52 protein-coding genes, 2 tRNA genes and 1 pseudogene (2 of these 55 only partly in view) are annotated in these 57,103 nt (G+C 54.1%); 29 read left to right on the forward strand and 26 right to left on the reverse strand.

Annotation, left to right across the window (positions count from 1 at the left end):
* The 11 genes from AC1MDE_RS16560 to AC1MDE_RS16610 all read left to right on the forward strand — a co-directional run.
* A tRNA-Met gene (locus AC1MDE_RS16560) sits at window positions 1-31 on the forward strand; it begins 46 nt to the left of the window's first position.
* A gap of 212 nt (window positions 32-243) precedes the next feature.
* The gene (gene rimP / locus AC1MDE_RS16565; protein ID WP_034826528.1) at window positions 244-696 is read left to right on the forward strand and encodes a ribosome maturation factor RimP; all 453 of its coding nucleotides are present in this window, start codon (window positions 244-246) and stop codon (window positions 694-696) included.
* Between the two features lie 24 nt (window positions 697-720).
* Window positions 721-2,208 (forward strand): transcription termination factor NusA, encoded by a 1,488-nt coding sequence (gene nusA / locus AC1MDE_RS16570; protein WP_034826526.1) that lies wholly within the window; start codon window positions 721-723, stop codon window positions 2,206-2,208.
* A 17-nt stretch (window positions 2,209-2,225) separates the two neighbouring features.
* Window positions 2,226-4,916 (forward strand): translation initiation factor IF-2, encoded by a 2,691-nt coding sequence (gene infB / locus AC1MDE_RS16575; RefSeq protein WP_034826524.1) that lies wholly within the window; start codon window positions 2,226-2,228, stop codon window positions 4,914-4,916.
* Window positions 4,917-4,982: 66 nt separating this feature from the next.
* On the forward strand, window positions 4,983-5,390 hold the full coding sequence (gene rbfA, locus AC1MDE_RS16580) for a 30S ribosome-binding factor RbfA (protein WP_034826517.1): 408 nt from the start codon (window positions 4,983-4,985) through the stop codon (window positions 5,388-5,390).
* Complete coding sequence (truB, locus tag AC1MDE_RS16585; RefSeq protein ID WP_058959446.1) at window positions 5,390-6,334, forward strand: tRNA pseudouridine(55) synthase TruB; 945 nt, start codon at window positions 5,390-5,392, stop codon at window positions 6,332-6,334. Before rbfA ends, truB begins: the two co-directional genes overlap by 1 nt.
* Window positions 6,335-6,469: 135 nt before the next feature.
* On the forward strand, window positions 6,470-6,739 hold the full coding sequence (gene rpsO / locus AC1MDE_RS16590; protein WP_034826514.1) for a 30S ribosomal protein S15: 270 nt from the start codon (window positions 6,470-6,472) through the stop codon (window positions 6,737-6,739).
* Window positions 6,740-7,050: 311 nt separating this feature from the next.
* The gene (gene pnp, locus AC1MDE_RS16595; RefSeq protein ID WP_097118208.1) at window positions 7,051-9,186 is read left to right on the forward strand and encodes a polyribonucleotide nucleotidyltransferase; all 2,136 of its coding nucleotides are present in this window, start codon (window positions 7,051-7,053) and stop codon (window positions 9,184-9,186) included.
* 129 nt (window positions 9,187-9,315) lie between these two features.
* A complete protein-coding gene (gene nlpI, locus AC1MDE_RS16600) occupies window positions 9,316-10,200 on the forward strand; it encodes a lipoprotein NlpI (protein ID WP_479401205.1) in 885 nt (294 codons plus the stop codon).
* A gap of 109 nt (window positions 10,201-10,309) precedes the next feature.
* Window positions 10,310-10,384: a protein YrbN gene (gene yrbN / locus AC1MDE_RS16605; protein ID WP_480344885.1), complete on the forward strand. Its 75-nt coding sequence runs from the start codon at window positions 10,310-10,312 to the stop codon at window positions 10,382-10,384.
* Complete coding sequence (locus tag AC1MDE_RS16610; protein ID WP_058959445.1) at window positions 10,377-12,260, forward strand: DEAD/DEAH family ATP-dependent RNA helicase; 1,884 nt, start codon at window positions 10,377-10,379, stop codon at window positions 12,258-12,260. Before yrbN ends, AC1MDE_RS16610 begins: the two co-directional genes overlap by 8 nt.
* A 65-nt stretch (window positions 12,261-12,325) precedes the next feature.
* Here the strand turns inward: AC1MDE_RS16610 and AC1MDE_RS16615 are convergent, their stop codons facing one another.
* Window positions 12,326-13,072: an SDR family NAD(P)-dependent oxidoreductase gene (locus tag AC1MDE_RS16615; RefSeq protein ID WP_479402873.1), complete on the reverse strand. Its 747-nt coding sequence runs from the start codon at window positions 13,070-13,072 to the stop codon at window positions 12,326-12,328.
* Window positions 13,073-13,255: 183 nt separating this feature from the next.
* Here AC1MDE_RS16615 and AC1MDE_RS16620 point away from each other — a divergent pair, with 183 nt between their 5' ends.
* Complete coding sequence (locus AC1MDE_RS16620) at window positions 13,256-14,173, forward strand: AraC family transcriptional regulator (RefSeq protein ID WP_058959443.1); 918 nt, start codon at window positions 13,256-13,258, stop codon at window positions 14,171-14,173.
* Window positions 14,174-14,176: 3 nt separating this feature from the next.
* On the opposite strand, the gene AC1MDE_RS16625 is transcribed toward AC1MDE_RS16620, so the two are convergent.
* From AC1MDE_RS16625 to ubiU, 3 genes are all read right to left on the reverse strand, one after another.
* On the reverse strand, window positions 14,177-15,187 hold the full coding sequence (locus AC1MDE_RS16625; protein ID WP_034826498.1) for a luciferase-like monooxygenase: 1,011 nt from the start codon (window positions 15,185-15,187) through the stop codon (window positions 14,177-14,179).
* 115 nt (window positions 15,188-15,302) lie between these two features.
* Window positions 15,303-16,187 (reverse strand): U32 family peptidase, encoded by an 885-nt coding sequence (locus AC1MDE_RS16630; protein WP_479402872.1) that lies wholly within the window; start codon window positions 16,185-16,187, stop codon window positions 15,303-15,305.
* A 9-nt stretch (window positions 16,188-16,196) separates the two neighbouring features.
* On the reverse strand, window positions 16,197-17,192 hold the full coding sequence (gene ubiU / locus AC1MDE_RS16635; RefSeq protein WP_097118213.1) for a ubiquinone anaerobic biosynthesis protein UbiU: 996 nt from the start codon (window positions 17,190-17,192) through the stop codon (window positions 16,197-16,199).
* A gap of 203 nt (window positions 17,193-17,395) precedes the next feature.
* Between ubiU and ubiT the strand changes: the two genes are divergently transcribed.
* Entirely contained in the window at window positions 17,396-17,920 is a 525-nt protein-coding gene (gene ubiT / locus AC1MDE_RS16640; RefSeq protein WP_058959461.1) for a ubiquinone anaerobic biosynthesis accessory factor UbiT, read from the forward strand.
* Window positions 17,914-18,420, forward strand: a complete 507-nt coding sequence (locus AC1MDE_RS16645) for a GNAT family N-acetyltransferase (RefSeq protein WP_034826492.1) — start codon at window positions 17,914-17,916, stop codon at window positions 18,418-18,420. Before ubiT ends, AC1MDE_RS16645 begins: the two co-directional genes overlap by 7 nt.
* On the opposite strand, the gene AC1MDE_RS16650 is transcribed toward AC1MDE_RS16645, so the two are convergent.
* Entirely contained in the window at window positions 18,404-18,691 is a 288-nt protein-coding gene (locus AC1MDE_RS16650) for a GIY-YIG nuclease family protein (RefSeq protein ID WP_058959440.1), read from the reverse strand. The two genes, AC1MDE_RS16645 and AC1MDE_RS16650, sit on opposite strands and share 17 nt — an antisense overlap.
* Before the next feature lie 80 nt (window positions 18,692-18,771).
* Between AC1MDE_RS16650 and AC1MDE_RS16655 the strand changes: the two genes are divergently transcribed.
* Window positions 18,772-19,212: a YhbP family protein gene (locus AC1MDE_RS16655; protein WP_058959439.1), complete on the forward strand. Its 441-nt coding sequence runs from the start codon at window positions 18,772-18,774 to the stop codon at window positions 19,210-19,212.
* A 127-nt stretch (window positions 19,213-19,339) separates the two neighbouring features.
* Window positions 19,340-20,377: a permease gene (locus AC1MDE_RS16660; RefSeq protein WP_058959438.1), complete on the forward strand. Its 1,038-nt coding sequence runs from the start codon at window positions 19,340-19,342 to the stop codon at window positions 20,375-20,377.
* On the opposite strand, the pseudogene nrdG reads toward AC1MDE_RS16660, so the two are convergent.
* Window positions 20,372-20,836 (reverse strand): annotated as a pseudogene (gene nrdG, locus AC1MDE_RS16665) (anaerobic ribonucleoside-triphosphate reductase-activating protein); the annotation flags it as partial. The gene AC1MDE_RS16660 and the pseudogene nrdG overlap by 6 nt on opposite strands.
* Window positions 20,833-22,971 carry an anaerobic ribonucleoside-triphosphate reductase gene (nrdD, locus tag AC1MDE_RS16670; RefSeq protein ID WP_479401203.1) on the reverse strand — a complete coding sequence of 713 codons (2,139 nt, stop codon included), beginning with the start codon at window positions 22,969-22,971 and terminating at the stop codon, window positions 20,833-20,835. The pseudogene nrdG and the gene nrdD, both read right to left, overlap by 4 nt.
* Before the next feature lie 271 nt (window positions 22,972-23,242).
* Between nrdD and AC1MDE_RS16675 the strand changes: the two genes are divergently transcribed.
* Window positions 23,243-25,627 carry a beta-N-acetylhexosaminidase gene (locus AC1MDE_RS16675; RefSeq protein ID WP_058959435.1) on the forward strand — a complete coding sequence of 795 codons (2,385 nt, stop codon included), beginning with the start codon at window positions 23,243-23,245 and terminating at the stop codon, window positions 25,625-25,627.
* A gap of 179 nt (window positions 25,628-25,806) precedes the next feature.
* Here AC1MDE_RS16675 and ridA read toward each other — a convergent pair whose 3' ends face one another.
* From ridA to argF, 4 genes are all read right to left on the reverse strand, one after another.
* Entirely contained in the window at window positions 25,807-26,193 is a 387-nt protein-coding gene (gene ridA, locus AC1MDE_RS16680) for a 2-iminobutanoate/2-iminopropanoate deaminase (protein WP_034826478.1), read from the reverse strand.
* A gap of 78 nt (window positions 26,194-26,271) precedes the next feature.
* Window positions 26,272-26,736, reverse strand: coding sequence for an aspartate carbamoyltransferase regulatory subunit (gene pyrI / locus AC1MDE_RS16685; RefSeq protein WP_034826475.1), 465 nt, complete (start codon window positions 26,734-26,736; stop codon window positions 26,272-26,274).
* Between the two features lie 10 nt (window positions 26,737-26,746).
* Entirely contained in the window at window positions 26,747-27,682 is a 936-nt protein-coding gene (gene pyrB / locus AC1MDE_RS16690) for an aspartate carbamoyltransferase (protein ID WP_034826472.1), read from the reverse strand.
* A gap of 232 nt (window positions 27,683-27,914) precedes the next feature.
* Entirely contained in the window at window positions 27,915-28,922 is a 1,008-nt protein-coding gene (argF, locus tag AC1MDE_RS16695) for an ornithine carbamoyltransferase (RefSeq protein WP_480344853.1), read from the reverse strand.
* A 163-nt stretch (window positions 28,923-29,085) separates the two neighbouring features.
* On the opposite strand from argF, the gene rraB reads away from it, so the two are divergent.
* On the forward strand, window positions 29,086-29,508 hold the full coding sequence (gene rraB / locus AC1MDE_RS16700) for a ribonuclease E inhibitor RraB (protein ID WP_034826466.1): 423 nt from the start codon (window positions 29,086-29,088) through the stop codon (window positions 29,506-29,508).
* Window positions 29,509-29,567: 59 nt separating this feature from the next.
* Complete coding sequence (miaE, locus tag AC1MDE_RS16705) at window positions 29,568-30,329, forward strand: tRNA isopentenyl-2-thiomethyl-A-37 hydroxylase MiaE (protein ID WP_479401199.1); 762 nt, start codon at window positions 29,568-29,570, stop codon at window positions 30,327-30,329.
* A 33-nt stretch (window positions 30,330-30,362) separates the two neighbouring features.
* On the opposite strand, the gene AC1MDE_RS16710 is transcribed toward miaE, so the two are convergent.
* The 4 genes from AC1MDE_RS16710 to pepA form a co-directional block, all read right to left on the reverse strand.
* Window positions 30,363-30,869 carry a GNAT family N-acetyltransferase gene (locus AC1MDE_RS16710; RefSeq protein WP_370529933.1) on the reverse strand — a complete coding sequence of 169 codons (507 nt, stop codon included), beginning with the start codon at window positions 30,867-30,869 and terminating at the stop codon, window positions 30,363-30,365.
* Window positions 30,870-30,932: 63 nt separating this feature from the next.
* Window positions 30,933-33,788: a valine--tRNA ligase gene (locus AC1MDE_RS16715; protein WP_160868501.1), complete on the reverse strand. Its 2,856-nt coding sequence runs from the start codon at window positions 33,786-33,788 to the stop codon at window positions 30,933-30,935.
* A 2-nt stretch (window positions 33,789-33,790) separates the two neighbouring features.
* On the reverse strand, window positions 33,791-34,252 hold the full coding sequence (locus AC1MDE_RS16720) for a DNA polymerase III subunit chi (protein ID WP_058959430.1): 462 nt from the start codon (window positions 34,250-34,252) through the stop codon (window positions 33,791-33,793).
* A gap of 77 nt (window positions 34,253-34,329) precedes the next feature.
* Window positions 34,330-35,841 (reverse strand): leucyl aminopeptidase, encoded by a 1,512-nt coding sequence (pepA, locus tag AC1MDE_RS16725; protein ID WP_034826455.1) that lies wholly within the window; start codon window positions 35,839-35,841, stop codon window positions 34,330-34,332.
* A gap of 267 nt (window positions 35,842-36,108) precedes the next feature.
* On the opposite strand from pepA, the gene lptF reads away from it, so the two are divergent.
* Window positions 36,109-37,209, forward strand: a complete 1,101-nt coding sequence (gene lptF / locus AC1MDE_RS16730) for an LPS export ABC transporter permease LptF (RefSeq protein WP_058959428.1) — start codon at window positions 36,109-36,111, stop codon at window positions 37,207-37,209.
* Entirely contained in the window at window positions 37,209-38,285 is a 1,077-nt protein-coding gene (gene lptG / locus AC1MDE_RS16735) for an LPS export ABC transporter permease LptG (RefSeq protein ID WP_034826451.1), read from the forward strand. Before lptF ends, lptG begins: the two co-directional genes overlap by 1 nt.
* A 69-nt stretch (window positions 38,286-38,354) precedes the next feature.
* Here the strand turns inward: lptG and AC1MDE_RS16740 are convergent, their stop codons facing one another.
* The 3 genes from AC1MDE_RS16740 to AC1MDE_RS16750 form a co-directional block, all read right to left on the reverse strand.
* Entirely contained in the window at window positions 38,355-39,632 is a 1,278-nt protein-coding gene (locus tag AC1MDE_RS16740; RefSeq protein ID WP_058959426.1) for a DUF445 domain-containing protein, read from the reverse strand.
* A 158-nt stretch (window positions 39,633-39,790) separates the two neighbouring features.
* On the reverse strand, window positions 39,791-41,293 hold the full coding sequence (locus AC1MDE_RS16745) for a helicase HerA-like C-terminal domain-containing protein (protein WP_479414766.1): 1,503 nt from the start codon (window positions 41,291-41,293) through the stop codon (window positions 39,791-39,793).
* A gap of 116 nt (window positions 41,294-41,409) precedes the next feature.
* On the reverse strand, window positions 41,410-42,981 hold the full coding sequence (locus AC1MDE_RS16750) for an ABC transporter substrate-binding protein (RefSeq protein ID WP_479401194.1): 1,572 nt from the start codon (window positions 42,979-42,981) through the stop codon (window positions 41,410-41,412).
* A 533-nt stretch (window positions 42,982-43,514) separates the two neighbouring features.
* Between AC1MDE_RS16750 and AC1MDE_RS16755 the strand changes: the two genes are divergently transcribed.
* Genes AC1MDE_RS16755 through AC1MDE_RS16765 form a run of 3 tightly spaced genes read left to right on the forward strand, consistent with a single transcriptional unit; the run spans window position 43,515 to window position 47,314 of the window.
* Window positions 43,515-44,246, forward strand: a complete 732-nt coding sequence (locus AC1MDE_RS16755) for a gluconate 2-dehydrogenase subunit 3 family protein (protein WP_058959423.1) — start codon at window positions 43,515-43,517, stop codon at window positions 44,244-44,246.
* A 37-nt stretch (window positions 44,247-44,283) separates the two neighbouring features.
* On the forward strand, window positions 44,284-46,053 hold the full coding sequence (locus AC1MDE_RS16760; RefSeq protein ID WP_034826431.1) for a GMC family oxidoreductase: 1,770 nt from the start codon (window positions 44,284-44,286) through the stop codon (window positions 46,051-46,053).
* Window positions 46,054-46,057: 4 nt separating this feature from the next.
* Window positions 46,058-47,314 carry a c-type cytochrome gene (locus tag AC1MDE_RS16765; RefSeq protein WP_058959422.1) on the forward strand — a complete coding sequence of 419 codons (1,257 nt, stop codon included), beginning with the start codon at window positions 46,058-46,060 and terminating at the stop codon, window positions 47,312-47,314.
* 30 nt (window positions 47,315-47,344) lie between these two features.
* Here AC1MDE_RS16765 and AC1MDE_RS16770 read toward each other — a convergent pair whose 3' ends face one another.
* The 5 genes from AC1MDE_RS16770 to AC1MDE_RS16790 all read right to left on the reverse strand — a co-directional run bounded on the left by AC1MDE_RS16770 (window position 47,345) and on the right by AC1MDE_RS16790 (window position 50,372).
* Entirely contained in the window at window positions 47,345-48,022 is a 678-nt protein-coding gene (locus AC1MDE_RS16770) for a MarC family NAAT transporter (protein WP_034826427.1), read from the reverse strand.
* 82 nt (window positions 48,023-48,104) lie between these two features.
* Window positions 48,105-48,740: a Mic1 family protein gene (locus AC1MDE_RS16775; protein ID WP_034826425.1), complete on the reverse strand. Its 636-nt coding sequence runs from the start codon at window positions 48,738-48,740 to the stop codon at window positions 48,105-48,107.
* A gap of 95 nt (window positions 48,741-48,835) precedes the next feature.
* Window positions 48,836-49,315 carry a carboxymuconolactone decarboxylase family protein gene (locus AC1MDE_RS16780; RefSeq protein ID WP_058959421.1) on the reverse strand — a complete coding sequence of 160 codons (480 nt, stop codon included), beginning with the start codon at window positions 49,313-49,315 and terminating at the stop codon, window positions 48,836-48,838.
* 14 nt (window positions 49,316-49,329) lie between these two features.
* Window positions 49,330-49,935 carry an FMN-dependent NADH-azoreductase gene (locus AC1MDE_RS16785; protein ID WP_058959420.1) on the reverse strand — a complete coding sequence of 202 codons (606 nt, stop codon included), beginning with the start codon at window positions 49,933-49,935 and terminating at the stop codon, window positions 49,330-49,332.
* Window positions 49,932-50,372 (reverse strand): GNAT family N-acetyltransferase, encoded by a 441-nt coding sequence (locus AC1MDE_RS16790; protein ID WP_058959419.1) that lies wholly within the window; start codon window positions 50,370-50,372, stop codon window positions 49,932-49,934. The genes AC1MDE_RS16785 and AC1MDE_RS16790 overlap by 4 nt, the downstream gene beginning before the upstream one ends.
* Before the next feature lie 169 nt (window positions 50,373-50,541).
* On the opposite strand from AC1MDE_RS16790, the gene pdxR reads away from it, so the two are divergent.
* Entirely contained in the window at window positions 50,542-51,918 is a 1,377-nt protein-coding gene (pdxR, locus tag AC1MDE_RS16795) for a MocR-like pyridoxine biosynthesis transcription factor PdxR (RefSeq protein ID WP_480344857.1), read from the forward strand.
* 196 nt (window positions 51,919-52,114) lie between these two features.
* Here pdxR and AC1MDE_RS16800 read toward each other — a convergent pair whose 3' ends face one another.
* A complete protein-coding gene (locus AC1MDE_RS16800; RefSeq protein WP_058959417.1) occupies window positions 52,115-52,633 on the reverse strand; it encodes a YjjA family protein in 519 nt (172 codons plus the stop codon).
* Window positions 52,634-52,899: 266 nt separating this feature from the next.
* Here AC1MDE_RS16800 and AC1MDE_RS16805 point away from each other — a divergent pair.
* A tRNA-Leu gene (locus tag AC1MDE_RS16805) sits at window positions 52,900-52,984 on the forward strand.
* 102 nt (window positions 52,985-53,086) lie between these two features.
* On the opposite strand, the gene AC1MDE_RS16810 is transcribed toward AC1MDE_RS16805, so the two are convergent.
* Complete coding sequence (locus AC1MDE_RS16810) at window positions 53,087-53,611, reverse strand: hypothetical protein (RefSeq protein WP_058959416.1); 525 nt, start codon at window positions 53,609-53,611, stop codon at window positions 53,087-53,089.
* On the reverse strand, window positions 53,577-54,263 hold the full coding sequence (locus tag AC1MDE_RS16815; RefSeq protein WP_058959415.1) for a winged helix-turn-helix domain-containing protein: 687 nt from the start codon (window positions 54,261-54,263) through the stop codon (window positions 53,577-53,579). Before AC1MDE_RS16815 ends, AC1MDE_RS16810 begins: the two co-directional genes overlap by 35 nt.
* Window positions 54,264-55,222: 959 nt before the next feature.
* On the opposite strand from AC1MDE_RS16815, the gene fliA reads away from it, so the two are divergent.
* The 3 genes from fliA to flhC form a co-directional block, all read left to right on the forward strand.
* Window positions 55,223-55,951 carry an RNA polymerase sigma factor FliA gene (gene fliA, locus AC1MDE_RS16820; RefSeq protein WP_480344860.1) on the forward strand — a complete coding sequence of 243 codons (729 nt, stop codon included), beginning with the start codon at window positions 55,223-55,225 and terminating at the stop codon, window positions 55,949-55,951.
* Between the two features lie 311 nt (window positions 55,952-56,262).
* Window positions 56,263-56,604, forward strand: a complete 342-nt coding sequence (gene flhD / locus AC1MDE_RS16825) for a flagellar transcriptional regulator FlhD (protein ID WP_058959413.1) — start codon at window positions 56,263-56,265, stop codon at window positions 56,602-56,604.
* A 10-nt stretch (window positions 56,605-56,614) separates the two neighbouring features.
* Window positions 56,615-57,103 carry the 5' portion of a flagellar transcriptional regulator FlhC gene (flhC, locus tag AC1MDE_RS16830; RefSeq protein WP_058959412.1) on the forward strand. 90 nt of this gene lie beyond the right edge of the window, so the window shows 489 of its 579 coding nt (coding positions 1-489); its start codon is at window positions 56,615-56,617; its stop codon lies beyond the right edge, outside the window.

Raw genomic sequence — 57,103 nt, forward strand, 5'->3', positions numbered from 1 at the left:
GTCGTCGGTTCAAATCCGGCCCCCGCAACCACTTTCCCTTAGAGTTCTTTTTCAAATATACTGTATGCATCGACGGACGCATCCTCAGTGTTTTTTTGAAAAAAATTCTTTTGGATTGTGTGCCGATGCCGCTCTGCGGCGTACAGGGTCCAGTGATAAAAAGCCCCGAATTTTCGGGGTTTTTTATTATCAGGAATCGCAATACTGGGCTATAGGCCCTTTTTTTATGTCTTGGGGGTGGGCTTGTCCACATTAGAGCAAAAATTGACTGATTTGATCACCGCTCCAGTAGAAGCGCTTGGCTACGAATTGGTCGGTATCGAATTCGTTCGCGGTCGCACATCGACTTTGCGCATCTATATTGATAGTGAGAATGGTATCAATGTTGATGATTGTGCCGATGTTAGCCACCAGGTCAGCGCGGTAATGGATGTGGAAGATCCCATTACGGTGGCTTACAACCTTGAAGTCTCCTCGCCAGGTCTCGAGCGTCCTCTTTTCACTGCTGAACACTATGCACGTTTCGCCGGTGATGAGGTGAGCCTGACACTGCGTATGGCCGTACAGAACCGCCGTAAATGGCAGGGGATCATCAAATCCGTGGAAGGTGAGATGATCACGGTAACCGTTGAGGGTAACGATGAGGTGTTCGCGCTGAGTAATATTCAGAAAGCGAACCTGGTCCCCCACTTTTAAAAGTCCGGATTGAGGCTAACCAGGATGAACAAAGAGATCTTAGCTGTAGTAGAAGCCGTTTCTAACGAAAAAGCCCTGCCACGTGAGAAAATCTTCGAGGCGCTTGAGAGCGCTTTGGCCACTGCGACTAAAAAGAAGTATGAGCAAGAGATCGAAGTGCGCGTCAGCATTGACCGTCGCAGCGGTGATTTCGATACTTTCCGTCGCTGGCAGATTGTGGAAGAAGTAACACAGCCGACTCGTGAAATTACGCTGGATGCGGCCCGCTTTGAAGACGAAGCGTTCAATCTGGGCGAATACGTTGAAGACCAGATCGAATCTGTCACCTTCGACCGTATCACCACCCAAACCGCTAAACAGGTTATCGTGCAGAAAGTCCGTGAAGCTGAGCGCGCGATGGTGGTTGATCAGTTCCGTCAACACGAAGGTGAAATCATCACCGGCGTGGTGAAGAAAGTAAACCGCGACAGCATCTCACTCGATCTGGGCAGCAATGCTGAAGCCGTGATCGGACGCGAAGATATGCTGCCACGTGAAAACTTCCGCCCAGGCGACCGAATTCGCGGCGTGTTGTACGCTGTTCGTCCGGAAGCGCGTGGTGCACAGCTGTTTGTCACCCGTTCTAAGCCAGAAATGCTGATCGAACTGTTCCGCATTGAGGTGCCAGAAATCGGTGAAGAAGTTATCGAGATCAAAGCGGCAGCGCGCGATCCAGGTTCACGCGCTAAAATCGCGGTGAAAACCAACGATAAACGCATTGATCCGGTCGGTGCTTGTGTGGGTATGCGCGGTGCGCGTGTCCAGGCTGTATCAAGCGAGCTGGGTGGCGAGCGTATTGATATCGTGCTGTGGGACGATAACCCGGCACAATTCGTCATTAACGCCATGGCGCCAGCCGATGTGGCGTCAATTGTGGTGGATGAAGACAATCACACCATGGATATCGCTGTTGAAGCCGGCAATCTGGCTCAGGCGATCGGCCGTAACGGCCAAAACGTGCGTCTGGCTTCCCAACTGAGTGGTTGGGAACTGAACGTGATGACCGTCGATGATCTGCAGGCTAAGCATCAGGCTGAAGCCCACGCAGCGATCGATATGTTCACCAAACATCTCGACATCGACGAAGAGTTCGCCACCGTACTGGTGGAAGAGGGCTTCTCTTCGCTGGAAGAATTGGCTTATGTGCCAATCAACGAGTTGCTGGAAATCGACGGCCTCGACGAAGAGACCATTGAAGCCCTGCGTGAACGAGCAAAAAATGCGTTGACCACCCTGGCATTAGCGAAAGAAGAGAGCCTTGGTAATCAGGAGCCCGCTGAGGATCTTCTGAATCTTGAGGGCCTGGATCGTGCGCTGGCGTATCGCCTGGCGTCCAAAGGCGTTTGCACGCTGGAAGATCTCGCTGAGCAAGGTGTTGACGATCTGACAGATATTGAAGGGCTGGATGATGAGAAGGCCGGTGCGCTGATTATGGCTGCACGTAATATCTGCTGGTTCGGCGATGACGCGTAATAACAGGAAGGAACAGCATGACAGATGTAACCGTAAAATCGCTGGCCGCCGAAATTCAGACTCCGGTCGATCGCCTGGTACAGCAATTTGCTGACGCAGGGATCCGCAAGTCTGAAAACGATGCGGTGTCCCAGCAAGAGAAAGAAACCTTACTGTCCCATTTGAATCGTGAGCACGGTCAGACCGGTTCAAGTAAACTGACATTACAGCGCAAAACGCGCAGCACCTTGAATATTCCCGTCACCGGGGGTAAAAGTAAGTCGGTGCAAATCGAAGTCCGCAAAAAACGCACATACGTGAAAGGTGATGCTGAGTCTGAGCAAGCTCAGGCAGAAGCTGAAGCCGAGGCGCAGCGTGAAGCGGAAGAGCAGGCGCGTCGCGAGGCGGAAGAACAAGCCCGTCGCGAAGCTGAACAAAAAGCGCAACGTGAAGCCGAAGATAAAGCCAAGCGCGAAGCCGCTGAAAAGGCCAAGCGTGAAGCAGCGGAAAATGAGAAAGTGACTAATCAACCTACCGATGAAGTAACCAAGGCTGCGCAGTCTGATAAGGCGCGTCGTGAAGCCGAAGCGGCTGATCTGAAACGCAAAGCGGAAGAAGAAGCACGCCGTAAGCTGGAAGAAGACGCTCGCCGTGTGGCAGAAGAAGCCCGCCGCCTGGCTGAAGAGAAATCAGCTGAATGGGAAAAACCAGAGGAAGAAGACAAAGGCGACTACCATGTCACCACTTCCACTCATGCCCGTCAGGCTGAAGACGAAAACGACCGTGAAGTTGAAGGCGGACGTGGACGTGCGCGTACCACCAAAGCAGCGCGCCCAGCCAAAAAAGGCAACAAGCATTCTGAAGCGAAAACTGATCGCGAAGAAGCGCGTGCGCAGTTCCGTGGTGGTAAAGGTGGTAAAAACCGTAAGCCAAGCGCACTGCAGCAGGGCTTCAACAAACCCGTTCAGGCTGTTAACCGTGATGTGATCATCGGCGAAACCATTACTGTTGCCGAGCTGGCAAACAAAATGGCGGTGAAAGGCTCACTGGTTATCAAAGCGATGATGAAAATGGGCGCAATGGCGACCATTAACCAAGTCATCGATCAGGAAACAGCCCAGTTGGTTGCGGAAGAAATGGGGCACAAAGTGATCCTGCGCCGCGAGAACGAACTGGAAGAAGCGGTGATGGACGATCGTGATACCGATGCAGCGCAGGAGTCACGCGCTCCGGTGGTCACTATCATGGGTCACGTTGACCATGGTAAAACCTCGCTGCTGGACTATATCCGCTCAACCAAAGTCGCTTCAGGCGAGGCTGGCGGTATTACACAGCATATCGGTGCTTACCACGTTGAAACTGACAACGGTATGGTAACCTTCCTGGATACCCCGGGCCACGCCGCGTTTACCGCGATGCGTGCACGTGGTGCGCAGGCAACGGATATCGTAATTCTGGTGGTTGCTGCCGATGACGGCGTGATGCCACAGACTATCGAAGCCATCCAGCACGCCAAAGCGGCCAAAGTGCCGGTTGTGGTTGCGGTGAACAAGATTGATAAGCCAGAAGCAGACCCGGATCGCGTGAAGAATGAACTGACCCAGTACGGAATCATTCCGGAAGAGTGGGGCGGTGAAAACATGTTCGTTAACGTCTCTGCGAAAGCGGGTACCGGTATTGATGACCTGCTGAATGCGATTCTGCTGCAGGCTGAAGTGCTGGAACTGACCGCCATTCGTGAAGGTATGGCGAGCGGCGTGGTTATCGAATCCTTCCTCGACAAAGGTCGTGGCCCGGTTGCGACCGTGCTGGTGCGTGAAGGTACGCTGAACAAAGGCGATATCGTACTGTGCGGCTTCGAATACGGCCGTGTCCGTGCGATGCGTGACGAACTGGGTCGTGAAGTGCTGGAAGCGGGTCCATCCATTCCAGTGGAAATCCTCGGTCTGTCTGGTGTGCCAGCTGCGGGCGATGAAGCGACGGTTGTGCGTGATGAGAAGAAAGCACGTGAAGTTGCACTGTATCGTCAGGGCAAATTCCGCGAAGTGAAACTGGCGCGTCAGCAGAAGTCGAAGTTGGAGAACATGTTCGCCAACATGACCGAAGGCGAAGTGTCCGAGCTGAACATCGTGCTGAAGTCCGACGTACAGGGTTCGGTGGAAGCGATCTCCGACTCGCTGCTGAAACTCTCCACCGACGAAGTGAAGGTGAAGATTATCGGTTCGGGCGTGGGTGGTATCACCGAAACCGACGCGACCCTGGCAGCGGCTTCCAACGCCATCATCCTCGGCTTTAACGTCCGTGCTGACGCTTCTGCGCGTCGCGTGATTGACGCTGAAAACGTGGACCTGCGCTACTACTCCGTTATCTATAATCTGATTGACGAAGTAAAAGCAGCCATGAGCGGCATGCTGGCACCGGAATTCAAACAGCAGATCATTGGTCTGGCCGAAGTGCGTGACGTGTTCAAGTCACCGAAATTTGGCGCCATTGCTGGCTGTATGGTCACCGAAGGCAACATCAAACGTCACAACCCGATTCGCGTACTGCGCGACAACGTGGTGATTTACGAAGGCGAGCTGGAATCTCTGCGTCGCTTTAAAGACGATGTCAACGAAGTGCGTAACGGCATGGAGTGTGGTATCGGCGTGAAGAACTACAACGACGTTCGCGTTGGTGACATGATCGAAGTCTTTGAAGTGATTGAAATTAAACGCACCATCGATTGATCATCACTTGATGTGTTGCAATTTGGGAGGCCTCTGGCCTCCCGAATTATTTGGGAGAAAGAAAAAATGGCAAAAGAATTTGGCCGCCCACAGCGCGTATCTCAGGAACTGCAGAAAGAAATCGCAATTATCCTGCAACGTGAAATTAAAGACCCGCGCCTCGGCATGATGGTAACGGTATCCGGCGTAGAAGTGTCGCGCGACCTGGCGTATGCCAAAGTCTTCGTGACCTTTTTGAATGATCAGGATGAAGATGCGGTAAAAAATGGCCTGAAAGCGCTGAAAGAAGCCTCAGGTTATATCCGTATTCTGGTAGGGAAAGCGATGCGTCTGCGTATCGTGCCTGAACTGACCTTCTTCTATGACAATTCGCTGATCGAAGGGATGCGCATGTCTAACCTGGTCAGCAACGTGATCAAAAGTGACGTTGAGCGTCGTGGCGAAAGCCCGGCGGAAGATGACAAGGAGGACTAATGAGTCGTCCTCGTCGTCGCGGTCGCGACGTCCACGGTGTGTTTTTGCTGGATAAGCATCAGGGCGCATCCTCGAACGATGTGCTGCAGAAAGTGAAGCGTCTGTTCCATGCTAACAAAGCGGGTCACACGGGTGCGCTTGATCCCCTGGCAACAGGCATGCTGCCGATCTGCCTCGGTGAAGCGACGAAGTTCTCGCAGTTCCTGCTCGATTCCGATAAACGCTATCGCGTTATTGCCCGCCTCGGCGAGCGTACGGATACCTCAGACGCTGATGGCAATATCGTCGAAACGCGCCCGGTGACCTTCAATCAAGCCCAGCTTGATGCGGCGCTGGAGAGCTTCCGTGGTGACACCTTACAAGTACCCACCATGTTCTCTGCGTTGAAGTACCAGGGCCGCAAGCTGTATGAATACGCGCGTGAAGGCATTACCGTACCGCGTGAAGCACGACCGATCACCGTGTTTGAACTGCAGTTTATTCGCTGGGAAGGGGATGAGCTGGAGCTGGAAATTCACGTTTCCAAGGGCACTTATATTCGCACCATCATCGATGACCTCGGCGAGAAGCTCGGCTGCGGCGCACATGTGATTATGTTGCGTCGTTTGCAGGTGGCGAAGTATCCGATTGATCGCATGATCACCTTTGAGCAGTTGCAGGCGATGGCGGCTGAAGCGAACGCAGCAGAAACGCCAGACTACCGTGCACTGGATGCACTGCTGCTGCCAATGGATAGCCCTGCGGAGGAGTTCCCCATCGTCAATTTGCTGCCCTCTGTCGCCGCTTATTTCAAGCAGGGGATGCCGGTGCAGGTGGCGAATGCGCCTGAACAGGGATTGGTGCGTGTTACCGAAGGTGAAGAACATAAATTTATCGGCATGGCAGAAATCGCTGAGGATGGGCGCGTGGCGCCGCGTCGTCTGGTGGTAGAGTTCCCCGCCTAATCAATACGCTCACGTTTGACCTTACGGCGCATTTGCGTTGCTATCAGGCGAAGAGTAGAATAGCGCGGCTTTTAAAGCGGGCTGCTGAATTAGAGATCGGCACCCAACCATTCATTTATTATTTCGGAGTTTATTATGTCTCTAAGCGTAGAAGCTAAAGCAGAGATCGTTGCTAAATTCGGTCGTGGTGCTAACGACAGCGGTTCAACTGAAGTTCAGGTTGCTCTGCTGACTGCTCAGATTAACCACCTGCAGGGTCACTTCTCTGAGCACAAAAAAGACCACCACAGCCGTCGCGGTCTGCTGCGCATGGTATCTCAGCGTCGTAAGCTGCTGGACTACCTGAAGCGTAAAGACGTTGCACGTTACACCAGCCTGATCGAAACCCTGGGTCTGCGTCGCTAAGTCTGAAGAATCTGATCAACGATGTAGCACATGCACTATGCAGAAAAGCGCATCTGACGATCAGATTTGTGCGAGTTTCGCGAAAAGGGGGCCTTTATGGCCCCTTTTTTCGAGCAATCCGCAGCATTCCGTACCAAACTCATGTATTGTTGCTGAGAGTGATCTTTGCTTGCAGCGTTTCGCGCGGCTAATGAGAGGCTTTACCGCATGAGCGGTTGAAGATTGTCATTAGTCGCGAGGATGCAACTAAAGATCGGTAAACCCCGGCGAGCCAAAGAGCGCTCTGCCCCTCGAATTTAAGGACTTAAATTTTGCTGAACCCGATCGTACGCAAATTCCAATATGGTCAGCATACCGTCACGCTGGAAACCGGCATGATGGCGCGCCAGGCCACTGCAGCAGTTATGGCGAGCATGGACGACACCGCGGTATTCGTGACTGTTGTTGGCCAGAAAAAAACCAAACCAGGTCAGGATTTCTTCCCGCTGACGGTTAACTATCAGGAGCGTACTTACGCTGCTGGTCGTATCCCGGGTAGCTTCTTCCGTCGTGAAGGCCGTCCAAGCGAAGGCGAAACCCTGATTTCTCGTCTGATTGACCGTCCAGTGCGTCCACTGTTCCCGGAAGGTTTCATCAACGAAGTGCAGGTGATTGCGACCGTTGTGTCTGTTAACCCACAGGTTAACCCGGACATTGTTGCGATGATCGGTGCTTCTGCTGCATTAGCGCTGTCTGGTCTGCCATTCAATGGCCCAATCGGTGCTGCACGTGTGGGTTATATCAATGACCAATACGTTCTGAACCCAACCGCTGATGAAATTAAAACTTCACGTCTGGACCTGGTGGTTGCAGGTACTCAGAACGCGGTTCTGATGGTTGAATCTGAAGCAGAAGTACTGACAGAAGACCAGATGCTGGGCGCGGTGGTGTTCGGCCACGATCAGCAGCAGGTTGTTATCGAAAACATCAACGCACTGGTTGCTGAAGCAGGCAAACCACGTTGGGACTGGCAGCCAGAGCCAGCGAACGATGCACTGATTGCACGTGTTGCTGCACTGGCAGAAGCCGGTATCGCTGATGCTTACCGCATCACGGATAAACAAGAGCGTTACACTCAGGTTGGCGCAGTTAAAGACGCGACTATTGCTGCCCTTCAGGCTGAAGACGAAACGCTGGATGCTGGCGAAATCGCTGACATCGTTCACGATCTCGAGAAGAGCGTCGTGCGTAGCCGTATCATCCGTGGTGAGCCACGTATCGATGGCCGCGAAAAAGATATGATCCGTGGTCTGGATGTACGTACTGGCGTGCTGCCACGTACTCACGGTTCTTCTCTGTTCACCCGTGGTGAAACGCAGGCACTGGTTACCGCAACACTGGGTACCGCCCGTGATGCGCAGAACCTGGATGAGCTGATGGGCGAGCGTACTGATAGCTTCCTGTTCCACTATAACTTCCCTCCATACTCAGTGGGCGAAACCGGCATGGTTGGTTCACCGAAGCGTCGTGAAATTGGTCACGGTCGTCTGGCGAAGCGTGGCGTGCTGGCAGTCATGCCGAAGCAGGAAGAGTTCCCGTACACCGTCCGTGTAGTGTCAGAAATCACCGAATCTAACGGTTCTTCTTCAATGGCTTCTGTGTGTGGTGCTTCTCTGGCACTGATGGACGCAGGCGTACCGATCAAAGCAGCCGTAGCCGGTATTGCGATGGGTCTGGTTAAAGAAGACGAAAACTTCGTGGTTCTGTCTGACATCCTGGGCGATGAAGATCACCTCGGCGATATGGACTTCAAAGTAGCGGGTAGCCGCGACGGTATCACTGCACTGCAGATGGATATCAAAATTGAAGGTATCACCCGTGAGATCATGCAGGTTGCACTGAATCAGGCTAAGGGCGCGCGTCTGCACATCCTGAGCGTGATGGAGCAGGCCATCAGCACCCCACGTCAGGAAATCTCTGAGTTCGCACCACGTATCTATACCATCAAGATCAGCTCAGACAAGATCAAAGATGTTATTGGTAAAGGCGGTTCTGTTATTCGTGCGCTGACCGAAGAAACCGGCACCACCATCGAAATCGAAGATGATGGCACCGTGAAAATCGCAGCAACCGACGGCAACAAAGCGAAGGAAGCGATTCGTCGTATCGAAGAGATCACCGCTGAAATCGAAGTGGGTCGTATCTACTCTGGTAAAGTGACGCGTATCGTTGATTTCGGTGCCTTCGTGGCCATCGGCGGCGGTAAAGAAGGTCTGGTCCATATCTCTCAGATCGCTGATAAGCGTGTTGAGAAAGTGACCGACTATCTGCAGATGGGTCAGGAAGTTCCAGTGAAAGTGATGGAAGTGGACCGTCAGGGCCGCGTACGCCTGAGCATCAAAGAAGCGACAGAGCAGAAACCAGCGGAAGAAACCCCTGCTGCAACGAATGCATCTGACGCCGAGTAAGCGTTTACTGATTGGCCTCTCCCTGCAATTTGGGGAGAGGTATTTGGATCATCGCGAGGGCGGGAATCCTTGTGCACAGCAGGCGGATGACAGGATGGTTATCCCAATGTTTGTATTCGGGAGTGGGAAATGAAGCCTTTTTTGCGCTGGTGTTTTGTTGCGACAGCTATCACGCTGGCAGGATGCAGCAACTCCAATTGGCGTAAGAACGAAGTTCTGGCAGTACCTTTGCAGCCCACACTGCAGCAAGAGGTGATCCTGGCGCGAATGGAACAAATTCTTGCCAGTCGTGCCCTGACCGATGATGAACGCGCACAGCTATTATATGAGCGCGGAGTGTTGTATGATAGTTTGGGTCTGAGGGCATTAGCGCGGAACGATTTCTCGCAAGCGCTGTCTATAAGACCGGATATGCCTGAGGTGTTTAACTACCTCGGTATATATTTAACGCAGGCAGGCAACTTTGATGCTGCCTATGAAGCGTTTGATTCTGTACTTGAGCTTGATCCAACTTACAACTATGCGCATTTAAACCGTGGTATCGCCCTCTATTACGGCGGTCGATACAAGTTAGCGCAAGATGATCTGCTGGCGTTTTATCAAGACGATCCTAACGATCCTTTCCGCAGCCTTTGGCTCTATCTCGTTGAAAGCGATATGGATGCCGACAAGGCCAAAGTCACGCTGAGAGAGCGACATGACAAAGCGGTCCGGGACCAATGGGGATGGAATATTGTCGAGTTCTACCTTGGCGACATCAGTGAAAAAACGCTGATGGAACGTCTCAAGGCGGACGCAACGGATAACACCTCGCTCGCTGAACATCTCAGTGAAACCAACTTCTATTTAGGTAAGTACTACCTAAGTCTGGGGGAGAAGGACGACGCGAAAGCGTTGTTCAAACTGGCGGTCGCTAACAATGTTAACAACTTTGTTGAGCACCGATACGCATTGTTGGAACTGGCGCAACTCGGCCAGACACAAGACGATTTATCAGAATCTGACCAGCAATAGCTGACGAACTTTTATTGCCTGAATACTTGTAAAGTCATCATCTTCGAGGTGAGGGCTTTTCTGTTCGTCAAAACTTCTAATTTGAGCCGGTTCACACTTTTTGATGAAAATGACTGAAAATTTTCACGACGAGTTATGTAGACTGGCCGCCGCAATCCAAGAGGCACGTGTACTACATGACTGATATTCAAACCACTTTTTCTGACCTTGGCCTGAACGCTGACATCCTCGAATCACTGACCGGTATGGGCTACGAAAAGCCATCCCCAATCCAGGCTGAGTGTATTCCTCACCTGCTGGCGGGCCGTGATGTGCTGGGTATGGCGCAGACCGGGAGTGGTAAAACAGCGGCATTCTCCCTGCCGTTACTGAACAACATTGATCCATCTGTCCGCGCACCACAGATCCTGGTGCTGGCTCCAACCCGTGAACTGGCTGTTCAGGTTGCTGAAGCCATGACGGAATTCTCTAAACACATGCGTGGCGTGAACGTGGTTGCCCTGTACGGCGGCCAGCGCTATGACGTTCAGCTGCGCGCACTGCGCCAGGGACCACAGGTTGTCGTAGGTACGCCTGGTCGTCTGCTGGATCACCTGAAACGCGGCACGTTAGATCTGTCTAACCTGCGCGGCCTGGTGCTGGACGAAGCTGATGAAATGCTGCGTATGGGCTTCATCGAAGACGTTGAAACCATCATGGCGCAGATCCCAGACGGTCATCAGACCGCGCTGTTCTCAGCGACCATGCCAGAAGCGATTCGTCGTATCACCAAACGCTTCATGAAAGATCCACAGGAAGTGCGCATTCAGTCAAGCCTGACCACGCGTCCTGACATTTCTCAGTCTTACTGGACCGCTTATGGCCGTAAAACTGACGCGCTGGTGCGTTTCCTGGAAGCGGAAGACTTTGATGCTGCCATCATCTTCGTGCGTACCAAAAACGCTACGCTGGAAGTGGCTGAAGCGCTGGAGCGCAGCGGCTATAACAGCGCAGCACTGAACGGTGACATGAACCAGGCTCTGCGTGAGCAGACACTGGAGCGCCTGAAAGATGGTCGTCTGGATATCCTGATCGCGACCGACGTTGCAGCACGTGGTCTGGACGTTGAGCGTATCAGCCTGGTTGTTAACTATGACATCCCAATGGATGCTGAGTCTTACGTTCACCGTATCGGTCGTACCGGTCGTGCGGGTCGTGCTGGCCGTGCGCTGCTGTTCGTTGAGAACCGCGAGCGTCGTCTGCTGCGTAACATCGAACGCACCATGAAGTTGACTATTCCAGAAGTTGAACTGCCAAATGCAGAACTGCTGAGCGAGCGCCGTCTGGCTAAATTCGCCGCCAAAGTACAGCTGCAGCTGGAAAGCAGCGATCTGGATATGTACCGTGCACTGCTGAGCAAAATGCAGCCGGGCGAAGATCTGGATCTCGAAACACTGGCCGCAGCACTGCTGAAAATGGCACAGGGCGAACGTCCACTGATTCTGCCACCAGAAGCACCACGCCCACCACGTCGTGAGTTCCGCGACCGCGATGATCGTCGCGATTCACGTGACTCACGTGGTCCACGCGAAAGCCGCGGTGACCGTGATGGCGCTCCACGTCGCGAACGTCGTGACGTTGGCGAAATGCAGCTGTACCGCATTGAAGTGGGCCGTGATGATGGTGTTGAAGTTCGTCATATCGTGGGCGCGATTGCTAACGAAGGCGACATCAGCAGCCGTTACATCGGTAACATCAAGCTGTTTGGTACGCACTCAACCATCGAGCTGCCTAAAGGTATGCCGGGCGAAGTTCTGCAGCACTTCACTCGCACGCGCATCCTGAACAAGCCGATGAACATGCAGTTGATGGGGGATGCTCCTGCGTTCGAGCGTAGTGAACGTCGTCCAGGCGGTCGTGATGGCGAGCGTCGTGGTAATGGCGCACCGCGTGGCGAAGGCGCACCGCGTCGTTTCTCTGAGCGTCGTGAAGGTGGCCGTGAAGGCGGACGCTTCAGCCGTGAAGGCGGTCGTGGCCCACGTCCAGAAGGTGCTTCTGCACCACGTCGTCGTGACGCGTAAGCACTAAACGCAAACAGTAAAAAGGGACGCCACGGCGTCCCTTTTTTATATTCGTAAAATAATGTTTACACGCCGCCGGCAATCAATACGCGCTCTCCACTCACGTAGGCTGACTCTTCTGATGCCAGAAACAGGGCAACCTGCGCCACATCTTCCGGCAGACCAAACCGTCCCAACGGCGTAGCAGCGATCAGCTTCGCTTTGACATCCGGATTCATCTTCTTCGCTGCCAGTAAACCTTCGGTCAGGATGATTCCTGGTGCCAGCGCATTGACGCGAATATTACGTGGCCCCAATTCACGAGCCAGGCCCTGCGTTAAGGCATTAATTGCCCCTTTGGTCGCTGCCCATAACACCGAGCCCGGTGTGCTGCGTTGGCTGTTAAGGGCGCTCAAGTTAATGATGGTGCCCCCGCGAGCCGGGAAATGTTTCGCCGCCTGCTGGCAGACCAGTAACGTGCCCAATACATTTACATTGAGCTGCTGCTGCATTTCACTGAGGCTGAGTTCGGCGAAATCGCCATGATGGAAAATACCGGCATTGTTGACCACGATATCCGGCGCGCCAAACTGCTCGATGCTGCGCGCGAATAAACGCTGCACATCGGCCTCGCGAGAGATATCTGCTTGTACCGCAATGGCATCGCTGCCCAGCTCGCAGATATCCGCAACCACATCTGCCGCACCCGCTTCATCCTGGCGGTAATTAACAATGACGCGAGCGCCGGCCGCCGCGAAAGTCATAGCAATGGCGGCGCCAATGCCTTTCGAGGCGCCCGTCACCAGCGCGATTTTGCCTTCAAGTGCTTTCATTGTGTCTCTCCACCTGAGAATTCGGGGAAGGGTAAGCATGCGCTGTCCATACAATTTTGCGGTAGCGCAATCCTGCAAGCTTTTTGCACAATCCTGCAAATGTGTTGTGCAGGGACTAGGCGTAACGCGAGCGAAAGGCGAGAATGCGGAGACAGTGATCACTCATCACGGAGTGCGCAACGCATGATTCATCAGGAACAGTGGCAGCAGTTGGTGGCGATGATCGCTCGCCATACCCCGGAAGATGGCCGCCACTTCAGCCCCATCGATTTTCTCTCTTTTGGCCGAAGCTCCAAACCCACGAGCCTGTCGCACATTGCCACCTGGGCCAGTTTTGCACTGGTGGCGCAAGGGCAAAAAGCATTGCGCATGGGTGAAGACGTGATGCATTACGGACCGGGCGATCTGCTGCTAGTGACGCTGGATATGCCGGTGCAATCCTGCGTGGTGCAGGCCACGCAGGAGAAACCGAATCTGGGCGTCGGGATCACCATCAATGAAACGCGCCTGATGCACTACCTCGAACATTTCCCGCTGCAGCAGATTGGCGCAACGGTAACCAATGAACGTGGGATTACGGTACACAAAGTGGCGCCGCCCCTGGTCGATGCCGTGATCCGCCTGATTGAGCTGTTGGATCAGCCCCAGGATATTCCGGCGCTGGCACCGTTAATTGAGCAAGAGATTTTCTATCGACTCCTTACCGGGCCGGAAGGACCCCGCATCCTCAACATGGCGTTGACGGAGCGGCCGGGCAACAAAGTGGCGCGCGCGGCACGCTGGCTACGTGAAAACTTTCATCAGCCGCTCAAGATGGATCAACTGGCCAGTAGCGTGGGCATGAGCATTTCGTCGCTGCACCATCACTTCAAATCGGTCACGGCCATGACACCAATGCAGTATCAAAAGCAGTTACGTCTTAACGAAGCGCGGCGTTTGATGTTGATTGATAAGTTAGATGCGGGAACCGCAGGGTATCGCGTGGGGTATCAGAGCGCTTCGCAGTTTAGCCGTGAATACAGCCGTTTTTACGGGCAATCGCCGGCTCGTGATGTGCGTATGGTGGCTGTGGGGCCAGAAGGATTGACCCCACAGCAGTAAACGTTACAGCGAGCGTGCCGCTTCCATCGCCAGTGCGAAGGAACGCAGACGGGCTTGCGGGTCGAAAATCTGGCCATTAACCATGATTTCATCGGCCTGCGTTTCGCGCATCAGCGCGGCTAATCCCTGACGCACTTTGTCGCTATCGCCGACAATCGACATGCTCAACGCCTGCTGGACACCGTACTGCTCCGATGGCGACCAGAGGTTATCCATGTTTTCGACAGGTGCAGGCAGCGGGCCCGGTTTGCCCCGGCGCAGATTAATAAATTGCTGCTGCATCGAGGTAAACAGGAAGCGCGCATCGCGTTCGCTATCCGCCGCGACCACGTTGACGCACACCATGGCATAAGGTTTCGCCAGACGCGCAGAAGGCTTGAATTTCTCACGATAGAGATGCAAAGCCTGGAACAACAGGTCCGGTGCAAAGTGGGAAGCAAAGGCGAACGGCAAGCCGAGCTGTGCAGCCAGTTGTGCGCTGTAGAGGCTGGAACCCAATAACCAGACTGGAATTTTTAAGCCTAAACCCGGTACCGGTTGTACCGGAGGATGTTCACCCTCTTCGGCATCAAACCAACGAATCAGTTCTGCTACATCTTCCGGGAAGCTATCCGCCTGGGCGCTGGAGAGATGGCGGCGCAGCGCGAGCATGGTGCGCTGGTCAGAACCTGGCGCACGGCCCAGCCCTAAATCAATACGGCCAGGGTATAAGGATTCGAGCGTGCCAAACTGTTCAGCGATCACCAGCGGTGCGTGGTTGGGCAGCATAATACCGCCAGAGCCGAGGCGCAGAGTTTCGGTATTCGCGGCCAGATAGCCAATCAACACGGAGGTTGCCGCACTGGCGATACCGGTCATGTTGTGGTGCTCAGCGAGCCAGTAACGATGGAAACCAAGGGCTTCAGATTGACGCGCCAGCGCCAGCGAATTGTGGAAAGCTTCGCGCGCAGCAGAACCTTGCGGGATAGGTGCAAGATCCAGCACGGACAGGCGAACGTTTTTTTTCTCAGACATGGGCACTCCAGATAATGATGGCGCAGGTGTTATCAGACCTGCGCCAGTCAGTATTACGCATCATTACCCATATTAAAACTGCTATTAACAGCAGGAATATAGCCGGAATGTGCCTTTACCGTCCGCCTTCAAGCACCATACCCGCCAAACGACGCCAGTAACCGTTGCATTCACTGCCGCGCGCCATCATCAGCGGCGCTTCACCGGCTTCGTTCGCACGGAAGCGAGCAACCTCTGTTAGCGTGGTTTCATCCTGCGGCGAGAGGCGTACGATGTCGATCCAGTTATGCATGCCGGCCAAATCGTTACCAAGGTTATAACAATAGCCGCTCATGGTCTGGATGCCATTCAACACAAACACCTGTTGGCCCTCCTGTGACAGCACGCGGCGACCAGTGGGATAGTGAATACAGCAAGTTTGACAGTCATCTTTGGCGCGATTTTCGGAACGGGCGGTAAAGCAGCGTGCCGACAGCGCCAGCGGCAGATGGCCATAGCCCAATACCTCCACTTCGAACTTGTCGCGCAGGCCTGCGGCATCGCACTGCTGCAACAGTTGAATCAGCCAGTCGCGCGACATCTCGACCGGTAAACACCAGCGCGTCATACCCTCTTTGAGCAGCAACTGTAGCGTTTGCGCGTTGTAGACGTTAAGCGTCGGCCCGGCGACAAACGGCAGCTTACGTTCGGCTGCCATGTTAACGGTGCCGATGTCGTTGGCTTCCAGCAAAAACTCACCGTTCTCCACATAGCGCCGCAGCTCTTTGACTTCCGAAGGCGACTGCAACAGCGCCAGCGTGCTGAGCACGACCTGTTTACCGTGTTGTGCCAGGTGGCGTGCTAATTCCATCCATTGCTGGAATGAGGTTGCACGACGTTTACTGCATACCGCTTCGCCGAGGTAGATGATGTCAGCAGAGCTGACGGCAGCCTGCTGATAAAAGCGTTCCAGCGTTTCCGTTGGCCAGTACCACAGCACCGGCCCGATGGCATATTTCATAGCATCTCCTCACTGCCAGCTGCGGTGATAGGCACCGAGCGTGGTCTGGCTACCTTCAGAAAGTTCGCCCAACGCGCGCATCCAGGGTTCCTGCACCGCGAATTGCTCGGGCGAGGCCATACAGCGATCAATCGCCTGGCGCCACACTTTTGCTACTTGCGCCACATAAGCCGGACTGCGCTGGCGGCCTTCAATTTTTACCGAAGCAATATTGGCGCGAAGCAACTCCGGCAACAGCGATAAGGTGTTCAGGCTGGTGGGTTCTTCCAGCACGTGATAGCGCTGGTCATCCACTTCATAGCGCCCTTTACACAGCGTGGGATAACCGGCGCTCTCATCGGCGCTGTAACGATCAATCAGCACTTCATTCAGGCGTGATTCCATCCCCAGCGGCGTTTGCTGCCAGCGCACGAATTTTGCCGGCGAGCAGGCACCCGCACTGTTGGGTGATTCCCCCGTCAGCCAGGAGGAGAGATAGCAACGGCCTTCCGCCATAATGCACAGGCTGCCAAAGGCAAAGACTTCCAGCGGCACCGGTGTTTCACGCGCCAGCTGTTTAACCTGATGCATCGACAGTACGCGCGGCAACACCACGCGGCTGAGATCAAAATGGCGATGGTAAAAGTGGATGGCCTGCAAATTTGTCGCCGAAGCTTGCACGGAAAGATGGCGTTCCACCTGCGGATAACGCTGCGCGGCATACTCCAGTGTAGCGATATCGGCGAGAATCAAGGCATCTGCGCCGTTCTGCGCCGCCACATCAATGGCCGTTTGCCAGCGATTCATCCCATCAGGATGGGCAAAGGTATTGATGGCCACGTGCAGCTTGCGGCGATGCTGGTGCAGGAAGCGCGCCGCTTCTGCCAGCTTCTTGTCAGTAAAATTAAGGCCAGCAAAGTGGCGGGCATTGGTGTCATCTTTCAAACCGACATACACCGCATCCGCGCCATGCTCCACCGCCGATTTCAGCGCAGGTAAATTCCCCGCTGGACACAGCAGTTCCATACATTTCCTCCCCCGAATTCCGAAGCGTTAAAGTGTAGGGAAGGCGACAGGCGTGAATGTTGATTTGAGGCAGTGAAAGCGTCAGTCAGCATGCAGAGTGAAGATTATTTAATCAATTGTTCCGCAATTTCCTTGATCTCAGTGGAGGCGAGGGCGCCTGGATGTGGCAATATAGGTAAAATTTTCTGAAGGGATTGTTGATGATGTTTTCGCGCTTACGCGGCCTGATGGTGAAAAAAGGCCCAGAATTCCTTGCCTTACCTATTTCATTCACCCCATTCCCTGTAAAAAAAGTGGTTTTGCAACAACTCTTAAACTGGCAATTTCGTCATGCTTTGTCTGAAGGTGAGTTAGACTTTCTGGAAGGGCGCTTTCTTGGGATTGAGATTGCAGATGTGAATCTGCGCTGGATCACCACCTTGCAGAATGGACGCCTGACCGTTTCACGCGACGCCGAGGCAGATGTCTGGTTCCGCGGTGAAGCCAACGACTTGTTGCTGGTGGCAGCACGCAAAGCAGACCCCGATATGTTGTTCTTCCAACGCCGTCTGGTGATTGAGGGCGACACGGAGCTGGGTTTGGAGGTGAAGAATTTGATGGATGCCATTGAACTGGAGGCCATGCCCACGTCTTTGCGCACGGGGTTGCAGCAGCTGGCTGCCTTTGTTGAGGCAGGAATGAAACAGGACGCGGAGGCCGCTGAGGCGCGCGCGGGGATCTCATGTTGATTCGTACTGAAATTGGTGTGGATGCGGCGGGCATCGACAGCTTATTGAAGCGTAGTTTTGCGACCTCCGCCGAGGCTGAACTGGTGCAGCAGCTGCGTGAAGATGGTTTATTAACGCTAGGTGTAGTGGCCACGGATGATGAAGGGCAGGTATTAGGTTATGCCGCCTTTAGCCCGGTGACCTTACAAGGTGAAGACCGCAATTGGGTGGCGCTGGCGCCTCTGGCGGTGGATGAATCCGTGCGCAAGCAGGGCATTGCCAAACAGCTGGTGTATGAAGGGCTCGATTCCCTGAACGAGTTCAGCTACAGCGCGGTGGTGGTCTTGGGCGATCCCGAATTCTACAACCCGTTGGGCTTCGAACCGGCGGCACGTCACGGCTTACACTGTCGCTGGCTGGGCAGTGAAGCGGCATTTCAGGTGTATAAATTAGCGGATGATGCATTTACGGGCGCAGAAGGATTAATCGCTTTCTCCGAACCTTTTAATCGTTTCGATTAAACCACGCATTCAGGCATGAAGGCTGCTGCGATACCAGCAGCAGCTTTTGCGTGCGGCTGAGTTGCTTCACCTGATACTCCAGACGAGAAGCGGCTGATCGGTCGCCTGCATCGCAATTAAACACCAGCGTCAGCGGACCTTTGCCACGCAATGCGCGCGCACCTTTCCCGGATTGATGCTGCTGCAGGCGGCGATGAACATCTGTGGTAATGCCTGTATAAAGCATCCCGGCGGCGGTTTGCAGCATATAGAGCTGCCAGCCCTGTTGCATATGACTTTTCCTGTTCAATGGCTGTTGGGCAGTGTAGCGCGCTTAGGCTAGCCTCGCTATCTGCCACATGGAGTTGCATTGTGTCTGACCATTCTCATCTTATTCGTTTTCTTAAAAAACAGCGTGCCCTGTCATTGTGCGCCAGTCATGGCGACGATCTGTGGTGTGCCAACTGCTTTTACGTGCTGGATGAAACACGAATGGCGTTTTGGTTGATGACCGAACCCGATACGCGACACGGCACCCTTATGCAAGCTAATCCGCGCGTGGCGGGGACGGTTAACGGCCAGCCGAAAACCGTGTTGCTAATCAAAGGCGTGCAGTACAGTGGCCGTATTCAGCAGCTTACTGGTGAGCGTGAAGCGCAGGCGCGGCATGCCTACCAGAAACGTTATCCGATTGCCCGCAAGGTTCAGGCACCCTTGTGGGAGATTATGTTGGATGAGCTGAAGATGACTGACAACGCGCTGGGCTTCGGCAAAAAAATCCTTTGGCAGCGCGATAAAACCGGCGAAAGTTAATTTTCCGCGCCCGATCAAACTTACGCTAACTTTGAGTAGCAGATTCCAATAACCTGAATAACACTATGGATTAACCGCCTCACTTCCCGGTGCGGCATTCGTTATTCTGTAGAATACGGAATCTGCTATGACCCAACTTGCATCTTCTGCACCAGCGGCGCGCTTCGCATGGTGGAAACCCTTGCTGTTCCTCGCCGTCGTCGTCATTGGCCTGTGGTACGTCAAATGGCAGCCCTATTACGGCAAAGCCTTCACAGCGGCTGAAACCCATTCAATCGGCAAATCCATTTTGGCGAATGCCGCGGATTCACCGTGGCGCGCGGCGCTGGATTACGCGATGGTTTACTTCCTCGCCGTCTGGAAAGCCGCAGTGCTGGGTGTGATTTTGGGATCGCTGGTACAGGTGCTTATTCCGCGCAACTGGTTGCTTCGCTTAATGGGCAACTCGCGGTTTGGATCGACGCTGATCGGCACCGGTTTAGGCTTGCCGGGCATGATGTGCACCTGTTGTGCCGCGCCAGTGGCGGCGGGGTTGCGTCAGTCGCAGGTGTCGAGCGGGGCGGCGATGGCCTTTTGGCTGGCCAATCCGCTATTAAATCCCGCCACGTTAATCTTTATGGGATTTGTGCTGGGTTGGCACTTCGCGGCGATTCGGCTTGTGGCGGGCGTGATCATGGTGCCAGGCATTGCATCGCTGGTGCAGCGTAGCGTGCCAGAACAAACCATTGCCGCGCCCATGGTGATGGCTGCCGACAGCGAGCAGCCGTTTCTGACTCGCTGGCTGCGCGTGATGTGGCGGCTGTTCTGGAACACCATCCCGCTGTATATCGTTGCCGTGCTGTTATTGGGTGCTGCGCGAGTCTGGCTGTTCCCGCATGCCGATGGCGCAGTGGGCAACACGCTGTTTTGGGTGATGCTGATGGCGATAGCGGGCTGTTTGTTTGTCATTCCCACCGCTGCAGAAATCCCGATTGTGCAGACCATGATGCTGGCGGGCATGGGTATCGCGCCTGCGCTGGCGCTGCTGGTAACCTTACCCGCCGTGAGTGTGCCATCGCTACTGATGCTGCACCGTGCCTTCCCGGCGCGCGCCCTTTGGATCGCGCTGATTGGCGTGGCGCTCAGCGGTATGATCCTCGGTACGATCGCCCTGTGGCTGTCGTAAATACCAGATCTTCTGATTGCGGCTGCCGCGCCATAGCAGCCGCGCATCTTTCTCCGCTTCCACAAACCGGCCATCGATCAGCACATCAATTTCAGCCACCACTTCACGCTGCGCTGCGCTCAGTTCCGCCATTTCATAGCCGGTCCACAGCCAGATATCTTTGTCCGGGCATTCACGCCGCACGCGTTTCACCAGACGACGGATGTGCGGCACATTGTGCGGATGCAGGGGATCGCCGCCGCTGAGCGACAACCCCTGGCGCGGAATGCGCTGATCCTTGAGATCGGCAATCAGCTGCTCCTCCATCTCCAACGTGAACGGTACGCCGGAATCGAGCCGCCAGGTACTTTGGTTATAGCAGCCACGGCACTGATGTTCACAACCCGAGACAAACAACGTGCAGCGGGTGCCCGGCCCGTTGACGATATCGACGGCGTAATAGCGATGAAAACGCATCATCCCAGCTGTCCGGTATCCAGATGTTTGACGCGGCGCTGTACCTCTTCCTGCTTACCGGCATTGAACGGCCGCGCATCAGGGCTGCCCAGATAGCCACAAACACGGCGCGTGACGGAAACCCGTGCCGGATCGTGGTTACCACAGCACGGACAGGTAAAGCCTTTGCTGGTGCAACTGAATTCACCCGTAAAGCCGCATTCGTAGCACTCATCGATGGGCGTATTGGTGCCGTAATAGGGCACGCGGTGATAGCTGTAATCCCACACATCCTCCAGCGCCTTGAGGTTGTGTTGAATATTGGGGTATTCGCCGTAACAGATGAAGCCGCCATTGGCGATGGCGGGATAGGGCGCTTCAAAATCGATCTTGTCGTAGGGATTTACTTTCTTTTCGACGTCGAGGTGGAAGCTGTTGGTGTAATAACCTTTGTCGGTGACGCCCGGCACCACACCAAATTCGGCGGCATCGAGCCGGCAGAAGCGATCACACAGGTTTTCGCTCGGCGTGCTGTACAGGCTAAAACCGTAGCCGGTCTCGTCTTTCCACGCATCCACAGCAGCACGCAGTCGCTGCACAATCGCCACACCTTTTTCCCGCAGGTGCTGCGCATCATACGGATGGACTTCATTGCCGCTCAGCGCGTTCAGCGTTTCATGCAGGCCGATGTAGCCGAGCGAGATCGAAGCACGGCCGTTGCGGAAAATCGCGCCGACTTCGTCATCAGCGTTCAAACGTACGCCACACGCGCCCTCCATGTAGAGAATCGGCGCTACGCGTGCTTTGGTTTTCTCCAGCCGGGCGATGCGCGTCATCAATGCCCGTTTAGCCAGTTCAAGCCGTTCATCCAGCAGCAGCCAGAAATGAGCTTCATTGCCTTTGGCTTCCAGTGCAATGCGCGGCAGGTTCAGGCTTATCACCCCAATATTGTTTCGCCCTTCGTGAATCTGCTTACCGTTTTCCTCATACACGCCGAGGAAGCTGCGGCAGCCCATCGGGGTTTTGAACGAACCGGTGACTTCCACCACCTTGTCGTAATTGAGAATGTCGGGATACATGCGCTTGCTGGCACACTCCAGCGCCAGCTGTTTGATGTCGTAGTTAAAATCACCGGGACGACGATTCACCCCTTCGCGGATGGCAAACACCAATTTCGGGAACACCGCGGTTTTATGGTTTTTCCCCAACCCTGCGATGCGATTACGCAGAATCGACTGCTGAATCAGGCGCGCGGCCCAATCGGTGCCGAGACCAAAGCCAAAGGTGACAAACGGCGTCTGCCCGTTGGCAGTGTGCAGCGTGTTGACCTCATATTCGAGAGACTGGAATGCGTCATAACACTCTTTCTCGGTGCGCACGCGCGCATAGGCTTCCGCATCCGGGATCTGCCACTGCTGTGCCACGGAGCGATGTTTCTCCAGACTAAGCGTCACAAACGGCGCCAGCACTTCATCAATGCGGTTGATGGTGGTACCACCGTAAATATGGCTGGCGACCTGCGCAATAATTTGTGCTGTCACCGCCGTCGCGGTGGCAATGGATTTTGGCGGCTCGATTTCGGCGTTGCCCATCTTGAAGCCGTTGTTCAACATGCCCTGAAGATCGATCAACATGCAGTTAAACATCGGGAAAAATGGCGAATAGTCGAGGTCGTGGTAATGAATCTCGCCGCGCTCATGCGCCAGAACCACATCACGCGGCAGCAGCTGCTGCTGGGCATAATGTTTGGCAACGATGCCTGCCAGCAAATCGCGCTGGGTGGGGATCACTTTGCTGTCTTTGTTGGCGTTTTCGTTGAGCAGCGCGGCATTGGTTTGTTCAACCAGGCCGCGAATGGCGTGATGCAGTTTGCCACGCTGTTCACGGGCTAAATCACGGTCATGGCGATATTCGATATACGCGCGCGCTAGCTGCGGCCAGCGTCCGGCCATCAGCGTCTCTTCCACTGCGCACTGAATGTCACGGATATCGACCTCAATGCGATCGGACAATCGCTGGCTCACTTGCTCTGCGACTTGTGTACACCAACTCGCATCATCAATCTGAGCAGCTTGCGCCGCCGCCTGAACCGCTAGCGCAATACGCTGCGCTTCAAACGGCACTTTACAGCCGTCTCGCTTAATCACCACCGCCGCCATTTTCTCTCCGTGAAACTATATGTAGATATTTGTGCAGAGTGTAATCGCAATATGTGGTGTTTTGGCTGAAATTAATTGCGTTGTTTTTGACCTGCCGCAAAGAAGACATAACGAAGATTGAAAGCCGCACAATGGTAAAGCGGACTAAACTTCAAAAGTTTTAAGCAGACCAAACTTCGAACTTTTACAACTTGATTTGCGATGCGAAGCAGGTTTAATGATTTTTTTTTGCCTATTTTTGGCCCGTCATTTAATTACAAGGATGCCTTACATGCCTCTGCAACGAACGCTGCTCGCCTGTTGTTTATCCCTGACTTTTTCCGCTGTTGCCGCCCCCGCCTCTGATCTGCCTTTAATGCCCTGGCCGCAAAAAGTGGTGCAGCCTGCCAGCGGCGGCGCATTGACGCTGACACCGCAATTCACGCTGCATATTACGGGCGATCATCTGGAGGGGGCTGAAGCGCGCTGGCGTGCACGTATTTCACGTCAAACCGGTTGGCCGCTGCTGCCCGCCAGTGCGCCGAGCGGCCAGGCCACCATTCAGGTACAAATTGCCCAGGCAGTGGATCCCCTGCCACAGCCGGACAGCGATGAGAGCTATCATCTTGAGGTCAACAGCGGCGGCGTGACGCTAAAAGCCAACACGCGTTTCGGTGCGATGCGCGGCATGGAGACCCTGCTGCAGTTGATTGAGAATAATGAGACGGGAACGCAGATCCCCTACGTCATCATTGACGATAAACCACGCTTCCCGTGGCGCGGGGTGCTGATCGATTCGGCACGCCACTTCCTGCCGATTGAAACGGTGAAGCGGCAGATCGACGGTATCGCCGCAGCGCGAATGAACGTATTCCACTGGCATCTGACCGATGATCAGGGCTGGAGATTTGCCTCCAGCCACTATCCGCAGTTGCAGGAGAAGGCCAGCGACGGCCTTTACTACACGCAGCAACAGATGCGTGATGTGGTGCGTTATGCCACCCAGCGCGGCGTGCGCGTGGTGCCGGAAATTGATGTGCCGGGGCACGCCTCGGCAATCGCGGTGGCGATGCCAGAACTGCTCAGCGCGCCGGGCCCGTACCAGATGGAACGCGGCTGGGGCGTGTTTAAACCGCTGCTCGATCCCAGCAACGAAGCGGTCTTCACCTTCATCGATACGCTAATGGGCGAGGTTACGGCGATCTTCCCCGATCCTTATATCCATATCGGCGGCGATGAAGTGGATCCGACCCAATGGAATGACTCGCCGAAAATTCAGCAGTTTATGCGTGACCATGGTCTGAAAGACACGCACGCATTACAGGCGTGGTTCAATCAGCGGGTGGAGAAGATCCTGGAAGCGCATCAACGTCGCATGATTGGCTGGGATGAGGTTTACCATCCGGATCTGCCGAAAAGCATTTTGATCCAGTCCTGGCAGGGACAGGATGCGTTAGGTGAGGTGGCGAAGCACGATTTCCGTGGCATTCTCTCAACCGGTTTCTATCTCGATCAACCGCAAACCGCAGCCTACCACTACCGCAACGAGCCCTGGCCGCAGGGACTCCAGGGTCAGGATCAGATTCAAGCCGACGAGCAAGCGCAGAGCTGGCAGTTCACCATGCCGCGTTTGAAGGGCAGCCCGGTCAAAGGCAGTTTCACTCTGGTGGAAGCTAAAAGCGGCTGGCGTGGCTTTATTGATTTCAGCGGCAAAGCGCGGCGTATGGTGAGTGATATTCGCTGGCTGTCGCCCACGCAGCTGACCTTTAGCGTCGATACCTGGATGGGGCCGGTTCAGCCAATGGTCACTCTGACGCAGGACAAACTGATCGGTTACATGCTGGTGGGCAATGTGCGCTATCCCGCTGAGGGCAGCAAGCTGGCACAGGTGCCGACCGGTATTCAGCCTTCAGTGCCAACGCCTGAGCAAATGCAAAACAACCTGATTGGCGGTGAAGCAGCGCTGTGGGCGGAAAACGTCAACAGCCGGGTAATTGATACGCGTTTATGGCCGCGTGCCTTTGTGGTGGCTGAGCGTCTGTGGTCGGCGAAGGATGTCACCGACAGCGACAACATGTACCAACGCTTAAACGCGGTGGATCGCTGGGGCACGGTGTCGGTGGGATTACAGCAGCATCAGCAGGCGGAGGTGCAGATGATGCGACTGGCCAACACCAGCGATATCACGCCGCTGCGCGTGCTGGCGGAGGTGCTGGAACCGGCGCAGTATTACACGCGTCAGCACCTGAAATTCCAGGCAGGGCACTATGACTATTTCGAGCCGCTCAATCGTCTGGCGGATGTACTGCCTGCCGAAAGCGAACCGGTGCGGTTACTGGATAAACAAGTCGATGCACTGATCGCCAACCGTGAGGATCGCATGGCGGCCAACGTTATTCGTCAGCAGTTACAGCGCTGGCAGAACAACAGTGACGCGGTGATGCCGCTGATTCTGAGCAGCTATCAGCTCAAGCCGCTGCAGCAGCAGGTTCAGCAGGTGGCGCAACTGAGCCGCATGGGCATCGATTTGGTCAATGCGATGCAGCGTAATCAGGCATACGGTGCCAGCGAAGTGGCTGAGATGCGCGCCAAACTGGACGCTGCGGCAGAAGTGCAGGATGAAACGGTGCTGGCGCTGGTCAGGCCGCTGGAGAAGTTGTTGAGGTCGTCTAAATAAACGGATGCGCGACCAATCACGCCGCTACGAGAGGATGGCACACCATGGAATTACGTCGCTACGGGGGTGAAGAGCACGCCATGCATTGATGTCGCTAAGGTGATGTTCTAACACACTCATCGCGCCGCTACAGTTGAGCACAAATTTGTAGCGGCGCAATTTATTGCGCATTGCTTTACTTAACGACGTACGGCAATGGCCTCAATCTCGATCTTCACATCTTTCGGCAGACGCGCGACTTCCACACAAGAACGTGCCGGGAAGCTGGCGTTGTGCTCGGTAAAGAAGGCTTCGTAAGTAGCGTTAACGGTGGCGAAGTCGTTCAAATCTTTCACGAACACGGTGGTTTTCACAATGTCGCCCACTTTCAGGCCAGCGGCTTCCACGATCGCCTTCACGTTCTCCAGTGACTGACGCGCCTGCGCAGACACATCATCTGCCACGGCACCGGTCGCCGGATCAACAGGGATCTGGCCTGAAGTGATGATCATGCTGCCGAGATCCACGCCCTGCACATAAGGGCCAATTGCTGCGGGTGCTTTTTCTGTGCTGATTTCGCGAGACATTGTTTCTCCTTAAAAGTGCGCAGCCGACCTTTGTCAGCCGCGTATTGGTTCGCCCCATTATAGGGACGATAAGCACGATTACCAGTGACCGAGCACCACGTGGCGCGCGAACTCTTTCTCGCAATATTTGCACTTCAGGTGCACATCATCGTCACGCTGTTTCACCGCGAAGCTGCTGAATACTGGCTCACTGCGGCTAATGCAGTTGCTGTTCGGGCAGGTCAGCACACGCTCGACACGATCCGGTAAGGTTGGGGCGATTTTCGCCACCACTTCGTATTCATCAATGCGGTTAACCGTGGCGTGAGGCGCATACACCGCCAGCTGGTTAATCTGATCATCGGTCAGGAAGGTATTCTCGATCTTAATCAAATCCTTGCGCCCCATCTCACCTGAAGGCAGATTCAGTCCAATGGTGATGCGCTGGTCGGTCTCGGTCAGGCGAAACAGCGACAGTAATTTAAAACCGACCTGCGCAGGAATATGGTCGATTACCGTGCCACGCTTGATGGCTTCAACCTGCAATTTATTATCGTGAGTCATCGGTTTCTCCTTACAGGGCCAGTTCGCTATTCAGTACCAGTGCCAGCAGAGCCTGGCGGGCGAAGATGCCGTTGCCCGCCTGCTGGAAATACCAGGCGTGCGGCGTGCTATCGACGTCAGTGGTAATCTCATCAATACGCGGCAACGGATGCAGCACTTTCATGTTGTCGCGTGCGCCGGCTAAATCGGCCGCGCGCAGGATGAACTGTGCTTTGACGTTGGCGTACTCAGACGGATCGAGACGCTCTTTCTGCACACGGGTCATATACAGGATGTCGAGTTCCGGCATCACTTCTTCGATGGTGTCGTGGCGCGTCCAGACAATGTTCTGCTCATCCAGCATATCGGTGATGTAGGCCGGCATCGCCAGCGCATCCGGCGCGATAAAGTAGAAACGGTTGCCGGTGAATTTCGCCAGCGCCTGGGTCAGCGAGTGCACGGTACGGCCATATTTCAGGTCACCGACCATCGCCACATTCAGGTTGTCGAGGCGGCTCTGGGTTTCACGGATGGTGAACAGATCCAGCAGGGTTTGCGTCGGGTGCTGGTTGGCACCGTCACCGGCATTGAGAATTGGAATGCCGCTGGAGAATTCAGTCGCCAGGCGCGCGGCGCCTTCCTGCGGATGACGCATCACAATCGCATCGACATAAGTGCTGATCACCGAAATGGTGTCGGCCAGCGTTTCGCCTTTCTTACCCAGCGAGGTATTGCTGCCGTCGGCGAAGCCCACCACTGAAGCACCCAAACGATGCATAGCGGTTTCAAACGACAGGCGGGTGCGCGTCGAGGCTTCAAAGAAGCAGCTGGCGATCACGTTGTGCTTCAGCAGTTCCGGCTGGGGATGAGCCTTGAGCTGGGCAGCGGTGTGTAACACCAGCTCCAGTTCTTCGCGGTTGAGATCGTTAATGGAAATAATGTGCTTGCGATATAGCGGGTTGGCCATAGCGTTCTCCTCTGCGCTGCCGGATTGCGGACAAAAAAAAGCCCCTGCTTAAGGGGCTTTTTTTACGATCAATGGTTGACGGAAAGAAACAGCGGCATCGCCTGTGGTCAGGCGGGGTAGAGCGGCAAATTGTACGCTGCGCTGTTGCATGTTTCCTCCGGCAAATTGTGGCGCATTATACGCATTCACTGATTTGCATCAAGCAGAAATCGCCGCAAGGTAAACGTTTGCATTACTTGTTTCCCAGCGTGGCGACCATCACCGCTTTGATGGTATGCATGCGGTTTTCGGCCTGATCGAACACGATGCTGTGCGCCGATTCAAACACCTCGTTACTCACTTCCATGCCGTCTTTCAGACCATACTGTTCAGCCATCTGACGGCCCAGTGTGGTTTGATCATCATGGAAGGCGGGCAGGCAGTGCAGGAATTTCACCTGTGGATTACCGGTCAGCGCCAGCATCGCGCTATTGACCTGATAGGGACGCAGCAGGGCGATACGCTCTTCCCATACCGATTTCGCTTCACCCATCGACACCCACACATCAGTGTAGATGAAATCCGCACCTTGTACGCCCTCGGCAATCTCTTCGGTCAGGGTGATTTTGCCACCGGTTTTCTGTGCTGCAACGCGACACTGTTCAATCAACTGCTCTTCCGGCCAGCAACCCTTCGGGGCCACCAGGCGCAGGTCCAGCCCTACCAGAGCTGCCGCTTCCAGCATGGTGTTGCCCATGTTGTTACGTGCGTCACCCACATACACTAACGTCATCTCGCTCAATGGTTTACCCGGCAGATGTTCTTGCATGGTGAGCAAATCTGCCAGCAACTGCGTCGGGTGGAATTCCGTGGTCAATCCGTTCCACACCGGCACACCGGCAAATTCCGCCAGCGTTTCCACCAGTTCCTGGCCGAAGCCACGATACTGAATACCGTCATACATGCGACCTAATACGCGCGCGGTGTCTTTCATTGACTCTTTATGGCCGATCTGGCTGCCGCTTGGGCCGAGGTAAGTGACGTTAGCGCCCTGATCGTATGCGGCAACTTCGAAAGAGCATCGGGTACGGGTCGAGTCTTTTTCGAAGATGAGCGCGATATTCTTGCCTTTCAGGTACTGCGTTTCGGTAGCATTTTTCTTAGCGTGTTTTAATTCACCTGCCAGACTTAACAGGTTAGCGATTTCGGCGGGGGTGAAATCCAGCAATCTCAGGAAGTGTCTCGAATACAGCTGACTCATACAGCGCTCCAGATGGGGATTAATAATGAATTAAAATTCAATCTAACCGTATGAATATGCATTTTCAACCCCGGCGTTAAGAAACTTTCCGTTTTGTGTAGTGGCGCGCGAGGCAGTGTGGGAAAATAATTGCATTCACGTCGAACATTTTGAGGACACGCACATGGCATATGAAGCATTGCTGGAAGAACAGCGCGAAGAAACCCGCCTGATCATTGAAGAGTTGCTGGAAGACGGCAGCGATCCGGATGCGCTTTACACTATCGAGCATCACCTCTCTTGCAACAACTTCGACTCACTGGAGAAAGTCGCGGTTGAGGCTTTCAAACTGGGCTTTGAAGTGAGTGAGCCAGAAGAGCTGGAGCTGGAAGAGGGCGGCACGGTGATGTGTGTGGATATCCTGAGCGAAGGCGCATTGAAGCCAGAGCTGATTGATGCACAAGTTGAGCAATTGGTGAATCTGGCCGGTAAGTTCAACGTCGATTACGACGGCTGGGGCACTTACTTCGAAGACCCGGACGCGGAAGATGAAGACGACGATGGTGATTTCATCGACGACGAAGAAGACGACGGTGTGCGTCACTAAGTCTTAAACGGGCGGCGCTCGCCGCCCAGAACCACTTCCCCGCCAGATAAAGAACGCCGATGAATTACGCTCCTCTGTTAAAACCCATTTATGAATTCCTGCACTGCCGCACGCCACAAGCGTGGATTGACGAAGCGCGCAAGCCGGAAAACCTGACGCTGTTGTTGACCGATCACATGGTGTGCGAGTTAAAAGCGGCACAAACCGCGGTGTTTATCATTCGTAAGTATGTGGCTGATAAACCCAGTGGCGATGCCATTCTGGCGTGGCTCAAGCCATACGAAGATTTCATCTACCGCGAAGAGCCAGACAGCAACTTCATTAACGCGCATAAAAATCTGACCAAGAGCATCATTGTGCGTAACGAACTGCCGTGGGCGGATGATTTGGTCGAGATGATGATTCTGCTGATCAAAGAAGAGCTGCATCATTTTTATCAGGTGTGGGAAATCATGCAGTCGCGGGGTTTGCCGTATCGCAAAATCACTGCCAGCCGCTATGCCAAAGGGCTGATTCGTGAAATCCGTACGTTTGAACCTGAAGCGCTGGTGGATAAGCTGATTTGCGGAGCCTATATCGAAGCGCGATCCTGCGAGCGTTTTGCCAGCCTGGCGCCGTATCTGGATGAACAGCTGCAGAAGTTCTATATTTCGCTGCTGCGTTCTGAAGCGCGTCACTATCAGGATTATTTGAAGCTGGCGGAACAGATTTCAGCGAAGGACATTGCCCCGCGCGTGCAGGCGTTTGGTGCAGCGGAAGCGCGCTTAATCAGCGAGCCGGATGGTGAGCTGCGTTTCCATAGCGGTGTGCCTGCTTACTAAGTTGGGTGCGCAAATCTGCGCACCGCTTTTACATCACAACACTTTCAGCATCCGCACTTCACAATCGCCGTGCCCGGTACAGCCCATCGCGCTGTCGATCAGCTCAAAACCCAATGACTCATACAGCTTAATCGCGCGGGTTAGCGTGCCGGTGGTTTCCAGATAGCAGCGACGGAAACCCTGCTGACGCGCATACTCCATCGCCCGCAACGCCAGCGCACGCGCCAGCCCTAAACCGCGTACTTGGGGCAGGAAGTACATCTTCTGCAATTCGCAGATGTCCGGTGCGCTACACGCCAAAGGTGCCACGCCGCCGCCGCCCACAACACGTCCCTCATGCTCGACGATCCAGTAAGCGCTGTTCGCTTCGCTGTACAACTCGAACAGGCGATCCAGATTCGGATCGGACACGGTGTAACCTTTGTCGGCGGTCAGGCCAAACTCTGCGGAGACATCACGGATCACTTGCGCAATCAGCGGATTATCGGCCGCAACAATCGGGCGCACCTGTAAATTCAGTGGCGTAGCGGTGGTCATCATTTTCTTCCGGTGTAAAAAAGCCGGGCAGTGCCCGGCTATGATTTAGCAATTGGACTGATGCGCTTACAATGCCGCAATCACGCCCTGCTGTTCAATCAGTTTTGCTTTTGATTGTTCCAGCTCAACGATGCGCTCGCGCTCTTTCGCCACCACCGCTTCCGGTGCACGTGCAACAAAGCCTTCGTTCGCCAGTTTGACCTGGATCTTCTCAATCTCGACATCCAGCTTGGTCAACTCTTTCGCCAGACGCTCCAGCTCGGCTTCTTTGTTGACCAGATCCGCCATTGGGATCAGCAACTCAGCGCCTTCGACGATCTTGGTGACCGAGACCGGACCTTTCTCGCCCGCAGGCAGAATGGTCAGGCTTTCCAGACGCGCAAGACGTGACAGGAAGCTACGGTTCTCATCGACACGACGCTGCGCGGTTGGCGAGCAGTCACGCAGCAGCACATCCAGCGGTTTACCCGGTGCGATGTTCATTTCAGCACGGATGTTACGCACTGCCACGATCGCCTGCTTGATCCACTCAATGTCCGCTTTGGCTTCCACATCTTCTTTCGCCGCATCAAACTGCGGGAACGGCTGCAGCATGATGGTGTCGTGATCGATATTCTTCAGACCTTTCACACGCTGCCAGATGGTTTCGGTGATGTAAGGAATTATTGGGTGCGCCAGGCGTAAGACCGCTTCCAGCACGGTAACCAGCGTATTACGCGTGCCGCGCAGTTCCGCTTCGCTGCCGTTGCTCATGACTGGCTTGGTCAGCTCCAGATACCAGTCACAGAACTGGTTCCAGGTGAAGTCGTACAGGATGTTGGCAGCGATATCAAAGCGATAGCTGTCCAGCGCTTCACGATAGGCTTTCACGGTGCTGTTGAATTCGGTCAGAATCCAGCGATCCGCCAATGACAACTTCAGTTCGCCGCCGTTCTGCCCGCAATCATGCTCTTCGGTGTTCATCAGCACGAAACGGCTGGCGTTCCACAGCTTGTTACAGAAGTTGCGATAGCCTTCGAGACGCTTCATGTCCCAGTTGATGTCACGGCCAGTTGAGGCCAGTGCCGCCAGGGTAAAGCGCAGGGCATCGGTGCCTGATGCCACAATGCCGTCCGGGAACTGCTTCTCGGTACGTTTACGGATCTTCTCAGCCAACTGCGGCTGCATCATGTTGCCGGTGCGTTTCTCCAGCAGATCTTCCAGCGAAATGCCGTCGATCATATCCAGTGGATCGATGACGTTGCCTTTCGACTTGGACATCTTCTGGCCTTCTTCATCACGAATCAAACCGGTCATATACACGGTTTTGAACGGCACCTGTGGCTTGCCGTCTTCATCTTTGATGAAGTGCATGGTCAGCATGATCATGCGCGCAATCCAGAAGAAAATGATGTCGAAGCCACTCACCAGCACGCTGGTTGGGTGGAAGGTACGCAGCGCTTCGGTATTCTCTGGCCAGCCAAGGGTCGAGAAGGTCCACAGGCCTGATGAGAACCAGGTGTCCAGCACGTCGTCGTCCTGGCGCAGCACCACAACGTCAGCCAGGTTATTTTCCTGACGCACTTCGGCTTCAGTACGACCCACATAGACGTTGCCGTCGTTGTCATACCAGGCCGGGATGCGATGTCCCCACCACAGCTGACGCGAGATGCACCAATCCTGAATGTCACGCATCCATGAGAAGTACATGTTTTCATACTGTTTTGGCACAAACTGGATGTCGCCGTTTTCGACCGCTTCTACCGCAACTTTCGCCAGTGGAGCCGTGCGTACATACCATTGGTCGGTCAGCATCGGCTCGATCACCACGCCGCCACGGTCGCCGTAAGGCACGGTCAGATCGTGTGGTTTGATTTCATCGAGCAGGCCGAGTTCATCAACCGCAGCCACCATGGCTTTACGCGCCGCGAAACGCTCCATTTTCTGGAACTGCGCTGGGATCTCATCGGCGCATTCGTCGCTGACTTCACCGTTGGTGTCGAACACTTCCGCACGCTCGCGGATATCGCCATCAAAGGTCAGGATGTTGATCATTGGCAGCTTGTGACGACGACCGACTTCATAGTCGTTGAAGTCATGCGCTGGGGTGATCTTCACGCAGCCGGTGCCTTTTTCCATGTCCGCGTGCTCATCGCCGACGATCGGAATGCGGCGGTTCACCAGCGGCAGGATCAGCTCTTTGCCGATCAGATCTTTATAACGCGGATCTTCCGGGTTCACCGCCACGCCGGTATCGCCCAGCAGGGTTTCCGGACGAGTGGTGGCAACCACCAGATAATCTTTGCCTTCTGCAGTTTTCACGCCATCCGCCAGCGGGTAGCGGATATGCCACATTGAGCCTTTGCTCTCGCGGTTTTCCACTTCCAGATCGGAGATCGCGGTACGCAGTTTTGGATCCCAGTTCACCAGGCGCTTGCCACGGTAAATCAGGTTCTCTTTGTACAAACGGACGAAAACTTCACGCACCGCATTCGACAGGCCTTCATCCATGGTGAAGCGTTCGCGCTCCCAATCCACGGAGTTGCCAAGGCGACGCATCTGACGGGTAATAGTGCCGCCAGACTCTGCTTTCCACTGCCAGATTTTGTCGATGAAAGCATCACGGCCGTAATCCTGGCGAGTTTTGCCCTCTTCAGCGGCGATCTTGCGTTCAACCACCATCTGCGTCGCGATACCGGCATGGTCAGTACCTGCCTGCCACAGGGTATTTTTACCCTGCATACGCTGGTAACGAATCATGGTATCCATGATGGTCTGCTGGAAAGCGTGACCCATATGCAAGCTGCCGGTGACGTTCGGCGGCGGGATCATGATGCAAAAGCTTTCCTGGCTGGTGTCGCCATTCGGTTTAAAGTAGCCCTGCTGTTCCCAGTGCTCGTAGAGCGGCTGCTCGATATCTTGCGGGTTATATGTCTTTTCCATTTCTACACTGTCGTTTGCGGCGGAGGTGGCGTCGCCGTATTCAATTGGAAACCAACGCTGCGATAGGCTTTATAGCGGTCGCGCGCCAGTTGTTTTAGGGATTCTTCGTAAGGTACGAAGTCTATCACTTCATGGAAACCAGTAGCAAAATCTGCGAACTTTGGCAGCAGGCTAATCAGCAGGTCACGCGGGGAACTGCCGCGACGCTGCGGCCAGGCTAATTCTACCGGTGCGCCGTAACGCGGGCCTTCACCGGCCAGATTGTGCGGCACAAAGGCGTTGGCGGGGCGCTGCCAGAGCGCTTCATCCAGACGATTAGCTTGGTCTTCATTCTCGCAGGCAATCAGGATGCGTTTGCCGTCACGCCAGCGTGTTTCGGCCAGATCGCACACCAGTGCTTCGATGGCGCTCAGGCCGTCGCTGGCGCTTTCCGACTCCATCACATAGAAAGTGGCGTTTTTCATGGCAAGCTTATTTCCATTAATGACAGTGGGGCGCATTTTGCGCCCCATGAGTTCATACGTCTATCTTTGAACCGCGATTAATCGTCGCCGTTCAATCCTGCGCGGTTCAACAGGAACTGCGACAGCAGCGGAACCGGACGACCGGTGGCGCCTTTGGCTTTGCCAGAACGCCATGCGGTACCGGCGATATCCAGGTGCGCCCAGTTAAATTTACGGGCAAAGCGTGCGAGGAAGCAGGCTGCGGTGATAGCACCACCCGGGCGACCACCAATGTTTGCCATATCGGCAAAATTGGATTCCAGCTGCTCCTGATACTCATCCGCCATCGGCAGACGCCAGGCGCGGTCACCCGCTTGCTCGGAGGCGCTGATCAGCTCATGCGCCAGCGGATTATGGTTCGACATCAAACCGCTGACGTGATGGCCGAGCGCAATCACGCAGGCACCGGTCAGGGTCGCGACGTCAATCACCACTTCTGGCTCGAAGCGCTCCACGTAAGTCAGCGCGTCGCACAGCACCAGACGGCCTTCCGCATCGGTATTCAGCACTTCAACGGTCTGGCCTGACATGGTGGTCAGCACATCGCCTGGACGCATCGAACGACCATCCGGCATGTTCTCACAACCCACCAGTACGCCGACGACGTTCAGCGGCAGATTGAGTTCCGCCACCATGCGCATCACGCCGTACACGGACGCCGCGCCGCACATGTCGTACTTCATTTCATCCATCGAATCGGCAGGTTTGATCGAGATACCACCGGAATCGAAGGTCAGGCCTTTACCGACCAGTACAATCGGACGCGCTTCTGGATCGGTACTGCCTTTGTATTCAATCACCGACATCAATGATTCGTTGTGTGAACCGGCCCCGACCGCCAGATAAGCGTTCATGCCCAGCTCTTTCATCTGCTGTTCGCCGATGACACGCGTGGTGACATTTTTGCTGTAAGCATCTGCCAACTGGCGCGCCTGTGACGCCAGATACGCGGCGTTACAAATATTTGGCGGCATATTGCTGAGGTCTTTGGCGGCTCTGACGCCCGCTGCCACCGCTAAACCATGCTGAATCGCACGTTCACCGCTGGTGAGTTCACGACGGGTTGGCACGTTGAACACCAGCTTGCGCAGTGGACGGCGCGGTTCAACTTTATTGCTTTTCAGCTGATCGAAGTTGTAGAGCGCTTCTTTTGAGGTTTCAACCGCCTGGCGGACTTTCCAGTAAGTGTTACGCCCTTTAACATGCAGTTCGGTCAGGAAGCACACCGCTTCCATCGAACCCGTGTCGTTCAGCGTATTGATGGTCTTCTGAATCACCTGTTTATACTGGCGTTCATCCAGCTCGCGCTCTTTACCGCAGCCGATCAACAGGATGCGTTCAGACAGGATGTTAGGCACATGGTGCAGCAGCAATGTCTGACCGACTTTGCCTTCCAGTTCACCGCGGCGCAGCAGGGCGCTGATGTAGCCGTCGCTGATTTTATCCAGCTGTTCAGCAATGGGTGACAAACGGCGCGGTTCGAAAACGCCCACAACAATGCAGGCGCTACGCTGTTTTTCCGGGCTACCGCTTTTTACACTGAACTCCATGCACTCTCCTGAATCTTAAAGACAACGGCCTTAGCTGTCGTTAGAATGTAGCGCGTTCGTAACCCATTATTTTTAGCGGCGCCATGACAATTTAACGCCGACGGTCATAATGAGATGTGGTGGCAATGTGTTGTTTTTTCACCACCCTAACGCGTTCGTCATACTATTTTAGCTACGATGACGGCCATTGATGAAGAAAAATGGCTGATAAGCGTTGAAACTAGCGATTTTCCTGCAAAAAGACAAGTTATCACAGGCGTACTAAGCGTGATCATCATTAGATATCTGGTTCGGGAAACGCTCAAAAGCCAGCTGGCTATCCTGTTCATCCTGCTACTGATCTTCTTTTGCCAGAAGTTAGTCAGGATTTTGGGTGCAGCGGTGGATGGCGAGATCCCAACAAATCTGGTTCTGACATTGTTAGGACTTGGCGTGCCTGAAATGGCACAACTTATCCTGCCCCTAAGCTTGTTTCTGGCGATTTTAATGACCCTTGGGCGGCTGTACACCGAAAGTGAGATCACGGTGATGCATGCCTGCGGCTTGGGGAAAAGCGTGCTGGTCAAGGCCGCGATGATCCTGATGCTGCTGACTTCCGCGGTGGCGGCGGTTAACGTCATCTGGTTAGGGCCATGGTCATCGCGTTATCAGGACGAAGTGACGCAAAATGCCAAAGCCAACCCCGGTGCGGCAGCGTTGGCGGCGGGCCAGTTCCAGACCTCCAGTGACGGTAATACCGTGCTGTTTGTTGAGAACGTCAAAGGCAACACGTTTGGTAACGTGTTCCTGGCGCAGCTGCGTCCGAAGGGCAATGCGCGTCCATCCGTGGTCGTCGCCGACAGCGGTCATATGGAGCAGCGCAAAGACGGCTCACAAGTGGTGACGCTGGATAAAGGCACGCGCTTTGAAGGTACCGCGATGCTGCGCGATTTCCGCATCACTGACTTCACCAACTATCAGGCGCTGGTGGGCTATAAAGAAGCCACGCTCGATCCGAATGATGCCGATCAGGCGAGTATTAGCACGCTGTACCAAAACAAAACGCCGCAGTTCCAGGCCGAGTTCCACTGGCGTCTAACGCTGGTGTTTGCGGTGCTGGTGATGGCGTTGATGGTGGTGCCGCTCAGCGTGGTCAACCCTCGTCAGGGGCGTGTGCTATCAATGCTGCCTGCGATGCTGCTGTATCTGATCTTCTTCCTGCTGCAGAGTTCGTTACGTTCTAACGCAGCGAAAGGCAAGTTCGATCCCGCGATTTGGATGTGGGTAGTGAACCTGGCTTATCTGGCGCTGGCCGTGATGTTGAACCTGTGGGATACGGTACCGATGCGACGCATTCGTGGTCGCTTTAGTCGTGGAGGATCGCAGTAATGTTTAAGGTCCTTGACCGCTATATCGGCAAAACCATCTTCAACACCATCATGCTGACGTTGTTCATGCTGGTGTCGCTATCGGGCATTATCAAATTTGTCGATCAGCTACGTAAAACCGGGCAGGGTGCCTACACCGCACTCGACGCCGGTTACTACACGCTGCTCAGCGTGCCGAAAGATATTGAGATCTTCTTCCCGATGGCCGCACTCTTAGGTGCATTGTTGGGCTTGGGAACGCTAGCGCAGCGCAGCGAGCTGGTGGTGATGCAGGCATCGGGCTTTACCCGTATGCAGGTGGCGCTGGCGGTGATGAAAACCGCGATTCCGCTGGTGCTGTTGACCATGGCTATCGGCGAATTTGTGGCACCGCAGGGCGAGCAGATGGCGCGTAACTACCGTGCGCAGCAGCTGTACGGCGGCTCGCTGATGTCGACGCAGAATGGGCTGTGGGCGAAAGACGGCCATGACTTTATCTACATCGAACGCATCAAAGGCGACAATGAGATTGATGGCGTCAGCATTTACACGTTCACCGACCAGCGTCGTCTGCTCAGCGTGCGTTATGCCGCCAGTGCGACCTGGAACAAGGACAAGAAGTTGTGGCAGCTGTCGCAGGTAGATGAGTCCAACCTGAGTGATGCGAAACAGATTACCGGTTCCCAAAGTCTGGGCGGGGAGTGGAAAACCAACCTGACGCCTGACAAACTCGGCGTGGTGGCGCTGGATCCGGATGCGCTGTCCATTAGCGGTCTGTACAACTACAGCAAATACCTTAAGCAGAGTGGCCAGGTGTCAGGGCGTTATCTGCTGAACATGTGGGGTAAAATCTTCCAGCCGCTTTCCGTGGCGGTGATGATGCTGATGGCGTTGTCGTTTATCTTTGGTCCGCTGCGTAGCGTGTCGATGGGCGTGCGCGTGGTGACGGGTATCAGCTTCGGCTTCCTGTTCTACGTGCTGGACCAGATCTTCGGTCCGCTGAGTCTGGTGTATGGCATCCCACCGATTCTGGGAGCGCTATTGCCGAGTGCCGCGTTCTTTGCCATCAGCTTGTATCTGCTGATGAAGCGCAGTTGATGGTTCAGGGATAGCCTGCTGCTATCACCAAAACTCACAGAAGCCGCCATCATGATGGCGGCTTTTTTATTACTTAAGAGTATGAATCAGAGCCGGCAACTGCGACAACAGGTACAGCACCAACCCAATAGTGCCACCCACCAACGTCCCGTTAATGCGGATAAACTGCAGATCGCGGCCAATGTTCAACTCAATCTGTTGTGACATCTCACGCGCATCCCAGCTCTTCACGGTATCGCTAATGTGGCGCGTCAGAAATTCGGCGAACTCTGGTGCAATGCTGCGGGCGGCATCTTCCAAGTGTTGATTCATCGAGATACGCAGCGCTTCATCTGCTGCCAGCGTTTCACCGAACCATAGCGCGGCAAGACGCACGCGCTCCTGCACGCGAGAATCTTCACTGTTAAGATCGGCCTTCAGCCAGCTACGCAAGTCCTGCCATAGCTCGCCGATGTAGCGATTCAGCGACTCATCCTCTTTCAGCCAGTTTTTGATCACCTCGGCACGTTCGGCCATTTCGGGGTCGGTTTTTAGCTTCTCAATTAACCGCTGAACTGCGCGGTCAAATCCCAGACGCAGCTCGTGCCCCTGATTGATCGCCACTTCATCGAGAATCGAATCGACCGCGTTGGCCACGACATCAGCACTGTGCTCACCCAGCCATTCGGTGGGCAGCATTTTGGCTTTGATGGGATGTTCGCGCTTCAGCCAGCGCACAATCTGAGTTGCGATGAACTCACGCGTGCCAGGCTTGTGCAGCAGACGCAGCAGCTGTTGTACTGCGGCATCGAGCAGTTCCTGATGGCGATTGTTTTTGGTCAGGCTATCCAGTAACAGCGCGCTGGATTGCGTCAGATCGACCTTATCCAGTGCGCGATGCACGGCACGCCGCAGGAAGCGCTGGATGCGTTCATCATCCGTGAGATCAAGGAAGCCGCGCATCACCTGCAACAGATGGCGACCAATGCGATCGGCGTTGCCCGGCGTGTTGAGCCAGTGCGCCAGCATCTGCGAGGGATCGTGGCGGCGAATCAGCGCCAGCAACGAATCGGTATCGAGAAATTTCTCCTGCACAAAGCGGCCAAGATTTTCCCCGATGCGATCCTTATTGCGCGGAATAATCGCCGTGTGCCGCGAGATGAAGGGCACCGGCACGCGACGAAACAGCGCGACCACCGCAAACCAGTCGGCCAGCGCACCGACCATCGCCGCTTCAGCAATGGCCTTGAGACCAAGCACCCAAAAATTGGGTGGCAGAAACAGCGTCACGACAAAAGTCGCTGCGGCAACCAGCAGCAATGCGAGCGCCAGACGCTTGCTCCGTTTGAGTTGTTGATATTTATCCATATAACGATCTTAGCAGACCACACCTTAGGGTGGCGGTGCGAATCATTGCACCTATTCAATCAGCGTCATTAATGTCGCGGCGCGCAGGTGTCACTGCAGCGCTGCTGATGCCCGAGCCATACATAGCGCCGCGGAGGAAAATAAATTTTTTCAGTATGTTATCGACGACGGCCGCCCATCAAACTTCCCAGCACGCCACGAATGATTTGGTTGGTGACCTGACGCGCCGCGCTTTTTGCCACGCTCTGCACCACGCCATCGCGCTTGCCGCCGCGCGGTCCGGTGGTGCCAAACAGAATGTCTTTCAACCCGCCGAGAATGCCATCATCAACTTCGACATTATTGCCTTTGGCTTCCGGCGCATCGGCCTGCTGCGGCGCGGCCTGCACGCCTTTTTGCAGCATCTCAAACGCGGATTCGCGATCCACTTCGGTGTCGTATTTGCCGTACAGCGGGGAGTTATTGATTAAGCCATTACGTTCATCCTGCGTCACCGGCCCCATGCGTGAACCGGGCGCAATCACCATCGCACGCTGCACCATCGACGGGCTGCCTTTTTCATCGAGGAAGGAGATCAATGCTTCGCCGGTGCCCAGCGCCTGAATGGCTTCCACGGTATCGAACGCCGGATTGGCGCGCATGGTTTCGGCGGCGCTTTTCACCGCTTTCTGATCTTTCGGCGTAAAGGCGCGCAGGGCGTGTTGCACGCGATTGCCTAGCTGACCGAGCACGTTATCAGGGATATCCGACGGATTCTGCGTGACGAAATAGACGCCGATGCCTTTGGATCGAATCAGACGTATCACCTGTTCTACTTTCTCCAGCAGCACCGGCGGCGCATCGGTAAACAACAGGTGTGCCTCATCAAAGAAGAACACCATTTTAGGTTTATCGAGGTCGCCCGCTTCGGGCAGCTGCTCGTACAACTCCGCCAGCAGCCACAGCAAGCTGGTGGCATAGAGTTTCGGCATTTGATACAGCTTCTCGGCGGAAAGGATGTTGATGAAACCTTTGCCTTCGTTGTCACAACGCATCCAGTCACGGATATCCAGCATCGGCTCGCCGAAGAAGTGTTCAGCGCCTTGCTGTTCCAGCGCCAGCAAACCGCGCTGAATCGCCCCCACCGAGGCGCTGTTGATGTTGCCGTACTGCGTCTGGAAAGATTTAGCGTTATCCCCGATGTATTGCGTCATGGCGCGCAGATCTTTGAAATCCAGCAGCAACAACCCTTGATCGTCGGCGATGCGGAAGATGATTTGCAGCACGCCCGATTGCACCTCATTGAGGTTGAGCAAGCGCGCCAGCAACAGCGGGCCAAGGTCGGAAACTGTGGCACGCACCGGATGGCCTTTCTCGGCAAAAATATCCCACACCATCACCGGATTTTTCTGTGCCTGCCAGTCGGTCACGCCAATCTTTTCCAACCGCGCCTGTAACTTTTCCGAGCCTTCACCGGCGGTCGCCACGCCAGTGAGATCGCCTTTGACGTCGGCCATAAACACCGGCACGCCGATATTGGAGAAGGACTCGGCGATTTTTTGCAGCGTCACGGTTTTACCGGTGCCGGTGGCACCAGTGATTAAGCCGTGGCGGTTCGCCATATTGGAAAGCAGGGATAACTGGATGTCAGGCGTTTGAGCAATCAGCAACGGGGTGGTCATATTTTTTCACTCGCAGGCAACAGGTTATGCCAGAAAGAATAGCAAGCGATGCGAGGGGAAGGATGAAGATTGTACTGAAAGTGTTGATGGGGGAAGCCATCCCCCATCAACAGGATCTATTGCTTCTGCACCACATCAAAGAACAGCAAGCTCACCCCAATCCCTTGCTGCACATGATTGACGTTGTTCCGCACCGCCACCTGCTGCGCGCCCTGCAGCATCACCACAAACGGAGAGTTCTGCTGCACGGTGTTTTGCAGGTCGGTGTAAAGCGCACGGCGTTTGGCGGCATCACTTTCGCCTGCTGCGGCACGTGTTTTGGCGCTGAGTTCCGGAATCTCCCAGCCGACACGCCACGCCAATGTTTTCGAGCCGCCCGGCACGTTGTAAGCAAAGGCGCTGGCATTGGTATTAGGGTCAACGTAATCCGCGCCCCAGTAGATAAAGATCGACTGGAAATCGCGGCCGCGCATCTTGCTCCACAGCTCGGATTCCGCCACCGGCTGCAACTCAATCTGCACGTCTGCTTTGGCAAAGCTGGCCTGCAGCGCCTGCGCCACATCGATGTAAGGTGGCTGATTAATCACCGTCAGCGCAAACTTGCTGCCCGGTTTAATCCCGCCTTTGGCTAATATCGCTTTGGCTTTGGCCACATCGTAGTGGAACGGTTTGTCCTCCAGCGCGCCGTCAAAGCCCTGCGGCAGGAAGCTTTGATGAATGCGGTACTGACCTTTCAGCAAATCTTGTGAGATGGACTGATAATCCACTAACCAGCGCGCCGCTTCCCACAGGGCCGGATTACCCAGTGCGGGCTGCGTTTTGTTCTGCGTATTAAAGCCCAGGTAATACACCAGGCTCGAAGGGAATGCCGCAATGTGCAGGTTCTTATCACTTTTCAGTGCATCAATCTGGTCTGGGCCGAGCTGATAAGCCACATCCACATCACCTTGTTGGATCAGCAAACGACGCGCACCGGCATCGGCGACACCTTTCAGCAATATACGCTTCAGGTGTGGCTGCGGATTGGCTTGTGGGTTGGCGCTCAGCACCAGCGCCTGCTGCGGCACATACTGCTGAATCGTAAACGCGCCGCTGCCTGCCGTATGGGTGTGCAGCCAGCCATTACCCAGATCGTTATTCACCGCATGCTGCTGCACGGTTTTGCTGTCCACCACCGAGGCCACTGGCGCGGTGAGCAGACGCAGCGCCAGATCCTGACCAATCTGCGCGGGCCACTGAATCTCCAGCTGATGATCATTCAGCACCTTAAACTGGCTGGCGATGTTCTCGTTGGTCCAGCCAAATTCGGCGAGAATAAAAGAGGGTGCTTTGTTCAACTGCACGGCACGCGTCAGTGAGAAAATCACATCCTGCGGCGTCACCGCATTGCCGCTGGAGAAGCGGGCACCAGGTTTAAGGTTAAACACCAGGCTGTGCGGCGTACTGCCACTTTGCCAGGAAGTCGCCAGCAGCGGTGCCAGTTTCTGTGGCGTATTGCGGTCGGCTTGCACCAGCGTCTGATAAATGTTGCGTTGTACGCTGTTGCTGACCGTTTCAAAGCTTTCAGCGGGGTCGAAGCTGATGATGCCATCCAGCGGTACGGCAACCACCAGCGTGTCTTTCGGTGTCGCAGCCTGCAAGGCGAATGCACTACTCCATAAAGTGACCAACAAAATCAATGCACGCATTTATTGTTTTCCTGAGTGATAGATAAATTGACTCTATCGCTGCTGCCGCTCAGGCAAAATGCCGGTTTGTTCTGAGCTGTGCCGGAAATTAACAAATGATAACATTCGGCGATTATTTCACTTATTTTGTGCGCCGCCTGTCATTTCCAGGAAATAGATCGTTCATGTACTGGTCAATTAAGTAAATAAGATGTTATTAATGAGAATGATTCTCTTGTATGGAAGTATGATTTATTTTTATCGATTGAATTGAGCGATTATTTCCTTGCGCGATCAATTTTGGTCATTTGCCCATCCAGACTTGCTAAAAACACAGCAATTGTACGGTTAAAAGTCCAATTCACCTTCCGAAAGCCCTTTACCTGCCCTTAACCTAAATTCAACATCATGATGGTTTCTCATAAAAACATATCTGAACATTGATTCTTACATTCAGAAATATCTATATCCCTAAGATTGCCAGGTTATTTACCGATTTATAAAGCCATTAACAAAAATAATTATCTTTCTTAGCAAGTGAGAGTCGTCGCGCCATGCTTCTAAATAAACCGACCACCAGACGTAAGTTTTTGCTTGGGTCGTTATTGGCTTTGCCATTAAGCGACCTGGTATTTAAGGGATTAACTGCGGCGCAAGCTGCGGAAATGGCAGCACCGGAACTCGCCGATTACAAACCGATCTTTTTCAGCGCTCAGGAGTGGCAGTTTATTTTGGCCGCGACCGATCGTCTGATTCCGGCCGGTGGTAAAGGCAAAGCGCCGGGTGCACTGGAAACTAACGTGCCGATCTTTATCGATCAGCAACTCCATAGCCCTGAGTTCGGCGGCGAAATTTACATGAAGGGTCCGTTCGACGTGCACGCGCCAGCCACCATGGGTTATCAGATCCCTTACACCCCGCAAGAGCTGTATCGCACAGGCATCAAGCTGGTGGAACAGTGGACGCAGAGCACCTACAAAAAATCCTTCCATGAACTGACGCTGGAAGAGAAAGACGCGGTGCTGACCAAGGTCAATAAAAATGACGGTATCGATTTCCCGGCAATGGGTGAACCGAACCTGAAAGCCTCGCAGTTCTTTGGTCAGTTACTGGCAGATACCAAACACGGCTACCTCGCCGATCCGATGTATGGCGGCAATAAGGGCATGAAAGCCTGGATTGCGATTGGCTTCCCAGGCGCACGCGCCAGCTTCACCGAGTGGGTGAAGCAGCACAACGTGCCGTACCCACTGGGACCGGTCAGCCTCTTGGGTGAGCGCGCTTAAGCCCACCCCCGTATTTGGTATGTGAGACAGGATTAACATGGCACAGATTACAAAGAAAGAAGTCGACGTCGTCGTTTGCGGCCTCGGCTGGGCCGGCTCGTTGATGAGTATCGAACTGGCATTGGCCGGGCTGGAAGTGCGCGCGTTAGAGCGCGGCGGCGAGCGTGATTACCCGGATTTTGCTTACCCGAAACCGGCTGATGAATACGCCTACAACGTGCGCAACAAAGTGTTCGCTACGCCGAAAGAAGTGGCGGTCACGGTGCGTTACAACATGAGCCAGACCGCACTGCCAACCCGTAAATGGGGCGCATTCGCACCGGGTACCGGTGTCGGCGGCGCAGGTATGCACTGGACGGCGGTACTGATTCGCCCAACCCCAACCGATATCAAACTGAAGACTTACGTCGATCAGGCTTACAAGCCGGGCGTGCTGCAGGATGATATGCGCGTGATGGACTTCCCGTTCACCTGGGAAGAGATCGAGCCGTATTACTATAAGTTTGAGCTGATTTGCGGTCAGTCGGGTAATACCGGCAACCTGCGTGGTCAGATTCTGGAAGGCGGTGACCCGTTCGAAGGCCCACGTTCTGAACCCTATCCGCTGCCTGCGCTGGAAGACACGCTGAACAACGTGATGTTCAAAGAAGCGGCCACCAAGCTGGGTTATCACCCGTTCCCGAACCCGTCGGCTTGTGTGTCTCGCGCGTGGAAAAACCCGTACGGCAACCAGATCGCGCCGTGTAACTATTGCGGTTACTGCTCGAAATACCCGTGCCTGAACTACTCCAAAGCCTCACCGCAAACTGCTGTGATGGATGCACTGAAGCGTCTGCCAAACTTCTCTTACGAAGTGCATGCGGAAGTGTACAAAGTGGTGCTGCACGATGATGGTAAAACCGCGAAAGGCGTTCTCTACTTCGATGCAGACGGCAACGAAGTGTTCCAGCCAGCCAAAATAGTGGTGCTGTCCAGCTTCCAGCTGTACAACGTGCGTCTGATGCTGCTGTCCGGTATCGGCAAGCCGTACAACCCAATCACCGAAGAAGGTGTGGTGGGCCGTAACTATGCGTTCCTGTCCAACGGCGGCGCAACCCTGTTCTTCAAAGATAAGAACTTCAACTCCTACGCCACCGCAGGCGCCACCGGCCAGATGTTCAACGACATCTCACCGGGCAACTTCGATGGTCCAGGCCTCGGCTTCCTCGGCGGCGCGAAGATCCACAGCTCGCAAGCCACCGGTACGCCAATGGCCGCTGCGCTGCCAAAAGGCACGCCAGCCTGGGGCATGGGTTACAAAGAGGGTCTGGAAGAGTGGTACAACCATTCTATGAAGATCAGCATCACGACAACTTGCCAGTCGTATCGCGATATCTATCTGGATCTGGATCCACACTACACCGACCATCGCGGTCAGCCGCTGCTGCGTATGACGTTCAACTGGAAAGAGAACGAACTCAAGCTGCAACAGCATCTGAAGGGTATCGTTGGTGATATCGCTAAAGAGCTGAACCCAGACAGCATGAGCATGAGCTTCCTGCCGATGGGCGCGGATTTTGACCTCACCAAATACGTCTCCACACACAACGTGGGCGGCGCGGTGATGGGCGATAACCCAAGAACTTCTGCGCTGAACAAGTATCTGCAGAGCTGGGATGTGCATAACGTGTTTGTACCGGGCGGTAACGCCTTCCCGCAAAACTTCCAGGCGAACCCGACCGATACCATCGGTGCGATTACCCTGATGGCGGCGCAGGCGATCAAAGAACACTATCTGAAAAACCCAGGTCCATTGGTACAGGCATAAGCACATGAAATTAAAATCATTGTTAATCGCTAACGCCGTGCTGCTGGGAAGCTTTGCGGTGCAGGCTCATGCGGAAGATGAAGCCGCGCTGATCAAGCAGGGTGAATATCTGTCTCGTCTTGGCGACTGTATGGCGTGCCATACCGTGTCGGGCAAAGCGGATTATGCGGGGGGGCTGGCGATTGAGTCGAATCTCGGCACCATCTTCTCCACTAACATCACACCGGACAAAGAGCACGGCATCGGCAACTACAGCGAGCAGCAGTTCTCTGATGCGGTGCGCAAAGGCGTGTTGCCGGATGGTTCACGTCTTTACCCGGCCATGCCATACCCGGATTACGCCAAAATCAGTGATGAAGACATGCATGCGCTGTATGTCTACTTCATGAAGGGCGTGAAGCCGAGCAGTGAGCAGCCGGAAGAGACCAAACTGAGCTTCCCGTTCAGCCAGCGCTGGGGCATGCGCTTCTGGAACTGGGCATTCACTTCTGACAAGCCGTTCCAGCCGATTGGCGGCGCATCTGAAGAAGTGAATCGCGGTGCTTACATCGTGGAAAGCCTCGGTCACTGTGGCTCGTGCCATACGCCACGCGGTCTCGGCATGAACGAGAAAGCGCTGGACAGCGGTGACGACAAGTTCCTCGCCGGTGGTAGCCTGAACAACTGGGATGTGCCGTCGCTGCGTGGCTTACCGCGCTGGAGTGAGCAGGAGATCGTCGATTACCTGCAAACCGGTCGTAACGACAAAGCGGCAGTTGGCGGAGAGATGAAGTCAGTGATTGAGCACTCCAGCTCGCACATGACCGATGCCGATCTGAAAGCCATTGCGTCTTATCTGAAGTTCATCGGTGGCAACCCACCGCTGCAGGCGTACAACGTGCAGAAGCAGCAGGCGACGGAAGCCAAACTGACCGCAGCGAAAAACCTGACGGAAGGTGAGCGTCTGTACATCGATAACTGCGGTGCCTGTCACTTCGTGACCGGTAAAGGCGCGCCAGGGATCTTCCCGGAGCTGGATCAGGCCACCATTGTGAATGCCAACGATCCTACCGGCTTGATCCACACCATTCTTGCCGGTGCGCAGCAGCCATCGACCGAGAAGGCGCCGTCAACCCTCGCGATGCCGGGCTTTGGCAAGCGTTTGACGGATGATGAAGTGGCGCAGCTGGCGACCTTTATCCGTCAGGGCTGGAGTAACAATGCCCCAGCCGTGACCAAAGATCAGGTTGCGGATGTGCGCAAGACGTTGAAAGCAGAGTAAATCGGGTGCGGCCTTCGGGCCGCACTCTCTTTAATGAAAAGTCCGTACCACTTCTAACACGCCGTTAATCAAAAACTGCACGCCCATACACACAAGCAAGAAGCCCATCAGCCGCGAAATTGCCTCAATCCCGCCTTTACCTACCAGCTTCATGATGGCGCCCGAACTGCGCAGCGAAATCCACAAAATCACAGCGACCGACAAGAAGGTCAGCACCGGCGCCACGTTCACCACCCAGTTTGGAAAATCGACACCCGCTTTTACGGTGGAAGCCGAACTGATGATCATCGCAATAGTGCCCGGGCCTGCCGTACTGGGCATCGCCAGCGGCACGAAGGCGATATTTACCGATTCACGATTCGCATCGGTGGCGTCGATTTCATCCTGTTTATGCCGGGCTTCAACGGAGTGGCCGACGGGTTTCGCCGGAAACAGCATGCGAAAACCGATAAAGGCGACGATCAATCCTCCTGCCATACGCAGACCAGGGATCGAGATGCCGAAGGTGTGCAGCACCGCATTCCCGGCGTACCACGCCACCATCATAATCAGGAACACGTAAATCGAAGCCTGCATGGCCTGGCGATTGCGTTCCTGGAAATTCATGTCTCCCGCAAGACCAAGAAACAACGCCACCGTGGTCAGCGGGTTGGCCAGCGGCAACAGCACCACCAATCCGAGCCCGATGGCTTTAAACAGTTCCAGCATGGTTTTCCCCGAGTTTCAATGACACCGCGACACACCGTAGAGGCGCATCGTGGCACAACTTAGCGCGCGTATGCAAAATGCATCAATGTTTTGGCGTTTCTAACGCTTCCAGCAACTCCGGGAAGAAATCTTCCAGCAGTTCGGGCGTCATCAGCTCAGGGTAGCTTATCAGGTGTTCGCGAATGCGTTCATTGACGTCGGGCAGCAAACGCTCTGCGGCTTGGTTGGCGGTGATTTTCTTCTGCTTCATCAAACGCAGTACGTCATCCGGCAGGTTGTCTTCATCTTCGACTTCATCCACGCCTTCCAGATCGTCCAGCTCATCCAGCATATCCATCAAGGCTTCGATCTGCGGGGTGCGAGACTGATATTCAGACGGGTTTTCGTTTTCCAGATAGCGCAGCAGGGCACGCACTGGCGAACCATCGGGTTCTGCAGGAGGCTCGCTGGCAAACCAGTTCAGGAGATCGTGCTGCGTCACCTGATGGACGTGATAGCCGTTATCAACCAACTCATCGGCAAGGATATCGGCAGTATCGTGCTCAATCAGGCAAATGTGGGTGCGATTAGGCGTGAACTGCTCCAGCCACTGGTAGATCTCTTCAATCACGCTGTCATCGTAGCTGAAATGGTGGCTGAGATAGCTGTCATCCTGCTGGTGAACGCTGATGTGAATCAGGTCGGGATCGAAGTAAATCGCAATATTGATGCCTTTCATGCGCGCTGTCCTATGTGGTGCAAAATCTCACTATAGCGTCAGGCAGCGCAGATGAACATGACATCGCCAGCAGCACGCGCTACTGGCGGTAAAAATTAACGCAAATCAGCACGATCCAGGCCGTAAGCACTGTCGAGAGCACCCGGTGCCATCTGCGACAAAATCATCAGGCGGTTCCAGGTGTTGATGGCGGCGATCTTAAAGGTCAGCTCACTGATTTCACCTTCAGAGAAATGTTCACGTACTTCACCGTACAGCGCTTCATCCACGCCGTGTTCACCAATGCGGGTCAGCGCTTCGGTCAGGGCAAAAGCCACTTTCTCGCGAGCGCTGAACAGTGGAGATTCACGCCAGATAGAAACGTGATGCAGACGCAGTTCGCGCTCGCCGTCGATCTTCGCCTGTTTCACATGCATGTCGAGGCAGAAAGCACAGTGATTCAGCTGCGAGGCACGGATATCAATCAAGTGTTTCAGTGACTTCTCCAGTACGGTGTTCGCCACGGTGTTAGAGAAATCGGACATGGATTTGGCCAGTGCTGGCGCGGTTTTAAAATGGTTAACGCGTGAAGTCATGATGTTTTCCTCATTCAAAATAAGCGGTCAATGGCTTGCAGAGCCTGGGGTAATGCGGTGTCGCGGCTGACGGGATCGTGCGTACCGTCCACGCGGATAAACTCCACATCGGTGATGCCGATGTATTCGAGTGCCACGCGGATGTAAGGCGTGAACTGGTCATCCTGCACAAACGGGCCGTGGGCAAATACGCTGCCGCTGGCGACCACGCTGTATACCTTCTTGCCGCTCACCAGACCGACTTTGGTGCCTTCCGGCGTAAAGGCGAAGGTGCGCCCGGCGCGGGTGATATGGTCGAACCAGGCTTTCAGCACCGACGGTAGCCCGAGGTTCCACATCGGCGACGAGATAACCAGGGTGTCGCAGGCGAACAGCTGATCCACCATTTTTTCGGAAGTCTGAATGGCGGCACGCTGTGCATCGCTACGATCCTCGGGACGGGTAAAGAAGGCGCCAATGGTGAAGGCATCCAGGTGGGGCAACGGATGCTGCGCAAGATCCAGTACCGTCTCTTCGAGATCGCTATGCTGGGCGCGGAGCTTCTCCACCAAACGCGCCGAGACGTTACGTGAGGCCGATCCGGCCAGATCCGGGCTGACCTGAATATGCAGCAATTTCATGAATTTTCTCCCTCAGCGAGATCGCGATAAAAGTGCAGTCCCAACGCGTGGTAACCGACGCGTTGATAAAATTGTTGTGCCCGTTGATTGCTCAGCGCGGTGTCGAGCACGATGCGGCCACAGCCTTGTTCCCGTGCTTGCTGCGCCAGACCGTGCAGTAGCGCGGCTCCCAAACCCTGGCTGCGAGTGCTGGTGCAGGTCACCAAATCATCGATGTAGCAAAAACGGCCATGAATAAAGTTTTCCAGCAGTCGATAGCCTGCCAGCGCCACCGGTTGACCACCCTGTTCGATACCCGCCAGCCGATAGCCCTGTAATTGCTGACGCTGTGCCTGCGCCACAAACGCGGCTTCATCCTTCAGTTTGAAACGCAGTTCGCGCATCAATGCATAGCAGCAGGCCAATTCGGTGGGCGTTTGGTAGTGAACAATCTTCATAGCAGCCTGCAAGCGGTTGTCGGGTTGATGGGAACATCATAAACTTCTATGTCGAAGGAAAAAGGGTCAATATAGGAGAAAACAAGTAGGACATGGTTATGCTGCTGTGACGTGCGCTCATTCTTCAGGGGCGCATTCATGTGCACTTCATCGTGATGAAGGAAGACAGATGGGTTACAAAGAAATTTACGCTCGCTATCGCCAGCAGATCCTGGAAGGGCGCTTAAAGCCGGGCGACCGGGTGCCCGCGATCCGCGTGTTAGCCAGTGAGCTACAGGTTGCGCGTAAAACCGTGGAGGCCGCCTATGAGATCCTCATTGGAGAGGAATACTTTGTCAGCCAGGGCGCGAAGGGCACACGTGTGAACCCTGCACTGAACCTCGGCGAAGCCGCTGTGGTCAATGCGGCGCCACCTTCCACACCGCTCGAATATCCGGTGATTGAAAGCAAAGGCGAGCTGCGGCTGGGTATTCCGGCACTGGATGAGTTCCCGCACAAGAAGTGGCTGCTGATCTCCGGAAAGGCGGCGCGAACGTTGCGGCCCGATGAAATGATCATGCCCGCCATCATGGGCTACCAGCCATTGCGTGAGGCGATTGCCAGCTATCTCAATATTTCGCGCGGGCTCAACTGCCAGCCGGAGCAGATTTTTATCACCACTGGTTATCGCGCCAACCTGCGCCTCATCCTGGCCGTGCTGGCCCATCCTCACGACAAAGTGCTGTTTGAAGATCCGGGCTATTTCTTTGGGCAGAAACTGTTAAAGCGCATCGCACCGAATCTGCACTATGTACCGGTGGATCGTGAAGGTCTCGACGTGGATTTCCTCCTGCGTTATCACTCAGACGCACGCTTCGCGGTCGTCACGCCAACCCATCAGAGCCCGCTGGCGGTGACGTTATCATTACCCCGCAAGCATCACTTGCTGGAGTGGGCGCAGCAGAATAGCAGCTGGATCATTGAGGATGATTACGACGGCGAGTTTCACTACACGCGCAAAGTGATCCCGGCGCTAAAAAGCCTTGATGTGCACGATCGGGTGATCTATACCGGCACTTTCAGCAAAACCATGATGCCCGCGATGCGCGTGGGTTATCTGGTGATGCCGCAACAGACCATTGAACGCTTCCGCGAGCTGGGTGAAATCCTCGAAACCGGCATGCCGTTGCTACCGCAGAAAATCCTCGCACAATTCCTCAGTGATGGACACTTCTATCGCCATATCAAGAAGATGCGGATTCTCTACCAGCAGCGCCGCCGCATGATGCTGGATGCGCTACAGCACTGTTTCCCGCAGCTGTTTGACTTTGAACTCACTGATGGAGGCATGCATATCGTGGCCTTCCTGCGGCGAGGTATTCAGGACGTAGCGCTGGCAGAGATTTGGCAGCGTCATCAGCTGCGCGTATTGCCGCTTTCAGGCTGGTATACGCAAACCCAGAAACGCTACGGGCTGGTGATCGGTTACACCAATATTCGATCGTTTGAGCAGGCAGTGGATGTGCTGGAGAGAGTGGTAGAAGAAACTCATAGGCTAATGGGTTGATGGGCTGTCGCGGGGCATTGGATTGTGCTATCCATCATAGTGAATAAGACGCGAGGGACAGCTCGCGTCTTTTCAACAGACACAACACCTAAAATCCTTCAGATGGCAGAGCGGCGACTTTTGAGAGACACCCGATGTGCTTGTAAGCGAGGGAAAAAAGCCGACAGCGCACCTGCAATCTGAAAGAAGATGGGAATTACATGCCGATATATTTCTTGCCTTGTTTCAGCACCACGTCACAGGCCTTGGTCTTCAGTTTCTCACCCATCGGCGAGTTGCTCAGACTCTGCAGGTTCAGCTGCTGACCGTTGCCGGTGTTCAGCAACCCTTGCAGACCCTGCTGATAATCGGTTTTCTGCTCTTGCGCGGCGGGGCTGCTAAGGCCGAGCTTGCTCAGTACCTGATCCTTCACCGATGCCACATTGTTATCCACCACGTTGTGCTGCACGCAGTAGGACATCACGCCTGCGGCGTTGGTCATGCTGTTGGAGCTGACCGCTTTGTCACCACCATTCAGTAAACCGCTCAGCGAAGAGAGCGACAGACCGCCGTTCTGCGTGCTGCTGGTGGTGGTGGTAGAACCGCTGTTTTGCTGAGACAGCTGAGATGCTGCGCTACTCAACTGATCCTGCCAACTCGCTGCCGAAGCACTGCCTGCCGCCATTGCTGCCGCGATACCCAATCCCAAAATGATGCGTTGTGTTGCTTTGTTCATCTCAACCTCTTTGTTTTATACATCTGACGCTGTCAGTTTTGGTTAAGAGAGGCGTAAGCACAGAAAGTTCCGAAGTGGTGGGAGTTTGGGAATGTTCTGGAATTTGCACAGGAAAGCGCCGAAAGGGCGCTCGGGCTGCCGCGTTTACGCCACATAAATGGCGAAGTGCTGGTTTTTTCAACGCTTAGCGCAAAGCGCTGTCGATTAGTGTTGCGCACTCCGCGCGTAACGGTATAATCGCCAACGTTTTCCGCATCCTCTTCAGTGCCGAAGTGGCGAAATCGGTAGACGCAGTTGATTCAAAATCAACCGTAGAGATACATGTCGGTTCGAGTCCGACCTTCGGCACCATCGATTGATGCAAAATTAAGTCGCTTACGAGCGGCTTTTTTTGTGTCTGAAATTCAGCCGTAACGCCTTCATAATCAACTGCAGCGCTGCGCTAAATTTTGGCTACCTGATGCAGACATTACGCGCCACGCTCTCTGTGCCGGAGGCCAACACGCGGCCATTAAAGAGATAAAGAGCAATCACGCTGACATCGCCTGCTTGCCAATGCGGGAAGACATACTTTTGCACGTCCTCGTCGCGGCTTTTGTCACCCAGGCCACGGCTGTGTTGCGTGACGGTGATTTTCAGCAGATTGTGGTTGAACTCGCCGTTAAACCACACCGCACGATGAACCGGGGTGGCAGGTGCGATAAGTTGCCCATCCACATAACGAGAAAGCGTGCCGAGATAGGTTAAATGCCCCTTACTGAAGCCATCGCGATAGCTGCGGTAAATCCCCTGCGTCAACACCCATTCTCGCTCACTTTTGATGTCATAAAACGCCAGTGGAAACAGGCAATTGGACTGCTGCGCGCTGGTGGCCAGCCAGCGCCCGATCACGCCACTAAACGCCAGCATAAAGCCGCCGACAAACAGCCAGAGCCACGGGGATTTAATTGAGGCGAAAATAGAAGGACTCGCACGCATTTTTCGCCTCCTCGAAGGGTTGTTGGCAGGCAATCACGCCCTGATGTTGCGGATTGCTGGCTGAGCTGAGCGTGACGTAAAGCACTCTGGCCGCGGGTTTGTCCGGGTTCGCCTCCAGCACATAACGGCGATAGGTGCGCAGTGTGGTTTCAATCAATGTGTGTTGCGTGTGACGTCCTTTCGGCACCCAGACGCTGCTGCCATCCGGAATAGCCGGGCCATGCCAGCTGACAAAATCGATCGGTTTTAGTGTGAGTAAAAAGAAGTGTTGTACCAGCAATGCCACCAGATACCCGGCGGTGACACCGGCGACGGTGATGCCTGTTACGCGTCGCCAGGTCAGCGTGCCACGAGCAGGCAGCGCAAGGGGCATAGACACTGGGACGGAGCGATCGACGGCTGGCGGAGTATTAATGATTAAGCGGTAACCGCTGCGCGTGACGGCCAGCAGATTAATCTGCTGCTCAAGCTCCAGCGACATGAATGCACGGCGTAACTTGTTGATCATCACGCGTACGCTGTTATCAGTTGCGGCATAACCGTCACGGCGCCAGCCAATCTCCATCAACTGTTCATGCGTCAGCACTTCGCCTTGCGCCTCCGCGAATGCATACAGGCAGCGCGCGGCGCTGGCGGGTAACGTCACGGACATATTATCCAGCGTCCGGCTTAGTATGCGAGTACGTCTGTCTAATCTGGCTGCCTGTCCTAGTAGGATTGTGTTGGGCATAGCGAAGTTGTCTATCAATTAGGATAAAGAGCGGGTCGGTTGTTAATGTTATTTTTGCGGTCACCGATCCCATTTTTCGGCTAAAGAGTGCCAGATTTTCAGCACTGTCCTGCGATTATTTTTTCGAAAAATGCTGAAAAGCCACAAAACCATTAAGGTTTTTTATGATATGTAAACCGCTAAAATTATGTGGTTATTTTTTATCGATAATTAACAATGCTAATGACCGTTACTAGTTAGTTGTTATCGTAATAATGATTAGTATTTTTCATCAGAAAAAAAGCCAACCAGGCAAGTAGCCCTAAAGCGGGAGGTCGAAAATAGCACGCTAAATGCCAGCAAGGTTAAGTACTGATTGATGCCGTAGGCTCAGTCCATTCTGCTACACCTGATTTTCTTGCGACAGCACGGAAATGCTCGCTTACTGCTGGATGTTGTCGCGGTTCACGGCGGAGACCTTCCTCGGGAAATCAGCATCCTTAATGCGCTAACATGCTTCGCTGATGTTGACAGGAAGCCGTCGCCCTTGTGTCATTGAAGACCTGCATTTTGGTGCCGGATCGCGTCAGGTGAATCAGGACTGCGTAGTGAAGCAGGAAATCGTGAGTGCGGTCGTGCAAGTGAGAGAGATAATGGGAAAATTATCTCAGCATCAAACGAGCAGAGCATTGGCATCAACTGGATTTTGCTGGAGATAAACGAAAGGGGGCCGGCTTGATCTCATATAGGTACAAGAGGATAAGTTGAGAGAGATGTTTTAACGTGCTATTCATTAACGAATGAATGAGACCAAATAGCATTGGTAATGAAATCTTATCGCACTATATAAACAATAGCACTCGCCCGATAATCAGTTTAAAGATTATTACAGGGTGGGTAATATGGATGGCTTACACACAACATCCGGACTTAATGATAAAAATGAGTTGTGGTCGATATATCATTTTCTGGTGAGAAAGGAAGTGTTGCGTCTGCAAAAAAGGCTACCAAGTAGCGTAGAATTCGATGATCTCATTCAAGCAGGGGCAATGGGATTTATTGCCGCCGTTGACAGCTTTGACGAGAAGAAAGGCGTTGCCCTCAGCGCCTGGGTGACACAATGTGTGCGTTGGGCGTTAATTGATGAACTGCGCGTGCGTGATTGGGTACCGCGTCGGGTCAGAACGCATTCGCGTCAAATTTCTGCAATTATCAAGATTGTTGAACAGGAGAAAGGCTCGAGCGCGAATGAACGGGATATTGCCGAGCGAATGGGGGTACCACTGCGGGGTTTCCATCAGATGCTGGCAGAGAAAGATAATAGCCAGCTTCGCTCTATTGATGAACTGCAGGAACATTATGCCGATCTATGGGAACAGGCCAATGATGAACATGCTTTGTTAAATCCTTTGCATCATTCAATCCAGCAGAATTTGATTAAGCGTATTACGCAATACTTACGTTTTATACCGAAGCGAGAAAGAATCATCTTACAGTTTTACTATCATCATGATCTCAATATGCGCGAAATCGCTCTGGTTCTCGATATTACAGAAACACGAGTGAGCCAGCTTCACAGTCTGGCATTAAAACGTTTGCGCACTCGTCTGGCTTATGATGAAGCAATCTAAAGGTTTGAAGCAGCTAAGGCGCCGCTAACAGGTTAATTTAATAATTAATAAGAATTAATAATCTTAATATCTATATTAATCATGATCTTAAAGATGTCTCTTCAGCCAGTGTCTTCTACGGTATTGTTACGGGAATTTCTGATAGATATCATTTTTTCATTGCTGGATGCGACTCAATCGTTGGTCAGTGGTTTTCTCGTCGCTGGAAAAAAATCTTAACTCACGATCACACGATGATTAGCATCACATGGGAATAGATATTCCTCTCTTATTGAACCCGTGCTCCGCACGATAAACACAAGGTGTTATCAATGTCTGACTTTGATGAGTATCTTCCGCATATCCACGATTTGAATTTATCTTACCTTTTACTGGCGCAACAATTAATTAGACAGGATAAGTTTGCAGCAGCCTTCCGCCTTGGGTTATCGGAGGCGACCACCGATAATCTTAAGGCTCTGACGTTACCCCAATTGATGAAGTTGGCCTCGACCAATCAATTCATTTGCCGCTTACGCATTGATGATGAATTCTTGATTGATAATCTCACGAAAGAATCGCGGATTGAGGCACTACAGAAAATTCACACGGGCATTATATTGTCGACGGATTTACTGAATTCGCTCAATAAAGATCGTGTAACAACAGATTGAGGTGATCAGAATGAGTGAGAAGAATGTGTTGCAGGAAGTGCTTGATGATCATATCGCCATGGAGTTGATCTCGCTCGGCGCACGTATGCAGGTTTTAGAATCTGAGACGTCCCTAAGCCGCCGACGATTATTACGCTTGTATAAAGCGTTACGAGGAGTTCCTCCGCCAAAAGGCATGCTGCCTTTCTCAGAAGATTGGTTTATGTCATGGGAGCAAAATATTCACTCATCGATGTTTTACAATATCTATCTGTATTTAAAAATGACGGAAAAAGGACCGCCAATTAACGTATTGATGAAATCTTACCGACTCTATCTGGAACAGTGTGATGCTCAAAGCCATGAAAAGCCAATATTAGGGCTAACGCGAGCCTGGACCTTATTACGCTTTATTGATTGCGGTATTATTTCCCGCACAATGTGCAGGATCTGCCAGGGGGGATATGTGGTGATCACCGAGAACATCAAAAAACCCTTTACCTGTAGTTTGTGCAGTCCT

The sequence above is a fragment of the Pantoea folii genome (assembly GCF_056678875.1).

What these genes read in the sequence shown, in the direction of transcription:
- nusA (WP_034826526.1), top strand. Translation starts at nt 721, where the DNA reads ATGAACAAAGAGATCTTAGCTGTAGTAGAAGCCGTTTCTAACGAAAAA.
- infB (WP_034826524.1), top strand. Translation starts at nt 2,226, where the DNA reads ATGACAGATGTAACCGTAAAATCGCTGGCCGCCGAAATTCAGACTCCG.
- rbfA (WP_034826517.1), top strand. Translation starts at nt 4,983, where the DNA reads ATGGCAAAAGAATTTGGCCGCCCACAGCGCGTATCTCAGGAACTGCAG.
- truB (WP_058959446.1), top strand. Translation starts at nt 5,390, where the DNA reads ATGAGTCGTCCTCGTCGTCGCGGTCGCGACGTCCACGGTGTGTTTTTG.
- rpsO (WP_034826514.1), top strand. Translation starts at nt 6,470, where the DNA reads ATGTCTCTAAGCGTAGAAGCTAAAGCAGAGATCGTTGCTAAATTCGGT.
- nlpI (WP_479401205.1), top strand. Translation starts at nt 9,316, where the DNA reads ATGAAGCCTTTTTTGCGCTGGTGTTTTGTTGCGACAGCTATCACGCTG.
- AC1MDE_RS16610 (WP_058959445.1), top strand. Translation starts at nt 10,377, where the DNA reads ATGACTGATATTCAAACCACTTTTTCTGACCTTGGCCTGAACGCTGAC.
- AC1MDE_RS16615 (WP_479402873.1), bottom strand. Translation starts at nt 13,072, where the DNA reads ATGAAAGCACTTGAAGGCAAAATCGCGCTGGTGACGGGCGCCTCGAAA.
- AC1MDE_RS16620 (WP_058959443.1), top strand. Translation starts at nt 13,256, where the DNA reads ATGATTCATCAGGAACAGTGGCAGCAGTTGGTGGCGATGATCGCTCGC.
- AC1MDE_RS16625 (WP_034826498.1), bottom strand. Translation starts at nt 15,187, where the DNA reads ATGTCTGAGAAAAAAAACGTTCGCCTGTCCGTGCTGGATCTTGCACCT.
- AC1MDE_RS16630 (WP_479402872.1), bottom strand. Translation starts at nt 16,187, where the DNA reads ATGAAATATGCCATCGGGCCGGTGCTGTGGTACTGGCCAACGGAAACG.
- ubiU (WP_097118213.1), bottom strand. Translation starts at nt 17,192, where the DNA reads ATGGAACTGCTGTGTCCAGCGGGGAATTTACCTGCGCTGAAATCGGCG.
- ubiT (WP_058959461.1), top strand. Translation starts at nt 17,396, where the DNA reads ATGTTTTCGCGCTTACGCGGCCTGATGGTGAAAAAAGGCCCAGAATTC.
- AC1MDE_RS16645 (WP_034826492.1), top strand. Translation starts at nt 17,914, where the DNA reads ATGTTGATTCGTACTGAAATTGGTGTGGATGCGGCGGGCATCGACAGC.
- AC1MDE_RS16650 (WP_058959440.1), bottom strand. Translation starts at nt 18,691, where the DNA reads ATGCAACAGGGCTGGCAGCTCTATATGCTGCAAACCGCCGCCGGGATG.
- AC1MDE_RS16660 (WP_058959438.1), top strand. Translation starts at nt 19,340, where the DNA reads ATGACCCAACTTGCATCTTCTGCACCAGCGGCGCGCTTCGCATGGTGG.
- nrdD (WP_479401203.1), bottom strand. Translation starts at nt 22,971, where the DNA reads ATGGCGGCGGTGGTGATTAAGCGAGACGGCTGTAAAGTGCCGTTTGAA.
- AC1MDE_RS16675 (WP_058959435.1), top strand. Translation starts at nt 23,243, where the DNA reads ATGCCTCTGCAACGAACGCTGCTCGCCTGTTGTTTATCCCTGACTTTT.
- ridA (WP_034826478.1), bottom strand. Translation starts at nt 26,193, where the DNA reads ATGTCTCGCGAAATCAGCACAGAAAAAGCACCCGCAGCAATTGGCCCT.
- pyrI (WP_034826475.1), bottom strand. Translation starts at nt 26,736, where the DNA reads ATGACTCACGATAATAAATTGCAGGTTGAAGCCATCAAGCGTGGCACG.
- pyrB (WP_034826472.1), bottom strand. Translation starts at nt 27,682, where the DNA reads ATGGCCAACCCGCTATATCGCAAGCACATTATTTCCATTAACGATCTC.
- argF (WP_480344853.1), bottom strand. Translation starts at nt 28,922, where the DNA reads ATGAGTCAGCTGTATTCGAGACACTTCCTGAGATTGCTGGATTTCACC.
- rraB (WP_034826466.1), top strand. Translation starts at nt 29,086, where the DNA reads ATGGCATATGAAGCATTGCTGGAAGAACAGCGCGAAGAAACCCGCCTG.
- miaE (WP_479401199.1), top strand. Translation starts at nt 29,568, where the DNA reads ATGAATTACGCTCCTCTGTTAAAACCCATTTATGAATTCCTGCACTGC.
- AC1MDE_RS16710 (WP_370529933.1), bottom strand. Translation starts at nt 30,869, where the DNA reads ATGATGACCACCGCTACGCCACTGAATTTACAGGTGCGCCCGATTGTT.
- AC1MDE_RS16715 (WP_160868501.1), bottom strand. Translation starts at nt 33,788, where the DNA reads ATGGAAAAGACATATAACCCGCAAGATATCGAGCAGCCGCTCTACGAG.
- AC1MDE_RS16720 (WP_058959430.1), bottom strand. Translation starts at nt 34,252, where the DNA reads ATGAAAAACGCCACTTTCTATGTGATGGAGTCGGAAAGCGCCAGCGAC.
- pepA (WP_034826455.1), bottom strand. Translation starts at nt 35,841, where the DNA reads ATGGAGTTCAGTGTAAAAAGCGGTAGCCCGGAAAAACAGCGTAGCGCC.
- lptG (WP_034826451.1), top strand. Translation starts at nt 37,209, where the DNA reads ATGTTTAAGGTCCTTGACCGCTATATCGGCAAAACCATCTTCAACACC.
- AC1MDE_RS16740 (WP_058959426.1), bottom strand. Translation starts at nt 39,632, where the DNA reads ATGGATAAATATCAACAACTCAAACGGAGCAAGCGTCTGGCGCTCGCA.
- AC1MDE_RS16745 (WP_479414766.1), bottom strand. Translation starts at nt 41,293, where the DNA reads ATGACCACCCCGTTGCTGATTGCTCAAACGCCTGACATCCAGTTATCC.
- AC1MDE_RS16750 (WP_479401194.1), bottom strand. Translation starts at nt 42,981, where the DNA reads ATGCGTGCATTGATTTTGTTGGTCACTTTATGGAGTAGTGCATTCGCC.
- AC1MDE_RS16755 (WP_058959423.1), top strand. Translation starts at nt 43,515, where the DNA reads ATGCTTCTAAATAAACCGACCACCAGACGTAAGTTTTTGCTTGGGTCG.
- AC1MDE_RS16760 (WP_034826431.1), top strand. Translation starts at nt 44,284, where the DNA reads ATGGCACAGATTACAAAGAAAGAAGTCGACGTCGTCGTTTGCGGCCTC.
- AC1MDE_RS16765 (WP_058959422.1), top strand. Translation starts at nt 46,058, where the DNA reads ATGAAATTAAAATCATTGTTAATCGCTAACGCCGTGCTGCTGGGAAGC.
- AC1MDE_RS16770 (WP_034826427.1), bottom strand. Translation starts at nt 48,022, where the DNA reads ATGCTGGAACTGTTTAAAGCCATCGGGCTCGGATTGGTGGTGCTGTTG.
- AC1MDE_RS16775 (WP_034826425.1), bottom strand. Translation starts at nt 48,740, where the DNA reads ATGAAAGGCATCAATATTGCGATTTACTTCGATCCCGACCTGATTCAC.
- AC1MDE_RS16780 (WP_058959421.1), bottom strand. Translation starts at nt 49,315, where the DNA reads ATGACTTCACGCGTTAACCATTTTAAAACCGCGCCAGCACTGGCCAAA.
- AC1MDE_RS16785 (WP_058959420.1), bottom strand. Translation starts at nt 49,935, where the DNA reads ATGAAATTGCTGCATATTCAGGTCAGCCCGGATCTGGCCGGATCGGCC.
- AC1MDE_RS16790 (WP_058959419.1), bottom strand. Translation starts at nt 50,372, where the DNA reads ATGAAGATTGTTCACTACCAAACGCCCACCGAATTGGCCTGCTGCTAT.
- pdxR (WP_480344857.1), top strand. Translation starts at nt 50,542, where the DNA reads ATGGGTTACAAAGAAATTTACGCTCGCTATCGCCAGCAGATCCTGGAA.
- AC1MDE_RS16800 (WP_058959417.1), bottom strand. Translation starts at nt 52,633, where the DNA reads ATGAACAAAGCAACACAACGCATCATTTTGGGATTGGGTATCGCGGCA.
- AC1MDE_RS16810 (WP_058959416.1), bottom strand. Translation starts at nt 53,611, where the DNA reads ATGCGTGCGAGTCCTTCTATTTTCGCCTCAATTAAATCCCCGTGGCTC.
- AC1MDE_RS16815 (WP_058959415.1), bottom strand. Translation starts at nt 54,263, where the DNA reads ATGTCCGTGACGTTACCCGCCAGCGCCGCGCGCTGCCTGTATGCATTC.
- fliA (WP_480344860.1), top strand. Translation starts at nt 55,223, where the DNA reads ATGGATGGCTTACACACAACATCCGGACTTAATGATAAAAATGAGTTG.
- flhD (WP_058959413.1), top strand. Translation starts at nt 56,263, where the DNA reads ATGTCTGACTTTGATGAGTATCTTCCGCATATCCACGATTTGAATTTA.